The following is a 57,671-nucleotide window of genomic DNA, read 5'->3' as shown; positions in this document are numbered from 1 at the left end:
AAGAAGTCTTAAAAAGGATGGAACAATGTGAGTATTTTGTAGTGAAAAATGAAAGTAAGCATCATATTATCCATACATCTTTAATACGTTATATACGTATTTTTGATGGGAACTAGTAATATCACCTCCTCTTAATATAAGTGATGTTTGCATTCTCCTAACAGTCTATCTGGGAGGGGATTTTTCTTTGGGGAAAAAAGGGACAAACCGTTTATGCACATACAGAATAATAAAGCGGAAAGTTGCTAAAAGTGATGGACAAATAGCGAATTGGGTTAAGAAAGTCCCGAAAAATGAGCCATTGGAAGACCAGGGGGCTATATCGAACAGTAAAATTGAAGAAGACTTTGAAAGGAGTGTAAAGATGAATAAAGAACTAGAGGATGATTTTACTGAGGCATTAATGGTTTCACTTCAAGAAGAAAGGGTCATTGAAAGAATAAAAGAAATAGTAGAAGCGGGCTCGTTCAGTCAAGTGGGGGAACTTAAGGAGCTGCTGAGAGAAAAAGAAAAGAAGATTGCAAAGCTCCAGCAAGAGATTCAGTCAAAACAAGAGGAAATTAGTGAGTACCAAATAATGATCCACCAACTAAATGAGAAAATGGAATTCTATTTTAATGAATTGCAAAAGAGAAGAGCAGACTATCGGGAAGCAGAAGAACTTTACGAAGCTGTTCAACGATTATCGGAAAACACTAAAAATTCCTTAAAAGGAATCTTCAAGGGCAGTTCAGTGCAGGAATTTATTGTCTGTGGTGTGCAATATGAAAACATTTCATCTTTGTGGGATTTTATAAAAAACGAGATTATGGAAGGGCGAGAGCAGGAAAGAGGGATTTTGCGTGCGCTTTTTCAGTATTTTTTTCAAGAATACAATAAAACATACGATACTCCTTTATATAAATTACAGGAAGTGAAAATCAATGAGGTCTTCAGAGAAAACTTGTACATAAGAGCCCTCAATAGCAAAATATCCGGGAACATTACGGACATCCTGCTGCCAGGATATATGAGCATTAATGGTAAAACCATTAAAAAATCCGTTGTGAGAATCTAGCAGGCGAAGAAGAGAATGATATTAAAGGAGAAATAACAATGACATCGATTATTATCCCAGAGATTGAAGAAGGCATTGAGAAAATCCTTCTTGTGCAATGGTATAAACAGCCGGGCGATTATATCACGGTGGGTGAAAGCTTAGCCAAATTCAGCTGTGAGGGGATTGAATTTGACCTTTTTTCGGAAAAAGAAGGGACCCTTAAAGAATGGAATGTAGCGGAGGACACTATTGTCAAGATTGGTGATCTGATATGTTATTTGGATTCTGGTGAAGATCTTTCAGAAGAATTATTAATAGAAGTTGAAAAACAAGAAATGATAGAAGCTAAAGAGCCCCTTGAGAACGTAATAAGTTTAGCTGAAAAAAATAACATAGACAGTTCCATATACTTAATGAATAAGAACGAAGAGCAGGTTCTATTCTCACCTGATTCCCAAACCATTCCGGTCTCATCCATTTCAATGACTTATAATGAAGTGAAATCTTTAATCAGCCATTTATATCAAAGTGCAGAAGAAACCTTTTTAAAAGATGAAGCGAGCTGCTTTCAAGACATAAAAAAGATGCTCCGTTCCAGATGGGTTTACATGAATAACGGAAATGTTATATATGATCATAACATTGCAGCTTTATTTCCTTATAGAAAATACTATGAATTAATGGACGAAGAGTTTGACTACAAAGAGCATCTGGACGTTTCCGGTTTTAAAGGTGATGCCATGACACGGGAAGAAGCTGCCAAAAGTTTCAATACAACCGATCACCCTGTATATAAGAAAATAATAGCTTTAGATGATTACTCCACGAGTAAAAATCCTTCCATTTCAAGGATATTTGCCAATCAAACGGCTAACTCTTCTAAATCCATAGCGTTTAAATTCAACGGGTACGATATTCAAAGTTTCGATGTAGGACATCAAAAAAACAATTTGCTGGGAAAAGGTTTTTTCGTTCCCGTTTTCCGTTTAAATGGGGAAAATGCCTTTGAAACCAATGATCAAATGGCTCTCCACCTTTGGCTGGAAAACCGATTAGTACCAAGCGGATTAAGCGCAGAACGCCAGAAGGAGTATGATTATTTGCTGGCGTTGTATCAATTAAAGGGTTTGGACCATGAAAATTTTCTAAAAGAATTGCCATCAATCGCTATCGATTCCAAGACGTTTTATGAAAAGCTTTTAAACTCTGAAAAAGTAAGAGCTGATATTGATACATATGATGAAAAAATGCTGACGGATCCAAATCGAGGACATTGGGATTTATGGCCTGTCCACTCTGATGAAAAACCTTTAACGATAAAACTGAACGAAGAAATAATGGCCAGAAACCCTAAAATGGATATTAGGGAGGATGGCATAGTCGGCATTGACTTTGGAACGAAAAGTACAGTGGTCGTTCATCAAGAAGAAAGTGATTTTACTCTTCCCATGCGCATTGGGGTTGGCTACCTTAACACGGAAGTGCAAGACTGGCATTATGAAAATCCAACCGTGATTGAATTTATTGATTTAGAACATTTCCTGGAGCTTTATCAAGAAAAGGAAGGAAGGCCGGATACAAGGTGGCAGGATGTGACGGTTTCCCACAACGCTCTTAACAATTTGATGAATGGAAAGAGTGACCATTATTATTCCATATTGGATAATCTAAAACAGTGGGCTGGAGAAAAGAAAAACGAACTCCGATTAAAAGACAAGAGGGGATATGCCGTTGTACTGCGTTCCTTTCTGGACTTAACCGATCAGGAAATCAACCCGATTGAGTTATACGCTTATTACCTCGGTTTGTATATCAATAACCAGAACAATGGGATATACCTGGACTACACCTTATCTTTCCCGGTGTTGTATGAAAAAGAGGTAAGAGAAAAAATTCTAAAGTGTTTTGAGCGTGGGTTAAAAAAGACGCTGCCTATGCCGATTCAGCAGGATGAAGAATTAATGAAAAAGTTTCGTGTCACCGCTGGGGCGAGCGAACCTGCTGCCTATGCCGTTTGTGCGTTACAGGAATACGGGTTTGAACCGGAAGAGGATGAAAGGACGTACTATGGTGTGTTTGATTTTGGTGGAGGAACGACAGATTTTGACTTTGGTATTTGGCGTGAAGCGGGCCAGAAAGAAAGCAGATATGATTATGTCATTGAACATTTTGCAGCGGGCGGTGACCGTTATTTAGGTGGGGAGAACATACTGGAGCTTTTGGCGTTCCAAGTGTTTAAAAACAACCAAAGAACAATGAGAGAGCTAAATATTCCTTTTACTCTCCCGGCAGAATGTGTGAAGTTTCCTGGAAGTGAAACACTGATTAATGAATCACAAGAGTCCTATTTAAATACGAAACAATTGGTAGAAAAATTAAGGCCACTTTGGGAAAGGCATGAACGGTATGAAGAACAGTTTGGAAAAGGCATGATTCGGGCAGACTTGTTTGACAAAGCCGGCCACGCAAAACTCAATGTTGAACTTTTGATCGATCAAGATGAAATGGAACAACTGATTGAGGAAAGAATTGAAAAAGGCATTAAAAATTTCTTTGAGTCATTAAGGCGCGCTTTTACCCGGTCAAAACCCAGCAGGATTAATAAAGTAAATATACTGCTTGCGGGTAATTCAAGCAAATCCCCGGTCGTTATGAATCTATTTAATAAATGGATTGAAAAGGAAGTCCAGAACACTCAAAACTGGGGAGACGTGTCTGATAATCTTTTTGAGATTCTCCCGCCACTGGGGACAGAAGGCGCTTATTTAAAGCAAGAAGAGAGAAACAGAGTAGTTAACCGAGATATTTTAACAGCCCCTACAGGAAAAACAGGCGTTGCCTTTGGACTGGTACAAAGCAGAAAAGGCGGAAGTATAAAAGTTATTGATCGAGATATGGTCAATGGTGAATCAAAGTTCAAGTATTTTCTAGGCATCGGGAGAAAAGGGAAATTGAAAACAGTGATTGATCAAGAAGAAGAGTATAACAGATGGAATCTTTTCATTGATGCGTCAGAAGAAGATTTTGAACTTTATTACACAAGCCTGCCGGAAGCTAGTACCAACCAGCTTGATATTAAGCAGGCACAAAGGAAAAAGCTTCGAATTGAGCATGTAGACGATTCAGCTTTTGTTTATATTCGAACCATTAGCCCGACTGTTATTGAATATGTTGTTGCAGACGAAGACTCTATTGTAAATGGGATTTATTTATCTGAAATTACTAAAGTGGAATTAAGCTGATTTTTCAAGAATTTAGGTATTAATATTAAATGAAGAAAATATACCCATAGCCACACAACAGATATTTCAAAAAGTATGGGCATTTGTGGGTGTGATTGATTCAAATGAATCTATCAAGAGCCGCTTTTGCTAAATATGCTTTATTTGAGTGGTATGAATGGAAGATGTCCCACGTGGTCCATCGGTTAAGGTTTTATGTAAGAAGGGCCATGAGTGGAAAATATTTCACTTTAAGAAGGCTTCCCACGGTTTACTGTGGGAAGCCTTTTCATGCTCATTGTTATTTTATTTTCATGGTCACCATTTAATCGCTAGTTTTCACTTTCAATATGTGTCATCCTGAGGGTTCACTTCTTTAATCCTCCTGATGTTCCATAATCGTTAATCGTTAATTTTATATTGTAGTTGATCAGGGCTTCACTGAATGTTTGATCCCAATCCATTTTGACTTTCTTCCACACTTTGGGGTTCTCGATTCTCAATCGGTTTCCGAAGCCAGCAACGTCCACTTGGTATTCTTTTTGCATTTTTTCTACTGCATTCCTCACCAAGCGTTCCACTTCTTTTTCAGAGGATTTTTCTGCTTTTTTTAGGAATTCATTTTTAAAAGTGTTTCCTTGATCCACCCAAGTTTCAGAAAGCCTTCCCTCTGATTCAATGTTTACATCAAAAGAGATGTTGTTTCCATTAACTCGAGGGATAATATTGCTTTTCATCGACTCTATTTCATACACAATCAGCTGACCTGTTTCTTCATCAAAGCTTTTCACTACACCGCCTTTTCCCTTGCCCGTTATCCATGTGACTCCCTCCAGTTCTTCCTCATTCAAAAAACCAGTCATTTTGTGTGTCTTTCCATCGACCACGGCAGCTCCCGCAAATTTGACCTCCCCGTTCACTGATAGTACATTTTGCAACAGAAAACTAGAATCTGATTTGATCTTGCTTTCTATTTTAATAAGCGACATTGGAGGCAGAATCCTCGTCGTTCGATAGGCATTTTCCACAATGCCGACAAGGCGAAATGCTGGAATTTCACCTGCTGTCTTTGTTTCCAGTGTGTTGCTTGCTCTTCCTTTACTGATGAGCACAAGACAGCTTGGTCTAAAATCATTATCACGAAGATTAAGGTCAAGTAATTGTTCCAAACCATGTGATTTTGCAAGACTTTCACTGATAACAATCACTTTCATATGGTGAGCGGTTAAGGGTTGTTCACTTCTCAATGATAATTCACGAGTCATTTGAAGGACGGAATCTCCTGTTTGGGAAATATTAATATAAGCTTTTTTTTGTGGTCCGGCTTGTTTCGTTGTTGAACTTGCTACTTGTGGAGTGATAACTTGATAGGTTGAAGTTATCAGGTCTTTTCTCAAATATCCTTCCCCTTGTTCATTTAACTTTTTCTCAATGTAGGTCTTCTTACCTGAATCAAATGCCAAACCTATTCCTAAACTTTGCTCTTCAATTTCATGGCTGCTCCAACATCCTGTAAGAAATAAGAGCAAAAGAATGGAAAGGGAAACGAAGAGAGGCCGGATATTTTTATGTTTTTGTTTCATATTTTCCTCCCTTTACTCTTGAGATAATAAGCAGGAGAAGGGGAAGCAAACCAAATAAGAACAGTGCGACATTGCCGACGAAATCTCCAAGTTTAAAGAGGTCATTGATATTCTTCGGAACCATTGCAATGATGTAGAGAATTGGAAGCAGCCCAAACATAAACGGGTGAATGCTCTTTTTTGAAAGTTGAGCCAGCCCTAAAGAAGCTGCATAAAATGTTATGGTGAATGTGGAAAAGATTTGCATGATCCATACAACGAGCAATAAAGATTCAAACCGCTCAAAGATCAAACCGGCGACTTCAAAACTTCGAATAAGATCAAGTGTCGGCCATGTTCTCGTGACCACTCCATCAATTGATAATGCCCCGATAACCAATACGACCGTTATCACGTAAAAAATCAATGGAATGGAAACTCCAACAATAACCGCTTTTACTGCTTTTTTTGGCTTATTCATAAACGGAAGAAGCAGTAACATGATTTCAGCCCCTGTAAAAGCGAGAGCCGTAGTTTTTACACCTTTAAGTACAGGGATAACTCCTTCTCCTAATACCGGACGAAGATTATCGATTTCAAATATTTTAAAGCTCATAAAGGTAACAACCAAAAAAAGGATAACTGTCAAAGGCAATATAATTTCAAAAAGACGGGCAATCGGGTTAATGCCGCCGATGATCAGATAGAGACCAACCCACATGAACATCATGATAATTGCCCAGGTAGGCGTACCTTCAAGAAGTAAAAACCTTATAACCTCCGCCATTGAACGGATCTGAAAACCGGAAGTCGTAAGGAAATAAAAGATTATAACTAAACTGAGTAACCCGCCCACCCATTTTCCAACAATATCATTGATGTATTGATAAAAGGTTTTTTCGGGAAACTGCTGGCTTAATTTGACCATGATCACTCCCGCGATTATCGCAATGACTCCGCCTAAAATAACGCTTATCCATACATCTGGTGTATGTACCTTTTCGGTAGATGATCTGGGTAGGGTGAGTAATCCTGTACCGAGTATAAAGTTGATGATAATGACAGCTGCCTGAGGAGTTGTAATTTTGTCTTTCGGACTGAGAATCATTCATTAACCACCCTTTCACCGATAGGTTATCCTTTACGCACGGGGTTTTTTGTATGCATCATCTTTGGACGGCGCTTCATCATCATAAGTGGCATGCGAACCATCAGGTCTTTCCACTCACTTAAGCGATAAGGAACGGCTGGACTCAAGAAAGGCACACCAAAGCTTTTTAATTTTACTAAATGGCTGCTCATTAAAAGAAAAAAGAGAATGACCCCGTACAATCCAAATGTGGCAGCACACAGCATGGAGGGAAACCGAAGAATCCGTAATGTAAACCCAGCACTATATTGTGGAATGGAAAATGATGAAATGGCGGTTAACGCTACTACAATGACCAAAACAGGGCTAACGATGCCTGCCTGTACAGCAGCTTCCCCTATGATTAAACCGCCGACAATTCCCATTGCGGGGCCGATTGGCTTAGGCAATCGCAGTCCTGCTTCCCTCAAAATCTCGATGGAAATTTCCATGAACAATGCTTCGATAAGTGCCGGAAACGGCACCCCGGACCTGGTTCCTATAATGGAGATGGCCAGTTTGGTCGGAATCAGCCCTGAATGAAATGAGATAAAAGCTATATACAAAGACGGTGTAAAAAGGGCAAGAATAGCTGCGAGGTAACGAAGAATCCGTATGAATGTGCCAGGAATCCACCTCTCATAATAATCTTCCGGTGATTGCAACATCATGCTTAAGGTAACCGGAACGATCAAGGCGAATGGCGTCCCATCCAATAATATGGCCACTCGACCTTCCATCAAAGCTGCCATCACACGATCGGGACGCTCAGTATTTTGGACCTGCGGAAAAGGGCTAAGGTAATTATCCTCGATAAGCTGCTCTACATAACCTGATTCCGGCACATTATCAAGATCGATTTTCTTAATTCGGTTTTCTACCTCTTGAACTAATTCGGGATCAACAATATCTTTTATGTAAGCGACGACCAAGTCTTTTTTTGAACGCTTTCCTACTTGGAATTTGACTAAGGATAAATTTTCGATTTCACCGCTGCCCCTTAAAAAAGAGGTATTATCACTCAAAGACTCAGTGAAACCGACCCGGGGACCTCTGACTAACGCCTCTGATACCGGCTCTTCAATCGTCCTTGTTTTAAGTTTTGTAGTTCCAAGAATCAACGCATCCATTGATCCATCAATTATAAGAGCGGTGGAACCTCTCAGTACTTTGGATGCTAACTCTTTAATGGAACGTACTGCTTCTATTTCACTGATGGATAACACTTCATTTTTTATAAATTCTTTTGAAATGCTTCCTTTAAGGTAGGGAAGGTCCCGATTATATTCTTCCGAAAAGTCAACCATCAATGAAGGCATAATATGCTTATCAATGAGGTCTTTATCCGATAGTCCATCAGCAAAAATGATGACTGCCCGAACGCCGGTACGCCCTAGATTAAATTCCCGAAAATGCACATCCCAATTATGGCCGATTTCTTGCTTAACACATTCGAGATTAGTATTAAAATGATCTGTAAACTGACATGTCGCATCTTGGGAGGTAGTTGCTTCTTGTTTGTCTCTATCGGTACTTTTTCCTTTTCTTTTTTTACCAAAATTCCACTCTTTCATCATCATCACTCATCCTTTGAGGTACGAAGCCAACTAAACAATTTGCTGATAACATACGGAATAACGAACGTAATAAAAGCTTGTATAAAAACCTGCCATTCTGGAAGGTAGGAAACAATCGTTTTCCACATTTTCATCCCCCTATACTTGTCTCAGATATAGCAGCTAAAAACCTGTAAAATTCCTTTATTTCTCAAATAGTATGAATATATTCTCGATTTCTTATGCAATGAAGTTAAAAGCCATTTGCCGTTTTACCTCACTTTATACTTTGTATTAGTTATGTAGAAAAAGTGATTTTGAATTTGGCGGGGAGGGAAGGGAAGGGGGATAAAATGATTCGGGACGTTTCCGAATGATTATAGTGGGATTTAATGAACATGAAGCGTGAACAATTGATCGAGATGGATCTGTGAAATTTTTTAAAGTAAAAAAGAGGGTGTTTTTTTATCAGTGCTTTTATTGGGTATTTTAATTAATGATTTTCATGATTGGCTTTTCCTCTTTGAAATGGAGAAGACTTATGTTCAATATTTGAAATGTAATTTTAGAAATATAAATATCAAATTGAAATGATGTTCAAAATCATATATACTGAAAATTGAGAATTATTGGTAAATATTAGCTAAACTTTGGGAAATATTCAGATGTATCATTACCCGGAACGGAATGAGAGGATTATCTTTCGTTTAGGGAAAAAAAGTTCCTAAGTTATTGAAGTGGCATTTTAAAGGGGTGGAAAATGATGAATAGATGGACAAGCTGCACACTTAGTTCAATTCTGGCACTTTCCTTACTAGCACCGTCCGTGTCTTTCGCTAATGAAAAACCAAATCAGGAAACTGCAGTGAGTAAGGAAACTGCCAGCCAGTATCCCATGTTAAAGAATGCAAAAAAACCTGAAGAAGCGGGCTTTTCGTCTGAAAAGCTGGAAAAGGTGGATCAGCTTATTGAAATGGAAGTGGCTGCCGGTTTCCCTGGTGCTGCCCTGATTGTCATAAAGGACGGAAAAATCGTTAAAAATGAAAGCTATGGGTACAAACAGAAATATAATGAACATACACCTCTTAAGAAGTTTCGGAAAATGGAAAATGAAACGTTATTTGACCTTGCTTCAAACACGAAGATGTATGCAACCAATTTTGCCATTCAGAAGTTGGTCAGTGAAGGAAAGCTAAATATCCAGGCAAGAGTCCAACAATACATTCCTGAATTCAAAGACACTAAGGAGGATGTGATCAAAGGAAAGGACAATTTGAGGATTATTGATGTTCTCCATCATACGGCAGGGTTTAGACCTGATCCGCAATATCATAATCCAAAGGTTTCGAAAGAACTCTACTCCCAGGAACGGGATAAAACCATCGAGTTCATTTCCAAGACACCGCTCACATATGAACCCGGAACACAGAATGTATACAGTGATGTCGATTATATGCTGCTTGGCTCCATTGTTGAAGAAATAACGGGTAAGCGACTTGACACCTATGTTGAAAATGAATTGTACAAGCCGCTTGGTTTGAAAAATACAAAGTTCAATCCACTTCAAAAGGGCTCTAAGCCAATGGATTTTGCTGCAACTGAATTGCTTGGTAACACCCGGGACGGCGTGATAGATTTCCCAAACATTCGCACATATACACTTCAAGGGGAAGTACATGATGAAAAAGCCTTTTATTCGATGGGAGGCGTTTCAGGGCATGCAGGTCTTTTCTCCAATACGAAGGATATGGCCGTCCTCTTGCAGGTGATGCTGAATGGCGGGGGATACGGTAAACATATGTTGTTCGATCAAGAAACCATCGATCAATTCGTCGCACCTTCCGCGATGAATCCTACATATGGACTTGGATGGAGAAGAAATGGCGATGCTAGCATGGAGTGGATGTTCAGCCCTTATGCGAGTGACAGTGCCTACGGTCATACTGGATGGACTGGGACGGTCACGATCATTGATCCTGAGATGGATTTAGGGATTGTGCTACTTACTAATAAAAAGCACTCTCCGCTCGTTAACCCTGTTGCCAATTCCAATCAGTTTTTTGGCGACCTCTTCCAAACAGGAAGCTATGGCAGTGTTGTGACTGCGATTTATGAAGCATTGGAAACGAATGAATGATATCTCCATAATGTCAAAGGCCTCCGATTAAAGTCGGGAGGCCTTTATTCTTGTTATATGAATGTCTCGATTTCTTTTAGTTTTATACAGAGTTTGGGCAAGGATCAGATTTTTGTATGCCCCTTCTTGAAGGGGCACCTTGTTCGATCCATTAAAACATTCGTCATCCTGGATACAAAATGCCCTGTCTTATTATTTTAAAAAAACTTAAAGGATTGCTTTTGAAGCTTGGAGAATAGATTTTCCCTAAGGTCCGTTTCAATGTTTATTCCAAGTTTATGTCCCTAGTAAGAAACGATGAAGTTTAATAGAGTACCTAATAAGCAGGTGGCAAGAAGCACAACGCAAGCCATTATTATGTAGTTGTTGGTTGGCAATGAATCAATCCGGTTCACCCATATAGGGAAACAGGGAGAGGCCATCACTGCATGTGATAGCCTTTATTATTATTTCACTAAACTTTTTAAAACATTATCAATGACTTGTTCATTAGCGATTGCATCAGTGTATAACCAGCTTTCATCAGCAGAAAACTCATGAACATTTCCGGATTTCACAGCTGGTATTCTTTTCCATAATGATTCGTTCAAGGCTTTAGAGCCAGTGGATTCATCACTATTGATCAAGAAAAGGCGATCGGCGTCCAATTCCACTAACTTCTCCAATGAAATGGCACTGCTCAAAACGAGTTAACGATTTTGGAATTTCGTTTAACAAGAATCGTTTTAGCCATTTTAGTTGGTATGGGAATCGCCATTTCAGGGGCCATACTACAAGGCATCTCCCAAAATCCCCTGGCTGACCCTGGTATTCTGGGCATCAACGCTGGAGCAGGGTTTACAGTTGTACTATATATGTTCTTCTTCCAAGGCACTGCATTTTTCAAGGGATGGTCATCGGTATTCATCATGCCTTTCACTGCTTTAGTGGGTTCATTCCTTGCCGCGTTTTTAATTTATGCACTATCTTGGAAAAAAGGACGGGTGACGCCTGCGAGACTATTATTGGTGGGCATAGGAATCAATGCAGCATTCGGTGCGGGCCTGGTCATCTTCCAGATGAAAATGAAACCGAACAATTTCATGAAGGCATTAATCTGGTTATCCGGGACGATCTGGGGGACGAATTGGACTTTTGTATGGGCATTATTACCGTGGTTAACCGTATTGATACCTTTAGCGATTTATAAATCAAAAGTATTGGATGTTTTGCGCTAGGGTGACTCGATTGCCATTGGGGTTGGAGTACAGCTAGAAAAGGAACGCAGGCGTTTATTGCTGATTTCTGTCGCGTTGGCGGGAGCATGCGTTTCGGTCGGCGGAGGCATTACGTTTTTAGGCCTGATTGCACCGCATATAGCCAGGAGATTAGTGGGGGCGAGACATGCAAAACTACTGCCACTGACTGCAATCCTAGGTTCCTTATTGCTGTTATCTGCCGATACTTTAGGAAGAGTCATCATGGCCCCAATGGAATTGCCGGTGGGGATTATCGTTTCGATTTTAGGAGCGCCGTATTTTATCTACTTGCTCTTGAAAAACATTTAGAATACATAAAGTTTCAGAAAAAAAAGCCCATATTCAATGACATTAATGAGAATGGGCTTTTTTGCATTCACGGAATTTCAAAGAATGCTGCTGAGAGCTGTAGGGTAAAAAGCAGCGGAGGCGTGATGAATCATCCCCTAAAAGATTAATTTTAAAAAAATATATTGACTGAATAGCTTGTATCCGCTTACAATAATATTTAGTTATTAGTGTATTTAGAAAATTGTAAAAGAGGTACCTGCATGACAAAGGAATTCGACAGAAGAATCGGGCGCCATGCAATCATGTACGCGTTTGCGGACGAAAAGGAAGAAGTCATATTGACGAATGATCTAAAGCGGATGGGTTGGCTTTATGGAAAAGGTAAAGTCGGTTCAATGGAGCTGCAGAAAATAGTTGCGGCCATTGAAACATCAGCGAAAAGACTTGGATTAGTCAATCCCGATATGTATCGTGAAATGCATGCGCTGTATCATGCGATCATCGAAGCACTCCAAGGAGTGACGCGCGGCCAGGTCGAGCTTGGCGGTCTTTTGAGGACTGCGGGCCTTCGGTTTGCAATCGTTCGGGGCAGGCCGTTTGAAAACGGGGACGAAGGTGAATGGATTGCTGTCGCCGTGTATGGAACGATTGGAGCACCGGTTCGGGGATTTGAACATGAAGCCGTTGGCTTGGGAATTAACCACATTTAAATAATTAAAAGCCTATAGTTATTTTAGTGAAATAGGGGGCTGTATTGAAAGACTGGATAAGTCTGTCAATATGGCCTCCTTTTGTGTGTTTAAAAAAAGAATAGGGGTGCAGGAAATGATAATGTTAACGGGTCAAACTTTAACGATTGAAGAAGCGAAAAAAGTATTGTATGGAGAGGCATTTGTTTCGGCTTCTGCCGAAAGTGTTAAGAAAGTCGAAAAAAGCCGGGAAGCGGTTGAAAATATCGTGAAACAAAAGAAAGTCGTCTATGGCATCACAACAGGTTTTGGAAAGTTCAGCGATGTTTTGATTGATGCTGAGGACGCAGAGCAGCTACAGTGGAATTTGATTCATTCCCATGCGTGCGGAGTCGGGGAACCATTTCCAGAGGTAGTTTCGAGAGCTATGGTCCTTCTCCGTGCCAATGCGCTATTAAAAGGGTTTTCAGGCGTTCGTCCTGTCGTCATAGAACGTTTGATCGATCTATTGAATGCTCATATCCACCCGGTCATCCCTCAGCAAGGTTCTCTTGGAGCAAGTGGGGACCTGGCGCCGCTTTCCCATTTAGCGCTAGTATTGATGGGAGAAGGGGAAGTGTTTTATAAAGGAGAGCGAATGGAGGCCATTGTAGCTTTATCGAAGGAAGGCATTCTTCCAGTGACACTTAAAGCAAAAGAAGGTCTTGCATTAATTAACGGAACTCAGGCCATGACGGGGATGGGACTAGTAAATTACATTGAAGCTGAACAGCTGGCCCATCAAACCGAAGCAATTGCTTCACTGACTTTAGAGGGATTACGCGGCATTGAAGATGCCTTTGATCCTGATGTTCATCTAGCACGCGGTTACCGCCAGCAAACAGAGGTCGCGGAACGGATCCTTCGCATGATCAGCGGCAGCCAGCTTATCACCAAGCAAGGAGAACTGCGGGTACAGGATGCTTATTCGCTCCGGTGCATCCCGCAAGTGCATGGTGCATCATGGCAAACTCTTGATTATGTAAAAGAGAAATTGGAGATCGAAATGAATGCTGCGACGGATAATCCGCTTATTTTTGACGATGGGGAAAAGGTTATCTCAGGGGGTAACTTCCATGGCCAGCCGATTGCATTTGCGATGGACTTCATGAAAATCGCCGTTGCCGAGCTTGCGAACATTTCAGAGCGCCGCATTGAGCGACTCGTCAATCCTCAGCTGAATGATTTACCGCCATTCTTAAGTCCGTCGCCTGGCTTGCAGTCGGGAGCGATGATCATGCAATATTGTGCAGCTTCACTCGTCTCTGAGAATAAAACACTCGCACATCCTGCAAGTGTTGATTCCATTCCATCTTCAGCGAACCAGGAAGATCATGTAAGCATGGGAACGATTGGGTCCCGACACGCACATCAAATCATTCAAAACGTTCGCCGCGTTTTGGCGATTGAGCTCATTTGTGCCTTACAAGCGGTGGAATACCGTGGAATAGAAAAGATGGCTCCGTTTACAAAAGAGTTTTATACGGAAGCAAGAAAGCTCATTCCAAGCATTACACAAGATCGTATCTTTTCAAAAGATATCGAAGCTACGGCAAGCTGGTTACATCAAATCGATTGGAATTCATTTATTAATAGGAGTTTGCCTACAACATAATATGTAGTGCGGAATATCCGAATGAACGTTAGGCTTATAGCCCTTTGATTTGGGTTTTAAGCCTAACATCGTTATGTAAATGCAACATAGATCCCAAAAATCCAAAAAGGTCCCGGCATTGGAGATGACCTTGAAATAGTAATAAATGCAGGAAATGACCATTGATGGAATGATCGGCTTTATTTATTCGTGCTAGATGAAAATGCATTTTTGGAGGGGAATCTAACTTGGAAAATCGGCAATTGCAACCACCTGTCATAAATGAACAAAACCAGCCATCAAATACTTTACAAAGGAAGCTAAAAGCGCGCCACCTTACGATGATTTCGCTGGGCGGTGCAATTGGAACAGGACTGTTTCTCGGAAGCGGGCCGGCCATTCACTCTGCAGGTCCTGGTGGTGCTTTGGTCGCTTATGCCGTAATAGGTATAATGGTTTATTTTATTATGACAAGCCTCGGGGAACTGGCATCATTTATGCCGGTCAGCGGAGCTTTCAGTACCTATGCTACACGTTTCATTGACCCGGCATTAGGATTTGCGCTTGGGTGGAACTATTGGTTCACTTGGGCGATGACCCTTGCCGCTGAACTATCTGCCGCAACGATGGTAATGAAATTTTGGTTTCCTGACAGCTCGTCTTTTTTATGGAGTTCTTTGTTTTTAGTTTTGATCTTCTTATTGAATTACGTATCTGTTAAAGGGTATGGCGAAGGGGAATATTGGTTTTCCCTCATTAAAGTTGCGACCATCATCATTTTTATCGTTGTCGGAATATTGATGATATTTGGGATTATGAACGGAGAAGCGATTGGTTTTAAGAACTTTACAGTTGGTGACGCTCCGTTTGCCGGTGGTTTTTTGGCAACATTGGGTATCTTCATTGCTGCTGGCTTTTCTTTTCAAGGTACGGAAATAGTCGGTGTTGCAGCGGGTGAAAGTGAAGACCCGGCAAAAAATGTACCTCGTGCAGTTCGCAGCATTTTTTGGAGAATCTTCCTCTTTTACATCCTGGCCATAGTTGTTATTGGATTGATCGTTCCCTATACGAATAGCAATCTGCAGGGACACACGATCATGGTTAGTCCGTTTACGATGGTGTTTGAAAAAGTGGGACTGGCATTTGCCGCTTCCGTGATGAATGCCATCATTTTGACAGCCGTATTATCCGCTGGTAATTCAAGTCTTTACGTGACAAGCCGAATGTTGTACTCAATGGCAAAAGAGGGACTGGCACCGCGTATTTTCGGGAAGCTTAACAAGCGCGGCGTTCCCATTTGGGGACTGGTTGTCACTTCACTTGTAGGGATGTTGGCCTTTTTTGCTTCCATTTTCGGTGATGGAGTTATTTATGTTTGGCTCATGAATGCGGTTGGAGTCACTGGATTTATATTTTGGCTGGGTATAGCTGCAAGCCATTACCGGTTTAGAAAGGCTTACATTGCCCAAGGGCATTCACTGGATGATCTCCCCTATAAATCTAAATGGTTTCCCTTTGGACCTATATTTTCCTTTGCCCTTTGCTTTTTCGTTTTATTGGCGCAAAACTATCAGGCCTTCATTGGCGATGAAATTAACTGGGCAAGTGTAATCGCTGCCTATCTGGGCATCCCGTTCTTTCTGATAATGTGGCTTGGTTATAAGTTCATTAAGAAAACCAAAGTAATTCCGCTAGAGGAATGCCAAATCGATTTTGATGAACATAGGAATGCCAAATAGTATGTATGGATAATATGAATCAGCCTTGAAATGAAATTGTTGTTTCAAGGCTTTTTCTGTATATGAGACACATTTCCATGTGTGTCTGCATTAAAATATAACCTATAAAAAAATAGGATTTTGCCAGATTTGGCCCCGCTTGAATTTACCCGTTATTCATGGCTGAAAAACACTTTTTCCGTTTTTTGGAACATTTTCAGTTTAAAAAAAATGAAAAAAATTTGTGGCGGATGATGGGCGTTTATGATTATAGGAAGCCAAAGTGTTGGTATATCAGGGTTTTTAGAGTCTTTCGGAACCTTTAAAATCGGTGGCGAAAATGGACTTTTTAGGCAAGAATTCCGCCCCACATCATTTGAACTTATATTCATTCTTTGTTAAGGTAATGAAGTACTTTAGGGATACAGGTTCATTCCGTGAGATGGGAATGAACAAAACTCTAAAATAAAAAACCATTATATTTCAGTTGATATATGCTGTGCCTGTTAGTTTCCTCAGTTGTATTGCACCTCTTTTCCCTGCAAAGCTCAAATTAGACACATTGGGAATCCCATGCTCATATTTCTATGCGTTTTGGTGTTATACTGCACTGCAAGTATCATTCCACCTGGTTAAGGAAATGAAGTACTTTAGAGGGGAGTCGTAAGTCCACCAACCGGACAAAACTCTAAGTGGAAATCGTTTATTACAGTTGGTATGTTGTGCCTGCTAGTTTCCTCAGTTGTGATTGCACCTCTTTTTTTCCTACTTGAAATGTTCAATTTATCACACATAATATAATCCAAGTAAAGAACTGCTTCTTGGAAATAATAAATATAGATTATTTTTCTATGCACGTTATGCCCTGTGCCACTGATGAGTGTCACTTCCGCTTTTTTGAAGAAAAAGTATTGGGGTAGAATTTCGGTTATTTCAAGATACTTGTGCATTAATAATCATCACTCGCATAAAACGGGGGAATTCAGCAAAACTGAATATCATATGGGCAACTATTAGAATGAGGTGACTTGATGAAGCCGAATGTAGAAGTCAGAAATGTCTCGAAAATTTTTGGCAAATCTCCAAAAGCAGCAACAGATTTATTGAAGCAAGGCAAAACGAAAAAAGAAATCTTGAAAGAAACGGGACAAACAGTCGGAGTGAATAATGTTAATTTCGAGATTTATCCCGGCGAGATTTTTGTCATCATGGGCCTATCAGGAAGCGGGAAATCCACTTTGATCCGCATGTTCAATCGTTTGATCGATCCCACTTTGGGTGAAATCTTAATTGATGATGAAGATATCGTGAAGATGAACGCGGCCCGCTTAAGGGAAGTCAGGCAAAAGAAAATAAGCATGGTATTTCAGAACTTTGCTTTATTTCCGCATAAAACGATATTGGAAAACGCTGAATTCGGGCTCGAAATTCAAAAAGTGGATCCAGCAAAACGTCATGAAAATGCGATGAAGGCTCTTGAGGCAGTTGGATTGAAAGGCTACGAAAATCAGCTGCCATCACAACTTAGCGGCGGTATGCAGCAAAGGGTTGGGTTAGCCCGGGCACTCGCAAGTGATACGGATATCTTATTGATGGATGAAGCCTTCAGTGCCCTTGATCCATTGATTCGTAAGGATATGCAGGATGAACTGATTCAAATCCAAGATCAGTACAAAAAAACGATCATATTCATTACCCATGATCTTGATGAAGCATTAAGAATCGGGGATAGAATTGCCCTCATGAAAGATGGAAGTGTAATTCAATTGGGAACCCCTGAACAAATCATGATGAATCCAGCCAATGAATTCGTCGAGAAGTTTGTGGAAGATGTTGATCTATCGAAAGTATTGACAGCGTCTCATGTGATGATACGCCCAGAGAAGATCGCGGTGGACAGAGGTCCGAGGGTTGCTTTGGAAATCATGCGTAAACAAGGGTATTCCAGCATTTTTGTTGTGGATAGAAAGCAGAAGCTATTGGGAGCCGTGACTGCTGAACAGGCTCGTCAGGCAATGAGCAATAACCAATCGATCTCAGAAGTGATGACGACTGATATCCCAACTGTTAAAGAGGATGAACTACTAGGAAACCTCATGGATGTGATGGCGACTTCAAGCTTGCCAATCTCAGTCATCGATGATCAGAACAGAATTAAAGGAATCCTTCTTCGCGGTGCCGTTATCGGTGCTTTGGCCGGCAATAAAGATTCCTTGAATGAAATGGAGAGTGAATAATTCAATGAATATGCCGAAAATCCCACTAGGAGCATGGGTCGATTCTTTGGTGGATTGGATAACAATTGTATTTGCTGGATTATTTACATTTATAACGAATATAATCGAGGGTCTATTGAATATCCTTGTCGATGTATTGAGTGCAGGGCCTTCGCTTGTGTTAATCATCGTGCTGACCCTTCTGGTAGCCTATACAAGCAAATGGCCATTAGGAGTATTTGCATTCATCAGCTTACTATTGATCGATAATCTGGGGTATTGGGAATCAAGCATCCAAACACTGGCAATCGTAATATTGTCAGGAGCTTTAACGATCGTGATCGGGATACCGATCGGAATATGGTGTGCACAAAATAAAACCGTGCGCAATATCGTCACCCCGATCTTGGATTTCATGCAAACGATGCCTGCATTCGTTTATTTGATTCCTTCGATATTATTCTTTGGAATAGGGGTAGTGCCTGGGATCATTGCATCATTCATTTTCGCTATCGCACCGACAATCCGAATGACCAATCTTGGGATTCAGGAAGTGCCTAATGATTTGATCGAGGCATCGGATGCTTTTGGTTCCACCAGCAGCCAAAAGTTATTCAAGGTACAAATACCATTGGCTACTCCAACGATCATGGCAGGAGTAAACCAAAGCATCATGCTCGCACTGTCAATGGTTGTTACAGCCTCATTGGTTGGAGCACCCGGACTTGGGGCGGATGTCTACAGGGCTGTCAGCCAAATTAATGTTGGGCAAGGATTTGAAGCAGGATTATCCATCGTAATCATTGCAATCATATTAGATCGTATCACGCAAAACCTTCGTAAACCAGCTTACGAAAATATCGTTAGCAGGAAAATCATCTTTACAATATTGGCTTTACTTGTTGTGGGTACTGCACTATTCGGTGCTTTTACAAAAGAAAAAGCTGTGAACGGGGATGAAAACAGTCTTGCTGCCAAGGCCAATTATGAAATCATCGGAATTGAACCTGGAGCAGGAATAATGAAGTTGACTAAAACGGCTATGGAAGATTATAAGCTGGATGATTGGAAGTTGGTTGAAGGGTCATCGGCAGCGATGGTTGCAGAATTGAAAAAAGCAATTGATAAAAAAGAACCAATCGTCGTTACGGGATGGTCACCGCATTGGATGTTCTCGAAATATGACTTGAAATATCTCGAAGATCCGAATGAAACCTTCGGCAAGGCTGAAAATATTAATTCGATTGCCAGAAAAGGGCTCGAACAAGATGCCCCCGGCGCTTATAAAATTCTTGATCAATTCTTCTGGGATACGAAAGATATGGAAGATGTAATGGTCAAAGTCACTGAAGGCATGTCTCCTTCAGAAGCAGCAGAAAAATGGATAAAGGAAAATCAGGACAAAGTATCCGAATGGACCAAAGGTGCTGAATCAGGAAATGGTGAAAAAATCAAACTGGTTTATGTTGCCTGGGACACGGAAATCGCCAGTACGAATGTGATTGGCAAGGTACTGGAGCAGAATGGCTATGATGTAACATTGAGTCAGGTCGAAGTGGGGCCAATGTTTGCTGGAGTTGCAAACGGAAGTGCGGACGCAATGGTAGCTGCATGGCTTCCGGGAACACATCTTGAATACTATAATAAGTATAAAGATGAAATGGTTGACCTTGGACCAAACTTAAAAGGAACAAAGCTTGGTCTGGTCGTACCGGATTACGTCGATATTGATTCGATTGAAGACTTGAAATAAGAAACGCGGGAGTATTATATTATCCCCTACTGGGAGACTGAGGAAAAAGAGAGCATGATTAAATGTTCTCAACAGTTTACCTGGGAGGGGATTTTTCTATGGGAAAAAAGGGGCAAAGAATTAATGAGAGAAGTCAATCGCAGGAAGTTGGATGGGAGCTAGTCATTTTGTCAGCTTCGTGAGCGATTTGGTTTAAAAAGTGATACGCAAGAAGCAGGTGCCCAATAAAGCTTTTTGAAGATAAACGTGGTGTTTGGAGGCGTAAAAAGTGTCGTTAAAAAATAACAAAAAATGAAGTGAAGTTTGGAAAAAATCTTTCGTCAGAAGATAGCCACAAATTCTGTTCATGTAAAACCTATGATATCCAGCCCTCTTTTGAGTCTGGCTTAGGACTGAACTGAAGGACGGCAGTATACATCCAGTTTTAAATTCCATAATACCAGTAACGTTAAATCGCCTAAATAAATTGAAGGCGATTTTTTTCTTTCATCAGAAGTAACACTTTCATTGATTATGTATCCTATTCAGTAAATGACATGTTAAAGAACCATTTTATACAAGCAATTTTATTATAGGTGCAAAAAAAGTTCCCATTCCTAAGAAGGCATCAAGCTTGATGAGAAAGTCTTTTTAAGAGTAATGATGGCAAAGTTGAGAATTTATTAAGTGTGGGGTGTGCAAAACAAGCGGTTTTACAGGAGAGATTAGTTGGCATGGTTTTTGCTTATATAAATAAGAGTAAATCTAGAAAGGAGGGAGAGCTGAATAGCCAACCACTCAGCTTTGTTGGTAAGAGTCTCGGAGAGAATGACCACTATTCAAGTACTCCTCTCCATTGTTTCAGGAACTATTGTCGGATTCGTAGTTAGTATGCTCGGAGGATGTGGATCAATTTACGGAAGATATCGAATATATCATCGTGAATCCTGGTACAAACAATATTCCTGGTGTATTTACCAGCGAGGATGTTCATGACCATAAATACGGCCAAGCAATTACTGCGCAGGAAGTGGTCGTATGGATGCTCTGGATTGCGAAAGATATCTTGATGCAAGAGCGATCAAGTAATGGAGACAGAACAAAATATAGGGAGGATTTTAATTATGAAAGAGATCAAAAATAAGCAAGAGTTTGACGAGGCGATATTATCAACAAAACCAGTTGTTGCCAAATTTTATGTTGAATGGTGCCCAGACTGTCAGAATACCAATTTATTCATGCCAATTGTAGAGGAAGCGTATAAAGAAAAAATAGATATGATCGCAGTAAATCGAGACCATTTTCCAGAACTATTAGAGAAGCTGGATGTGTATGGAATCCCAAGCTTTATTGCTTTTCAAGAAGGGGAGGAACTTAATCGCTTTGTAAGTAAAGTCGGAAAAAGCCAGGAAGAGGTTGAACAGTTTCTCAACCAAATCGTAGAAGAGAGTGGAAAATTAAAAAGATAATCATTTACCAGTATTTAATTGGAGGGCGCCTATCCAAAAAGATTTAAAGTTGCCGCTTCCATACAAATCCAATACTGAAACTCAATTAGAGCTGCACTACTTGTAACGTTAATCAGAGACCAGCATTAATCTGAAGCCAATAAATATTGAGCAGTTACTCAATATTTATTGGCGATATATTTTTTGTATAGGAACTATACAGCGTTTAGGGCCAGAAGAGAAGAATATATTTAGGGGATTATCTTTTGTTGGAGGAGAGTTGTCGGCGAATAGTCGGAACTTTGCTGGCAGTGCTCTTAAGCAAACAGCAGCGTACGCTCCATTATGAATGTTGATCTCCGTTTACATGTAATGCTGAAGTATTAGATTGGTGAGCTACTTTATAAAATGGAGATGAGGAGATTAGAATGGCAAATATGAAGAATGGGACACATTACAAAATTTTAATTGTAGGAGGGGGCAGTGCGGGAATTACGGTTGCAGCACGTCTCTTGCGTGAATCTCGCACTCTGAGCGGAAACATTGCCATCATTGACCCTGCGACGAAACATTATTATCAGCCATTATGGACACTTGTGGGAGCTGGCGAAGCTGACAAAACTGTGACACAAAGGGAAGAAGCATCCGTTATTCCGAGCGGGGCCGTGTGGGTACAGGATGCGATAACCACATTTGAGCCCGATGAAAATGCTGTTGTAACAGCATCAGGAAAGAAACTGCATTACGAATTTCTAGTTGTCGCAGCTGGGATTCAAATTGACTGGCATAAAATCAGAGGTTTAAAAGAGAGTATTGGAAAGAATGGGGTATGCAGTAATTACTCTTATGATTATGTTGATGGCACTTGGGAGGCGATCAGAAACTTCAAGGGGGGGACTTCCATTTTCACCAACCCGAACACGCCGGTGAAATGCGGTGGGGCTCCTCAAAAAATTATGTATATGGCAGAAGATTATTTCAGAAAATCAGGGGTTCGCGAGCAATCTTCGGTTATTTTTGTTTCGGGGAACCCTTCCATATTCAATGTGCAAAAATATGAAAAGGCACTAAATAAAATAATTGAACGAAAAGAAATAGAGACATATTTTATGCATCATCTTGTTGAAATTGTTGGTGACAAGAAGCGAGCGACATTTGAAAACCTGAACACGGAAGAGCGCGTGAATATGCATTATGACATGATACATGTGGTACCACCGATGAGCGCTCCTGATTTTATCAAGAATAGTTCGCTCGCGGCAAGTAATGGGTGGCTGAATGTGGACAAATATACACTTCAGCATCAACACTATGACAATGTATTTGGCATAGGGGATTGCACAAACCTGCCTACGTCCAAAACGGGGGCTGCGATTCGCAAACAAGCGCCTGTGCTTGTGAAAAATTTGCTTCATCGGATGCGTGCCAAACTTATGGTTCATAAATATGACGGCTATACATCATGTCCGCTTGTTACCGGATATGGGCGGCTTATACTGGCTGAGTTCAATTATGATTTACAGCCGCAAGAAACCTTTCCAATCGATCAATCCCGTGAGAGGTTAAGTATGTATTTATTGAAGAAAAACTTGCTTCCTGTTATGTATTGGAACGGAATGCTTAAAGGAAAGATGTAAAAAAGTTGATGGGCATAACAAAACAAAAGTATCCGAGGTGTTTGAAAGGAGAAGGATTTATGCTATTGAAGTATTTTTATGATGAGAAACTGGCTCAAGCTTCATACCTTGTGGGATGTCAGGCTACCGGTGAAGCGATCATTGTCGATCCGTCACGTAATATAGAACCTTACATAAAAACGGCAAGAGCACATGGTGTGAGGATCGTAGGCGTAACGGAAACACACATCCATGCCGATTTTCTGTCTGGTTCGCTGGAGCTGGCTTCCAGGCTTGAAACGACATTGTATTTGTCTGATGAAGGAAGGCCGGACTGGAAATATGAGTACGCAACTGGGTATGACCACCGCTTTCTGAGAAATGGGGATGTATTTGCCATTGGAAATATCAGTTTTAAGGTGATGCATACGCCAGGACACACACCTGAGCATATATCGCTGATCGTAAAAGATGGGGGCGCGGATCCACTCGGCATATTTACCGGGGATTTTATATTTGTCGGTGATGTGGGGCGTCCCGACTTATTGGAAAAGGCCGTAAGGGTACATGGTTCCTCAGAAAAAATGGCACGGATGATGTATCGGTCATTGCAACGATTCAAAAATTTTCCAGACTATTTGCAAGTATGGCCAGGGCACGGAGCGGGCAGTGCCTGTGGTAAAGCGTTAGGTGCGATCCCTTCGTCAACCATCGGCTACGAAAAACGGACAAATTGGGCACTGCAATATAATGATGAAAATCTCTTTGTTGAAGCGCTGTTAGCTGGGCAGCCTGAGGCACCCCCTTATTTTTCAATGATGAAGCGGTTGAATAAAGAGGGAGCGCAACAAATTCGAAGGATAGCAGCACCACTTCCAATGGTGGGGCCAATTGATATTGTGCAGGATTGGTCGGAAAAGGGAATAGTCTTGGACACGCGTCCGGCCAGTGAATTTGCCACCAAGCATATACGGGGCTCAATTAATATTCCATATAACAAATCATTTGTAACGTGGGCGGGGTGGCTGTTGGATTATGACTTGCCTATATATCTTCTGGCAAGCAATGCTGAAGTTACAGGTGTTATAAAAGATCTCCAGTCCATTGGATTGGATCGCGTCATTGCAACGATGGATCCATATATCATTGAACAGGCTGGCGAATCTGATTCACGTGTTATGAAATATGAAGAAGTTACAATGGACATGATGGATGATGCAATTCAGACAAAAAGCATATATGTGCTTGATGTCCGAAGCATGGCCGAATGGAAGGAAGGCCATATTCCACAGGCTAATCATGTCATGCTTGGCCATTTGCAAGAACAGGCATCTAAATTTCCACATGATAAACCAATTTTGGTTTATTGCAAAACCGGAGGAAGATCAGCCATCGCCGCAAGCCTTTTGCAATTTCATGGTTTTAAAGAAGTACAAAGCCTTGTAGGCGGTTATGAGGAATGGAGAAAATGGCAGAAATTGTGACCATCAGAAATCTTTATGAAATCTTTTGATTTTATCATCCATGGGAAAATATTTTCCAAGATTGCAAAAGTGCTAATGCTTAGGATGAAAGGGTTTTAAAAAAAGGACCGCGTATTTAGGGTATTAAACAAGTATTTTAAGAAAATCAGGAGATTTTATAAGAGAAATGGGTTGGCATGACAATTGCATATATAAATAGGCAAGGTACACAAGCAAACATGAGAAGGAGAGATACTCGATGAAATATAATTTTGACCAAGAAATCCGTCGACTGAACACTGACTGCGAAAAGTGGGATGATCTAGAAAATCATTTTGGCGTAAAGGATGTTATACCGATGTGGGTGGCGGATATGGATTTTAAGTCTCCGCAGCCAGTCATCGATGCATTGGAACAACGTGTGGTCCACGGTGTATATGGCTATACGCTTAGACCGGACTCGTACATGGAATCCATTGTTGGTTGGCTGAAAAGAAGACATCGATGGTCCATTGAGAAAGAATGGATTACCCACAGCCCAGGAGTGATTCCAGCTCTATCGTTGGCGATTCAGTCCTTCACGCAAACAGGGGACAAGATTATTATCCAACCTCCTGTTTACCATCATTTTGCCCGTGTAGTCCAAGCGAACGGCCGTGAAATTGTAAACAACCCGCTTAAGCTTGAAAATGGGCGTTATTCCATAGATTTCGAAGATCTGGAGGCAAAGATGGATCCATCGGTAAAAATGTTGATTCTGTGTAGTCCTCATAACCCGATCGGAAGAGTATGGAGTAAAGAAGAATTGATGAGATTGGGACAGCTTTGTGTGAAGCATAACATTCTTGTTGTGGCAGATGAAATTCATTTTGATTTTGTTTATAAGACACATACTCACATTCCTTTTGCCTCTATATCTGAAGAGTTTGCGAACCATTCTCTTACCTGTATTGCGCCAAGCAAGACTTTTAACCTGATGGGTGTACAGACGTCAAGTATCATTATTCCAAATCAGCAACTGCGCAATAGGTATGAACGGGAACTTAACACATTATCTATTGGTTCGCCAAACATATTTGGCGTTGTTGCGTTAGAGGCTGCTTACCGGCACGGAGAAGAATGGCTGGATCAGCTCCTTGAATATTTGCAGGGGAATTTGGAGTTCACTCTGAATTACTTCAGCAAAAACATCCCGCAAATCAAAGTCATCCAGCCCGAAGGCTCATACCTTGTATGGCTTGATTGCCGGGAATTGGGAGTTGAAGAAATGGATCAATTTATGTTGCATCGAGCAAGGGTTGCGATGAATGAAGGGCAGATCTTCGGTATGGAAGGAGAAGGGTTTATGCGACTGAATATCGCTTGCCCGCGTTCGATGTTGAAAAATGCGTTGGGCGGCATAGAAAAAGCTGTTTCCTCTTTGTGCAAAGCGTAGAAATTTATTTTATTATAAAATTAATTCATTATTTCATATAGCGCTATAGCAGAGGAGGATAATATGGCAGGCTTTATCGGCATACAACAGTTTATTCAAGATTACGCTGAGAACACGGCAGGAATCCTTGGTCTGGATATAACGGTGCTTGATGAAAAGGGCGTCCGCATTAGCGGAACCGGCTACTATAAAGATCTCATTGGCAAAACGGCTCCGGAAGGCTCCTTTTTCAGAATGATATTGGAAACAGGGGAGCCTGGAGTGGTTTACGATGTGAAAAAAAATGAGTCGCAATGCAGGAGTTGTAAATTCGTGAATCAATGTAAAGAACTCGCGACCATCGGTTTTCCTATTGTAAAGCAAGACAAACCGGTTGGCGTCATCGGCATGATTGGTTTTTCCCTGGAACAAAAGGAGAAAATGATTATAGAATCAGAGAACCTGATACAGTTTTTACGCAATGTTAGTACATTGTTGGTCAATAAATTAGCAATGCTGGACCTTGGTAAAGAACAGGGGTGCAAAATTCAAGAAGATATACCGATACCCCCAAAATCCATTACTTTTGAAAACATTCTTGGTAAAGATTCCGGGCTTCAAGATGTTATTAAAAAAGCAAAAAAGATTGTAAACAGCCCATCCACAGTGTTGATCAGGGGAGATAGCGGTACGGGGAAGGAATTATTGGCTAAAGCGATTCACTTTGAAAGCAAGCGCCGAATGCATTCATTTGTAGCAGTTAATTGCGCGGCCATACCTGAAAGCTTGTTAGAAAGTGAATTGTTTGGATATGAGGGCGGATCATTTACTGGCTCAAGGCGGAATGGGAAAATCGGGAAATTCGAATTAGCGCACAACGGAACCATTTTTCTTGATGAAATTGGAGATATGCCGCTTTTCTTGCAGCCAAAGTTATTACGGGTTTTACAGGAAAAAGAGATTGAAAGAATTGGTGGTAATAAAGCGATCGAGGTTAATGTACGGGTGATTGCAGCCACTCACCGAAACCTAGAGGAAATGGTGAAAAACGGAACTTTTCGCGAGGATTTATATTATCGTCTCAATGTCCTCCCTCTCCATACCAAACCATTGAAAGAGCGGCGTGATGATATTGCATTGTATCTCGAACATTTCATTCATAAACATTGTATGATCATGCAAAGGAATCCACTGAGTCTTGATCCCATGCTTGAGCGGTGGCTTATTCGTTATGGTTGGCCCGGGAATATACGGCAATTGGAAAACGCAGTAGAATATATGGTAAATATGGCCGAAACGGATATTGTGGGCTTTCAAGATTTACCTGACTATCTCTTTCAACAGGATCATCTTACTGTTGAGTGCAGTGGATTAAGCTTAGAACAAATGATTTCAGAATATGAAAAAGACGTAATCCAGAGCTATTTCCTGGCTGAAAAATATCGGGATGATAAAGAACAGATTGCCAGGGAACTACAGATTAGCCTTTCTACTCTATATCGCAAGTTGGAAAAATACCAATTATGTTAACTTCGTTTAAAAGATTTCTATTTTACTCATTTATAGTTACTTGAAATGAAAGAAAGAGTGCTCATGTCAACTCCTCGCCTGAGTTTTTTGTGAAGACAAAAGAAGAAGGCAGAGGCATTTCGGTAATTTACTGAAAGTTCTCTAAATAATAAATAGAGGGATTATTCAAAAGAACAGCCAGATGGGCCTTGCATACAAAGTATTTGAACTGTGAGTAAAAAGGGGGATACACTATGGAGAAATTAGAAGCAGAGATAAGTAACACCCTAGAAGAGCGAAATTCAAAAGGATCATTACAAAGGAAGCTGCAATCCAGACATTTAACGATGATGGCCATAGGCGGCGCTATTGGAACTGGGTTGTTTGTATCCAGCGGATCGACGATTAGCACTGCGGGGCCGGGAGGAGCGCTTGCTGCATATATTCTGGTAGGAATCATGGTCTATTTTGTCATGAATAGTTTAGGAGAGCTATCTGCCTTCTTACCCGTCCCGGGGGCCTTTGATATCTATGCATCAAAGTATATTGATCCTGCGTTAGGCTTTGCGTTAGGTTGGAACTATTGGTATACAACCGCGATAACGGTTCCTGCAGATTTGGTGGCCGCTACCCTTATTATGAAGTATTGGTTTCCGGACTCACCTTCTATCTTGTGGAGTGCACTTTTTCTGGGTTTGTTGCTAATCTTAAATGTTTTATCAGTCAAGGCCTATGGGGAGAGTGAATACTGGTTTGCCGGTATTAAGGTCATCTCGATCATCGTATTTCTCATTATTGGGGTGGCCATGATTTTTGGAATTATGGGAGGGCATACGGTCGGGTTCAGTAACTTTACCCAAGGAGATGCCCCTTTCCATGGCGGGCTTGTATCTATCTTTAGTGTTGTGCTAATCGCGGGCTTTGCATTCCAGGGAACCGAGGTGATTGCGACGGCAGCCGGTGAAACCGAAAATCCATCGAAAAACGTACCGAAAGCGATCCGGTCAATCTTCTGGCGAATCCTTATTTTCTACGTGCTGACGATTTTTGTTATCGGTTTGATTATTCCTTATACGGATCCAAACTTGCTTAAATCCGGCGTTGAAAATGTATCTATCAGCCCCTTTACGCTTGTTCTTCAGAGAGCTGGATTGGCATTTGCAGCTTCCGTAATGAATGCAGTGCTTCTTACATCTGTTTTATCAGCAGCAAATTCGGCAATGTATGCTTCTTCACGTATGCTATGGGCACTGGCGAAAGAAGGAAAGGCACCACGAATCTTTGCAAGTCTTAACAGGAAGGGAATTCCCATGTGGGCCCTTTGTACAACTGCTTTTATAGGACTTGCCTCTTTTTTGGCTTCCCTTTTTGGAAATGGTTCAGTTTTTATTTGGTTGGTAAATGCTTCAGCCCTTACCGGATTTATCAAATGGTTCGGGATCGCCGTTAGTCATTACCGCTTCCGTAAGGCCTATGTAGCACAAGGCAGAGATCTAAATGAATTGCCGTTTAAAGCCAAATGGTACCCGCTGGGTCCGGTTATCACGCTGTTATTTTTTGTGGTTTTCATTTTTGGGCAGACTCTTTTTTTCGGAAATCAGATTGGCTGGGCGGAAATACTGGCTACGTATATAGGTCTTCCTATTTTCTTGCTTCTCTGGCTTGGTTATAAAATCATTAAGAAAACAAGAATGGTTCCTCTGATGGAGTGTGATTTTGAGCGCAGAGAATAAGAGGGAAGGCTTGTGATGAATGTAAGCGTTTTATCCATAGGGTAATTATTTTCAATTACGTATAAAATTCAAAAAAGAGGTGGTTTATATGATAAAAGAAGCAATCATAACAAAAGAAGCCCCCAAGGCTATCGGTCCTTATTCACAAGGTATTAAGGCAGGGAATACAGTGTACACTTCAGGGCAGCTCCCAATTGATCCCGAAACTGGAGAAATGCCTGATAATATTGAGGAGCAAACAAGGGTGTCATTGGAGAATCTTAAGAAGGTTATAGAAGCGGCGGGATCAAGCTTACAGCAGGTAATAAAAACAACGGTTTTTTTAAGCAATATGAATCACTTTGCCGTGATGAATCAAGTATATGGAGAGTTTTTCCCCGATAATCATCCGGCAAGAAGTGCGGTTGAAGTTGCTCGTTTACCTAAAGATGCTTTTGTTGAAATAGAAGCGGTGGCCATTATTTAATTATAATAGAAAAGGGAAGATAGATTGAAATTCAAATTTTCTTTAAATGTAAATATGATCAGTCTTAAACAGAAATATCAGGAGGAGTTTTAAAAAATGAATTTGGCAAAATTTCCTAGACAGCGATATACACCAACAGATACACCCATTGAGAAATTACATCATTTTTCCGAAGTTCTTGGTGGTCCTTCTATTTATCTTAAACGAGACGATATGCTTGGCCTGACGGCTGGGGGAAATAAAACAAGAAAACTGGAATTCCTTGTTGCCGATGCATTGGATAAAGGTGCGGATACGTTGATTACATGTGGAGGAGTTCAATCCAATCATTGCCGCTTGACATTAGCGGCAGCGGTTAAAGAGAAAATGAAGTGCATTCTTGTGTTGGAAGAGGGTCTTGCAAATCCTGAACCAGATTTTAATGGTAACTATTTTCTCTATCATTTATTGGGTGCTGAACAAATCAAAGTAGTGCCTAATGGAGCGGACTTAATGCAAGAAATGCAGAAAATAGCAAAAGAGGTAACAGAGAATGGACATAGCCCGTACATCATTCCGGTTGGGGGATCCAATGTCATTGGTGCAACGGGATATGTTGCTTGCGCACAGGAGATCCTGGCACAGTCCTTTGACAAAGGAATTGACTTGAAATCTGTTATTTGTGTAAGCGGCAGCGGTGGAATGCATGCTGGTTTGGCGGCAGGATTTCATGGAAACCAAAGTGGGATTTCTGTAATTGGAATAAACGTAAGCAGAGGAAAAGCTGAACAAGAAGAGAAAGTTTATCAGCTAGTTAAAGAAACTTTAGCACACATCGGCATTCCAAATTCAATACCCCGTGAGGATATTATGTGTTTTGATGAGTATGTCGGACCGGGATATGCTTTGCCTACACCTGAAATGGTGGAAGCTGTCAAGCTAATGGCAAGAATGGAAGGGATTTTGCTGGATCCGGTATATACGGGTAAAGCGGCAGCGGGACTCATTGATTTAATCCAAAAAGGCACCTTTAAGCCTGAGGATAACATTCTATTTGTTCACTCTGGTGGAGCTTCGTCGTTATACGCCAATACTTCACTCTTTTATTGAATTATATGGCGATAGTGTGAATCAAAAAAACGATAGAACAGATGGCAGAGGAGCTTCTTTCTGGTTCTAAGATGCATTTATTTGAAAAAGGTATATAGAATCAGCCCCGTGAAGCCATACCAAATAGTATATGAATGAACTTTATCTGATTTGGTATAGACTTTAACAATGCTTTCTCCTGCTGTGGGATAGAATATGATGAAAGTTATCCCGTATTTAAATAAGTTTGTTAGGTTGCATTCGTTAAAAATGAGGTGGATGAAAATTTTCAGCTCATTAGAATCATAGTTTTTAAGAAAACATTCAACGTAATGTATTCGGTTTTCAGTCGCTGGTTCAATCCCATCGTCTCCCAAAGGAAAAGCTCCATTTGGCTAAGCAGCTTACAGCTTAACCAAATGGAGCTTTTTAAAGAGATGCGAGATATCCTTTTTGTGTAAATTCTAAATGAATCTCTTGTTAAAAAGAATTATTTTCATTTGTAAAAGTTCGGCAAATGGAGATTTCATACGGAAAAAACAGCTGGTTTTTCCTTTTCTTTTTAGAAGCGATGAAATGAGATTATCCTTGGTGATTTATTCTGTCCATCAAGATTTTCCATGTCAACAACTAATAAAAATAAGTATTCATAGCTCCTGACTTAACAGTTGCGAAAGAGCCAATCTCTTAAAATTAGTTTATTCAGTCATAAATGAAATTTCCGCGTTTTTTCAGGTTAAATGGGGCGGCTGGGGTTTTAAATGCTGAAGATCAATGGATGGAAACGAATTTACTCCTCAATTCCTCTTCCGTCACCTCGATCTTTCCTTTCAAATCTTCAGCCAGTAATACATAACTTTTCACGCCAATGAATTCTGAATGCGATATTAAAAAGAATTTTGTTCCTATTTTATACGCTGAAGGAAGATCTTCAATCAACTTAAACATTTTCATCCTTTTTCCACCTTGGATATCATAAATTCGTAACGCGTGTCTTTGTAGGAGAGTAATAGCCATTGAACACTTGGTCACTACTAAGATACAACTTCTTCTTTTCACCTTTTATATCATTGATATTTATGAGCAGTCAACTAATATTACCGGTAGATTAAAGAGGCAGCTTGCCTTGTCATTTGTTCGCGAATTAAGAGTATTCCTAACTTTCTGTGGAACTGCCTATCGTAGAATGTTAAAATTCAGTTGGAAAACAGTGTTTCATGATACATAAGAAAGAGAAGGCAATCCATTTGTTATTTCTCTATTGAAAAGGCTCTCAAAAAGTGATTTTGGAAGGTGTGGAAATATTGAAACCAATCATATTTGATGTTGATACTGGCATTGATGATGCCATGGCAATGGCATATGCTTTAAATTCCCCGGAATTGGAAGTGCTCGGATTCACGACTTGCTTTGGCAACGTGCCCGTTGCTGAATCGACCCGCAATACACTTGCCGTTCTGGAGAAGTTAAATAGGCGCATTCCGGTTTTTGAAGGTGCTGACCAAACTTTGGTGCGCGGAATGAAGAAGAAGTATCCGAAGCATGTTCACGGGGAGGATGGATTAGGGAATACTCTTCAGTTTGAACCAGCCATCAAAGCATCACAAGGAAATGCAGCAGATTTCATTATCGATCAAGTGAAAAGCAGACCGCATGAAATTACGATCATTGCAGTTGGACCACTGACTAACATCGCAATGGCGATTAAAAAAGCCCCGATGATCATGTCCTTAGTAAAAGAGGTCGTTATTATGGGCGGTGCCGTAAACGTACCAGGAAATGTAACGCCCTATGCTGAAGCGAACATAATATCAGATCCTGAAGCGGCTGATCAGGTATTTGCTTCTGGACTGCCAATCACCCTAGTGGGGCTTGATGTTACACTTCAAACCTATCTGTTGAAATCGAAGCTTGATGATTGGCGTGCCACTGGTAAGGAAAGCGCCAAATTTTTAGCGGATATGACCGATTATTATATGAAAGCATATGAAAACTCCCATCCAGGCTTGGGCGGTTGCGCACTTCACGATCCGCTTGCAGTCGGGGTTGCGGTTGATTCAAGTTTCGTGAATACAGAACGGATGAACGTCAAGGTGGTGACCGAGGGTGAAGAAACAGGCAGGACAATAGGTCAAAAGAATGGCGAATCTAGGATCCGCGTCTGTACGAATGTGGAAAGTGCCCGGTTTTTGAAACATTTTTTGGAACGGGTTATATGACGAAGTAACGTATTTGAGTCATGTATGAAGTATAACGGCCATCACTTTTCCAAAAAACATTTGGGAAGAGGTGGCCTGTTTCTGTTGGATATACCGATTCCCGTTATATGTATTCCTGCTGTAGCTGAAGTGAGTGTTTGGCCGAAATTATGGGAGATAGCCGAAAAGAGCGGGGGCAGGTCAAAATATCTTTGAAAAAAGGTCCCCCGTTCATTCGAATGTCCATTTTGAATGATTTGGGATTGATCAATTATAAAGGCGAACAGTATGGAAACGTTTGATTTTAAGGTTTTAATCAAACGTTTGATTAATTTTCTAAAAGAAAGTCTAAAGTCCCTATTATTAGGGTGTAAGCCATATTATTGGATAATGGTTCAGAAATATTGGGTATAAGGAACTTTTTTTACCATAAAAAAGTAAAAAGTTAAGAATTAATGAAAAAATGGGTTTAAAGGTTTGGGAAAACAGGTACATAGACTTTCGTAATGCCATATTTAGGTTTTTTTGCATAATTATAATTTACCATTTTTCGACTTTGCGCTTATTTATATGGCAGAAAATGTATGGTTCTATTAAAATGTACTATATAAGATAAAAGGAGGATTTTTTCAATGTCACAAATTCGCGTAACACCTTCGGAACTGAAAGATGTAGCTAGACAATATGATAATGAGAGCCAACAAGTAACGGATATGATTGGTCGTTTAGATAGAATGAGAGATCATTTAACTGGTATTTGGGAAGGGTCTTCCAGTGAGGCTTTCGTAGGTCAGTACGAAGAATTAAAGCCTTCATTCATGGATATGGCTCGTTTGTTGAATGAAGTTTCTCAACAATTGAATAAATCAGCTCAAATCCTTGAAGACACAGATAATCAGATTGCTAGTCAAATTCGCGGATAATCATTAGGTTAATGAGATAAAGAATTTTCTAGGAAAAAGCGCCGCGACTCTTTTTGAAGATCGTGGTGTTTTTTTGCTTTAAAAGAGGTGGTTTCCATATATATTCAACTGACGATCGATTTAAACAGGTATACAGGGGAAGTATTTGATTTGCAAGTGTCGAATTACCGCTCCATCAAGAAGGTTGTGGAAATAATTTGGCAGGTAAAGGGTATTGCCAGTGCACCTAAAGAAGGCTATTGGGTGCGGGTCCAGAATAAAGAGTTCGTATGTTCAGGTTATGAAACCCTGCTTGATAGCGGAATTACGACGGGGGACCGCCTTGAGATCCTCTAGTGGATTAAGTGTGGACTCTTTATAGGAAAAAAGTCTAAAGCCCTTTAGCAGGGGTAAAGGAGTTACATAAAATGGATGAGAAAAAATCCTCATATCTGGAGAAAAAAACGGAAGCTGCAATGATGAAGGATGATAAGGTGCATTCGTTCGTTTTCCAACGGGCAAAACTATCGATGCAAGACCCACTGGAATTACAGCTTATTCATGAAGCGGATGATGCTCTTCAGAAACATATAGAAGTAACAGAGGACGAGGTGCGGATCAGAGTAAATACACCAGCCTCTTTTTTTGTTTTTTCCAAAGCTAAAGATAAAAATCCATTGAGTAGATGGTTATCGTCTTATCAAATCTTGAAAAAAGTCAGGAATCATGAATTGAGTCGCCTACAACTAGTCGTCTGCCCAGAAAATATCGTTTTTGATTCAAGCTTGGCCCCATATTTCCTGCATTATGGCGTAAAAGAAAGTTTACCTCCTTATGAGCATGATCAAGATGAGCTATTTAAAGAAACGAAGGCGACGATTTCAGCGCTTGTGGATGGGCAGTATACATTCGAGGAGTACCTGCTTTACCATAAAACACTGAAACTATCGAATGAAACACAAAGTATATTGGCATCGGGGACTTGGGATGAACTTTCCACGGTCATTCAAAATCGGTTAGATGCTTTAGAGAAGGAAGAAAAAGCATTTGTGCATATCCCTGAAAAGAAATGGAAAACGGGCCGTTATACACTTTGGGGTACGGTGATCGTTCTATTGCCATTGCTGTTGTTCACGATTTACACATTATTTTTCTCCCACCCTAAGCAGGAAGCATATGTAGCAAGCGGTGAAAGCTTCTTAAAACAAAAATACAGTGAAGTCATTGACCGTTTGGAAAACTATGATCCGAAAAAAATGCCGTATGTCGTTCAGTATGAACTGGCGAAGTCCTACGTCACTTATGAGCCGTTAGATGATGTCAGGAAGAAGAATGTAGAAAATGCAATCACATTGCAAACCGATAGCCAGTATCTTCTATATTGGATCTATATAGGCAGGGGCATGAACGAGGATGCGATCGATTTGGCGAGAATCATGGAGGATCGCGAATTGATTATGTATGGGCTGGTAAATCAGAAAGAACAAATTAAGATGGACGATAACCTTTCAGGGGAAGAAAAGGAAACGCAAATTAAAGAAGTCGATACTGAGCTGTCCGAATATAAAAAGGAAAAAGAGGAATTGGATAAGCAGATGGAGGAACAGCAAGATCAAAACCAGCCTTCGACAGAATCGGATATAGAGGATAAAGACGCAGCGGAAGCAAAACCAGCTGTAAAAGAAGATGCGGAAAAGGAATCTGCTTCCAAGGATTCCTCCAATAAATCATCTGAAGAAAAAGAGAAAAGCAAAGAGTGAGCAAGGGGCCTTTTGCGGAGGTGAGATTTAATGAGTTTATTATGGATTTATTCTAAGGAGACCTACCAATCCTATATGATCAAGGCTGATCATAACGGTCCAATTACGATTGGGCCATCAAATCAGGATACGATCACGGTTTATTCGATTCCCTTTGAACTTGGTTCCATCAAGCTGAAAAGACATGAAGGACTTGATGGATATGAGGTGTTTAGAGAGGACAGGAAGCTTGGCGATGTAAAGCCATTCCAAAGCTTCACCTTTCATGAAGGAGAAGAAACGGTCGAGATTTTTTATACAGCAGGGGAATTGGGAGAAAGCCTCTATTATATAGGCAATTTGAAAGAAATCACATTATCCGCCAAGGCGGGAGCGACTATACGTAAAGAGGGAACGGTTTCCGGAGATGGATTTTCCTTTTTGCTTCATAAAAGGCAGTGGCTTCTCAAGCCAAAGGAAAATAGCATGTTATTCCTGAATGGTGAAAAGGTGACGAAGACTGTTCCCATTCAAAATGGTGATCTGATTTGCTGGCCGAATATGGTGCTGAGGTTGGTTGAAGGCGACTTATTGATGATTCACTGTGCCGAGAGCTATGAAACATCTTTATCTCAAATGAAGAAGCCAATCTCCGAAATGAAAAAAAACTATCCACAATATCGCAGGACACCAAGGATGATCTACGAATTGCCGGATGAGAAAGTGACAATATCTTTTCCGAGCCAGGAATCGGAAGACAATAATAGGGGGTTATGGCTGATCCTTATGCCGCCTTTAATGATGTTAATCGTCATGGGGGTGATCACGGTCATTCAGCCTCGGGGCATTTTCATCATCATATCGATTGTGATGTTCACAACGACTTTAGTTACCTCGACGGTACAATACTTTAAAGACAAAAATAGGCAAAAATCCAGGGAAGAAAAACGTCAACGTGTATATACCAGGTATCTAGAGCAGAAGAGGGAAGAATTGCAAGAGCTGTCTGAAACACAAAGGAATGTACTGTTCTATCATTACCCTTCCTTTGAAAGAATGAAGCTTCTCACTGAAAGTATCAGCGACCGTATATGGGAGCGAACTTTGGAAAGTGAAGATGCCCTGCACTTTAAGATCGGAAAGGCGACCATCCCCTCAAGTTATGAGGTATCGGTAAATAGTAGTGATATGTCCAATCGGGATATAGATGATTTACTTGAGCAGTCGCAAGAACTTGTGGATGTATATAAAAACCTGGATGATCTTCCGTTATCCATCGATTTATCAAGCGGATCGATGGGCCTTGTCGGAAAGGAATCGATTGTTAAACGGGAGCTGCAACAATTGATTGGGCAACTGGCCTTTTTTCATAGTTATCATGATGTACGATTTGTGGCCATTTTTCCGGAAAAGGATTACCAAGAATGGGAATGGATGAAATGGCTCCCTCATTTTCAATTGCCGCATGCCTATGCAAAAGGCTTTATATATAATGAGCAATCACGTGACCAGCTATTGACCTCGATTTATCAGTTATTGAGGGAAAGAGATTTGGATGAGAAAAAAGGGAAAGCGAGATTCACTCCCCATTTTGTCTTTATTGTCACGGATCGTAATTTAATTGCGGAGCATGTCATATTGGAATATTTAGAAGGTAAAACAGATGATTTAGGTATCTCGACGATTTTTGCGGCGGATGCAAAAGAAAGTTTGACTGAAAATGTCCATACGCTTGTGAAATATATAAATGATCTTGAAGGTGAAATTCTCATCCAGCAAACGAAGGCCGTCCATACTCCTTTTAAACTTGATTCCCATTCAAAAGAAGGGAATGAGCGTTATGCACGTAGACTGCGTTCACTAGATCATCAAAAAGGCATGAACAATTCCATACCGGAAACGGTATCATTTCTGGAATTATTGAAAGTACGTGAAGTGGAGGATCTGCCCATTAGCCAAAACTGGCGGACCAATCAGTCTTCCAAATCCTTGGCAGTTCCCATTGGCTTGAAGGGGAAAACGGATAGGGTTGAATTGAACTTGCATGAAAAGGCGCACGGCCCCCATGGATTGGTTGCTGGAACGACAGGGTCTGGGAAAAGTGAATTACTGCAAACCTACATCCTATCATTAGCCGTTCATTACCATCCACATGAAGTTGCCTTTTTGCTCATTGATTATAAAGGTGGGGGAATGGCACAGCCATTCAGGCAGATTCCGCATCTGCTCGGAGTCATTACGAATATTGAGGGAAGCAAGAACTTCAGTGCCAGGGCACTAGCCTCCATCAATAGTGAATTGAAGAAACGCCAGCGCTTGTTCGATCGATATGAAGTCAATCATATCAACGACTACACGGACCTATACAAAGAAGGCGAAGCGGATGAACCGTTGCCGCATTTATTTTTGATATCAGATGAGTTTGCGGAACTTAAAAACGAAGAACCAGATTTCATCCGTGAATTGGTGAGTACGGCGCGTATTGGGCGGAGCTTGGGAGTTCATTTAATTCTTGCTACACAAAAGCCGGGCGGTGTAATTGATAACCAGATATGGAGCAATGCCCGTTTTAAAATTTCCTTGAAAGTGCAGGATGCCAATGATAGTAAGGAAATTCTTAAAAATAGCGATGCGGCAAATATTACTGTTACCGGCCGGGGATATTTGCAGGTAGGAAATAACGAAGTTTATGAATTGTTCCAGTCTGCGTGGAGCGGTGCACCATATTTAGAGGATACGGTTGGATCTGAGGATGAAGTGGCACTTGTCACGGACCTCGGCCTTGTTCAGATCTCAAATGTATCGGAACAGATCACTAATAAGAGGAAAGAAAAGATTAGTGAAATTGAAGCCGTGGCAAATCGAATTGTGGCGACACAGGAAGTAATGGAGATTAAAAAGTTGGCAAGCCCATGGCTGCCGCCTCTTTCAGATCGTTTATCGAGAACCGCTGAAAGAAGCTTGACGAGCAATCAATTCCACTTGGGAATGAAGGATGAGCCCGAATTGCAGAGCCAGACAAATTATGTGTATAACTGGATTGAAGATGGGAATGTTGGGGTTTTTGGTTCTTCCGGATACGGCAAGTCAACCACCGTTTTGACACTTCTCTTTAGTTTTGCAGAACAATTCAGCCCAAAAGAGCTGCATTATTATATTTTCGATTTCGGGAATAGCGCTCTATTGCCAATGCGGCAGCTTCCTCATACAGGGGAATACTTTAGGTTCGATGAGCTAAGGAAAATTGAAAAATTCATGTTATTCATGAAGGCGGAAATGGAAAGGCGTAAGCAGCTTTTTTCAGAAAAGGAGCTTAGTAACATCAAGCTTTATAATGCGTTAGTGGAAGATAAATTGCCGATTATTTATATCGTGGTCGACAATTTCGACTTAGTGAAAGATGAGATGCAGGACCAGGAAGCGCAATTCGTTCAGTTTGCACGTGATGGGCAATCACTTGGTATATTCATGATTTTAACGGCAACGAGAATCAATGCGATTCGCCAGCCTTTAATGAATAGTCTTAAGACGAAGGTCGTCCATTACTTAATGGACAGTACGGAACAATATTCGGTTCTGGGGAGGACCCCTTACGAAAATGAACCTGTTCCGGGTAGGGCGTTGGTGAAAAAGGACCAAACCTATCTCACGCAGGTTTATCTTCCGGCCGATGGTGCGGATGATATAGCCGTTTTAGAAGGAATGAAACAAGCTGTGGCGGAACATAAGGTTACATATGAGGAAACGGCCAAACCGCCGGCGATTCGGATGTTACCGGCATATCTTGATTCCAGCAGCTTCAAGAGTTATTGCTCACAAGCCATTAAGAAGGATTCCATTCCAATCGGGCTTTCAGAGGAAAGTGTTGCACCTGTTTTCGTGGAGTTGAAACCCAATCCATTCTTGCTTGTCGTAGGACAGTCGCGTAAAGGGAAAACGAATGTCCTTAAAGTGCTCTTGGAATCGTTGCTTACACAGGCAATTGGGGAAATTGGTTTATTTGACGGAGTTGACCGTGGCCTATCTTCTCATGCTTTAGAGGAGAAGGTGAGCTATGTGGAAACAAAAGATCAGATAACCGAATGGCTCGATCATATCACTGAAATATTTGAAGAGCGCGAAAGAAGTTATCTAGCAGCGTTGGAAATGAAACCGATGAAGCAACTGGAATTCCCGCGGATCATGTTTGTCATAGATAGCATTTCAAGGCTCCAGCAAACGATAGACGGCAGGATTCAGGATAGGATCAGCAGTTTGATGAAACAGTACAGCCATCTCGGGTTTAGTCTGATTGTCGCTGGAAATGCCAACGACTTCACGAAGGGGTATGATTCTTTGACAACCGAACTGAAACAAGTCAGACAGGCTGTTTTGCTTCTTAAAAAATCGGACCAAAGCTTGTATACCCTCTCCTATTCCAGAAAAGAAGAAGAAATACAGCCGGGTTACGGATACTTTGTGCTGAATGGCCAGGAGAGTAAAATCCAAATACCGTTAAGTGAAGAAAGAAGGAGAGTGCAAGAGAGTGTCTGAAAAAATAAAACCGATGCTATTAATCGGTAAAATACTGGTGATCTTAGCGCTGCCGATCTTGTTTTTTTCTTATATTGGCCAAAATCCAATGAAAAAGACAGAAACCGCTTCTCGTGAAATCGCCATTGTAAATGAAGATAATGGCACTGAATTTAATAATAAACCTATTTTCGTGGGCTCAGAGCTTGTTACTACATTGGACAAGGATTCTGAATATGAGTGGATTGTGGTTAATAGAAGTACGGCGGAAAGCGGACTTGCAAATGAAAAGTATGATGCGGTCATATATTTTCCTTCCGATTTTTCTGAGAATATTTATACGTTCGATGATGAACAGCCTGTCAAGGCAGGGTTAAAGTACAAGGTACAACCAAGTTTGAATGCAGAGAACATGGAAAAGGTACAAAAGGAATTAGAGAAGACGAAGAGTAAAATGAATAAGCATATTTCAACACAGTATTGGAGCTATGTTTCCCAATCGGTCGAGGACATCCGTAAGAAGTTCGATAATGTCCTTGCCAAAGAAATCGCTTTTCAAAACACGATGTATGAGTTTTATACTCCAAGCTCGGAAAGCCTTGCCGGCGAAATCAAGCAGCATAAGGACATGCTTGAAGGAGTCTTTGCCCAAACGAAGGATGCTGGCAAAACGAGTAATGAAACAATGGATGAAATAGGGAACACGAAGAATCAAATGGCTTCCTTTGTAGAAGATGTTGTTTCTTTCGAGGAATATCAAAAGGCTCAAAGTATTCTTTTTGAGAAGGCTTCGGCTCAAAATCAGCAACTTGTCAACGAGGGTGTTCAATCATATGACAAGGTGCTGAATGAGGGGAACCGATCTTTACCTGAGATTCAGCAAGGGATGAATACGAAATACAGCCTAAATGATCAAGGGATTAGTGAGAATGTTGGAATCATGCAGCAGAAAATCGATTCCAGCAGTAATGAATTGGAACAATTTTCATCAAATATGAAAGACAAACAAGTAGAACAGATTACGAAAATCACACAAGATCAACAGAGCTCGATTGAACAATTGAAACAATCGGAAGAGGCGGGTCTTGATAACCTCCAGTCTACCTTGCTTGTTCAAAGAGGAAATCTTGCAAGCAGCTCTGGTGATGGGGAGGTTATTGGTGAAGAAACGAAGCCTATAGAAGATATTGAAACGGAAACGGGCAAAGGTGAATCGGTTGCTGCCCCTGAAAAGAAGGACCCGATCGATGAATTGTCGCTACAGGTACTGCTGGACCAAATCAATGGGATCAACACGGCACTTCAAGGTTTGGTGCCGGCAGAAGGAAGTGAAGGAGCTGCTGAACAAATCAACATCCTTACAGCAGAACTCCAAACGGAAATTAATGATCTCAGCGGAACGGTAAATGGAAGGACAGGGAATTATAACCAAGTGATAACTGAGTTTAATACACTGGTAGATTCATATAATGATCTGCTGGCACAGTTTACGCAATTACAAGCTGATTATAATGAACTCGGCACGAATTATAAGGATTTAGGTGACCAATGGAAAAAGTCACAAGAAGATATTCAAAAATTACAGGACATCCAGAGTATGACAATCGATGAGGCCATCGCTGAAATCAAGACTCTCGAACAGTCACTTCTTGAAAAAGTGGGGGGAGAAAGGCGAGCGGTGCTAGTGAGGGCCTTTGAGAATCCTATCATCAATCGTGATTCAACCACCCTCCTTGCCTATTACGGTTCACTCTCATCTTACGGTGAATTGGCTGAACGAGTAACGGAAGCAAATGTAGATAAAGTATTTGCAGCCAATATAAAAGAATTGGAAAACTTGAAAAATGGGGTTTCCGGAAACGTAGATGAAGAAGCGAAACTCGTTAAAGCGAGCTTAGCGGGAGTCAATGAGAACTTCGGGATGTTCTCGGATTCCATAAAGGGCTATATGAAAGAATATGATGCTAACGTTGAAACGGGGCAGAAAGCCACTTTAGCTGAATTAGCGGCAATTACCGGAAAGGCTCAAGAAGTGTCTGCCAATTTGTCAGATCATATGGAAGTTCCTGAAATGGAGGCCGAACCTCCAGTTAATCTTGATGGAGAAATGTTTGTATCACTTCAAGACAATACGGCAACAACTGTCGGCTTCATTTCCGAACTTGTCAATTCTGTAGCGGAACGGCAGGACGTGGTCACGAAGGAAACAGCGGACCTGCAAGCGAAAGTGGGGTCGGTACAGGAAAGGGCCGATCAGCTTAATGATAATTGGTCCCTAAATGTAGACTCAACCAAAAGAATCAAGACCGACGTATATAGTGTCTTGAACAACACTTTAGTCGATGATCAGCAGAACGGGTATGTGTACGAATATTTAGCGAATCCCGTACAAATCAGCGGCGAAGTCCTACATCAGGAAAAGGTTAATATCCCGCCAATCGTCATGTTGGTGATCATACTCATTTCTGGGTTATTGATCGGTTTCTTCCTGCATCATTATGAATCCCTACCAATGTTGGTCCATGCGGCCTTGTTTACCTTATTGAACCTGATCGTAGGGTTAATCATCAGCATGTATGGTTTGAAGATCTATCCGCTGGGAGATATGCAGGAGATTAAATGGACCGTATTCACCGTCCTGCTTTTATTCTTCTGTTCAGCGTTTACCCGGCTTGCCTTCTCGATTGGGCCGTTTGTCGGTGCTATCTTGGTGATTGGTTTGATCAGTTTCTTTACCATTCCATTATTGGATTTAATCATGCCTAATTTCAATGTAGACCACCCGGTTGCAGACGTATACATGTCCATTCAATTCGGTAATCAGTCGGCATTCATACCGGCTAGTATCATTTTGATTGTGCTGACGCTTATTGCAACGATCATTCCATATATAGTGAAGCGTCTTACAGAGAGAAGGGCAGTGGCCCATGAAGTGGAATAAATACGTAATGCCTATTTTGCTTACCCTGTTTTTTAGCCATGTACCTCATGGCGGGGCGGAAGAGGAACCCATGGTGGAGCCCAATGAATATCAAGAAAATGATATTGATATTCAAACTGAGTATTTCCATGAAGAAGGATTGTTGGAACAGAAGCGGAAACTGCCTGAAGAGCTAAAGGACCTCACTTTTGAAAGAGGGAAATATGATGCCGTTGATTCGGTGAAGGACTCACTGTTTTTGTCTCCGGTAACGGAGAATCAGAATAATACCATCGCTTCTAAATCAGAACAGCTTGGATTATTCTCGGAAGTCGCCATCCGAACGAGAAGCGAAGAAGAAACAGAGCCTTCCCTTAATTTTGACCTGACGATATTGCTCGGCATCGTTTTGGCACTTTTGGTCGTTTGTTTGTTTTTTATCCTTATCCCGAAAATGGGGAAGCTGAATGGAGTGGCCAAACGAAAATGAAAACAGCCCGATTCCTGGCATATGTCAGGAATCGGGCTGTTTTGCTACATATCCATAACGGTTTTAATAAGCCCTAAAAGAAGGGCGGCTGCGAATATCAAAATGAAAAATTTTTTATACATGATCAGTACCTCTTATATCTTATGAGTGGAATGCATTCATTTTAGCATAAACAAGTCAGAAAGGAAGTTTCCTGAAAATGTACAAAAAAGCCCTGATGATTGGTGGGGAAAAGGAAAAGGATGCGCCAATTAATTTTGGCGCATCCTCCTATCGTGTTATTTGAATAAGTCAGGATAAACAGTCTTTGCTGCGAGTTCAACAGCTTCCCCGATTCTTGGTCCAGGACGTGACATGACATTTTCATCAAGCAAATGGACGTCATCGTTCTTCACTGCATCGATATCTTCCCAGCCCTTACGCGATTTAATTTCACCAACGGCATCATCTGCATACGTGGCGGTGGTGATGATGGATTCAGGGTTCCTTTTGACGATTTCTTCATCCGATACTTTAACCCAGCCTTTTTGGTCATCAAAGATGTTTTTTATGCCGGCGGTGTCCAGGATTTCATTTTGGAAGGTCTCTGATCCTGTTGTATAGATTTCCGGAGCAGGGCTAATTTCAAAGTATGTTTGTTCCTTTTCATCTAAAGTTTTCACTTTTTCTTCGACACTTGCAATTTGGGATTTGATATCTTTCACTAATTCATCCCCTTTTTCGGCAACACCCATCACTTTAGCAATCTGCCCGATATCACCATATACATCATCGAAATTTGCTGCAGATTTAATGATGAATACAGGGATGCCGGCATCTTCGAGTGGTTTCAATGCCGTTTCATCACCGATGGTATAAGCTATGATGGCATCAGGTTTCAAGGCAATGATTTTTTCAGTATTAATATTAACGGAGTCTGAAACATGTTCGATGTCCTTCGCTTCCTCTGGATAATTATCGAAGTCTGTCACGCCAACGACTTTATCACCCTGTTCAAGGGCAAATAAAATTTCCGTATTGCTTGGCTGAAGTGACACGACCCTTTCCGGGATTTTCTCGAATTTTATTTTCTTGCCAGTATCATCAGTAACGGTATAGTCCTTGATTTCTTCGACCTTTTTAGTATCTTTATTATCCTTTGAGGATTGATCATCGTTCACTCCGCATCCGGTAAGGAAAAGCGTAAGCATCAGCATGGAAATCCAACTGAATCGTAGGTTTTTCTTCATTATTTATTCCTCCGTTTTCTTTTTCATTGGTTTGGTTGGATAGGATTTACTTATAAAAGGAATCTCCTCGATCCCTTGTTGCTTATTGACGTAGATTGCCATCACGAATAATACATTTGCAAGCAAATGAGCATAATCAAAAAGAATTTCCGGTATTTCCTTTTCAAGACTTACCTTGTGTAAAGCTCGCACGGACTTCTTGGCTTCACTTCGGCAAGTATGCAAAGTACATGCTGCGGTTGATCCTTGTGGAAGGACGAATGTTTCGATTTGGTCCTTCACTTCAGCGACATACCGGTCGTAAATTGCACTTAAACGGTCGAGATCATCGCCGGTAATGGCTAATTTCCCACGGACTGAACCGTTTAAATGGTAGGCCATGGGCAACAATTCCATTAAGTCGCGGTGGACAACGGGGACGTCCTCAGTAAGCGAGGCGGCCAAGCCGATTTGTGTCGTCAATGAGTCTGTGCGGATTTCAAAATCAACGGTCGATACGGACTCACGCATGTATGGGTAGCATAAAAACCGAAAGTCTTTCTTTGCCATAAACCCTCCTCCTTTTACATATTGGGTGAATGACCTCCGTATTGCTTTTCCCAGCAAGACAAATAGCCGACCAAGGGTTTTGGTCGGCTTCGGGCATCTATGTATCTGTAGTAGAAAAAGATGGGAGAGCCGTACAATCTCCCATCTTCCGAAGAGCATAATACGATGAAAAAAGGCAGGTCTCCTGGCTTGTGCGTCATTTTACTCTAAGAACCTTCCCATTTGGGTTAAATGGCCGGTGATCGGCGTGTGATTACATCCTCAAATAGTGGTAAACGTCTTATTTCATTAGCACTTACAGTTGCGGAAACAGCTTCGGTTTTAAACCGAATTCCCTATTAAGCTGACAATGCAGCACCTTTTTCTGCAAGGTTCATATTCACTTAGCAACAGTTTACCATACCTTTTGCAGTAGGCCGCATTAATATTTTTAGACAAATTCGTTTATGGTTTACCGAATATCTAGTAAACTTACAATGTAAGGTTTAATTGGAGCTTAATGTAAAATTTTTGACATAGAAAAGATATGAAATAATAGTGAGATTGTGAATCCCGGGAGGTAGAGAATGATTTATAAGCAGGTCAATCAAAAACTGGAAATGGTGCTGGGGAATATCGAGAAGGTCATTATCGGAAAACGGGATATAGCAGAACTAAGTATCGTGGCACTCCTTTCCGGTGGACATGTCTTATTGGAGGATGTTCCGGGCGTGGGGAAGACAGTCATGGTAAGGGCACTGGCAAAATCTATAGGTGCAAGATTTAAGCGAATTCAATTCACACCTGATTTACTTCCTTCTGATGTTACTGGTGTTTCAATCTTCAATCCTAAGGAACAAGAATTCATTTTTAGGCCTGGTCCGATAATGGGCCATATTATTTTGGCTGATGAAATCAACCGGACATCGCCGAAAACTCAGTCTGCGTTGCTTGAAGCCATGGAAGAGGCAAGTGTGACGATTGATGGTGTCACAAGGGGATTGGAGAAGCCGTTCTTCGTGATGGCGACACAAAACCCGATCGAGTACGAGGGGACGTATCCGCTTCCGGAGGCTCAATTGGATAGATTCCTATTAAAAATGAAAATGGGCTATCCAGGTGTGGAAGAAGAGATAGAGGTTCTTCATAGAGCTCAATACACGGTACCGCTTGAGGAGCTGGAATCCGTCATCACCTTGGATGAATTGATAGAATTACAGGCTGAGGTAAAGGCTGTGATAGTGGATGACACAATAAAACGATATATTGTTGAATTGGCGAATCGAACACGTACGCATGAAGGGGTCTATCTAGGTGTAAGCCCGCGTGGATCGATAGCCTTGATGAAGGCAGCCCAGGCTTACGCGCTGATCCAGGGCAGGGACTATGTTCTGCCGGACGATGTTCAATATTTAGTTCCATTTGTATTTTCCCACCGGCTTATTTTGAAACCTGAAGCGAATTATGATGGCTTCGATGCTGGAATGGTGATTCATGAAGTTGTGGCCACAACACAAGTGCCTGTGAAGCGGGCTATGACCTAATGCGCAAATTCATCAACATTTTAAGGGGAAATATGAGTGTGGTCGGACTTGTATTACTCATGACCGTTTCTTTTTGCTATGCAATGTTTCAAGGCGGTTTTGTCAGTTGGTTCATTTTTTATTCATTTTTGCCGTTTTCTGTGTACGCTTCGATTCTGCTGTTTTATCCGCTGCATGATTTGACTGTCGAGAGAAAGGTCAATAAAAGGGAATGCCAGGCCGGCGAATCTGTTGAAATAGCATTGACGTTTACCCGTAAAAACCGGCTGCCCCTATTATTTATGGTGGTAGAGGAGGAATTGCCTCAGCGGCTGGAAGATAGGGGATTCCAAAGGAAAATGATTATCTTTCCGGGATTCAGGCGTACCTTCAACATGTCATATACCTTGGAAGACATGGAGCGTGGAGAACATTCATTTCAATCGATCCGCTTTTGGATTGGGGACTTTTTCGGATTGGTGGAAAAGGAAGCGATATATAGTTCACCTCTGAAAATAACCGTTTTTCCTCGTTATCATGAGCTTGCCCACAGTGATCTTGATCGAGTGTTCAATCAGGGGGCAGTTATTTCAACAAAGAAAACACAACGGGAACATTCAGTGGTTTCCGGAGTAAGGGAATATCAGCCAGGCGATCAGTTGTCATGGATTAATTGGAAGGCGACGGCAAGAACGAGTGAAATCATGACGAAGGATTTTGAAGTGCAGAAAAACCGGGATGCATTCATCATGCTTGATGGAAAGCCGTCGGATTTATTCGAAGAATCCATTGTGATGGCGGCATCCGTTGTCCACGCCATGTTAAAGAAAGGCATGCAAATTGGGTATGTGAGTATGGGATCAAGGATGGTCATACCGGCAGCAGCTGGCAATAACCAGAAACGAAAGATTTTTTACAGACTTGTTAAAGAAGAGCCGAGTGCTGTAAACGCATTGAACGAAAATGTCAGGAAGGGAATTCTTCCGGCAAACGCTGCTGTGATATTCATCGTGTCAGACTTAACTTTAGAAAAGGTGGACAAATTGAGTGCATTCCGGCCTGATCAGGGATTAATGTTATGTGTGAAGAAACAGGCAGATCTTACTGATGAGGAAAGGTTGTCAAGTTCTACAGCAGTTTCGAGGGGGATAAGGGTTAGCTTTTTTGAACATGGCCAACTAAAGTTTGATAGATCAGAGGTGATGGCAAAGTGAATGTCACTACCGAAAAGTTGGAAAGGTTCATGCATGTCCTGATGTATGCATTTGGTCTGGTGTTGATTACCGAATGGTTAAGGCCTGTCGATAAACTCACCGATACAGGTAATATCGTCATTTTTCTCTTATTTTTGCTTTATTCCCTGCTGCTGCATTATTTCCGCATACATTGGTCAATCCGATTCATTCTCATTATTGCTTATATAATGATTTCATTACAGTTCCTCCATTCAAAAGACGCTTTATTTCAATTGTCATGGCTGAAAGGGTTTCTAGCTGATTTTACGGGCAATCTTGGTTTTATATATGATGGGAATTGGGAGTCGATCACAAATCCATTTCGAACGTTGCTATTTTTTGTCCTTCTTTGGCTTGTAACATATTTGATCCATTACTGGGTGATGGTGAGGCAAAGCATCTTTTTCTTTTTCATGTTAACGGTGATTTTTATATCTGTACTCGACACATTCACTCCTTATGTTGGGGATATGGCAATGATTAGAATATTCATCATCGGCTTCTTGATGCTAGGCCTTCTATCCTTGCTGCGACTGACGATACAGGAGGGGATTCAGTTTCCGATGGCTTCCATCAATAAGTGGATCTTGATGCTGACCGGCATGATATTGGTAAGTGTCCTTGTTGGTTTCGCTGCCCCGAAGCTCTCTCCACAGTGGCCGGACCCGGTGCCTTATATTACTTCTTATTCTAATAAAGCGGGGAAAGAAGAAGGTGGTTCGAAGCGTAAAAGTGTCGGGTATGATGAAGACGATTCGGAACTTGGCGGTTCGATAGAGCCGGATAGCTCCATTGTTTTTTATAATGATGCCCCTATAGGACATTACTGGAAAGTCGAGAACAAGGATATTTATACAGGTAAAGGGTGGGTTTCCAAACTGGAAACGGACTTTCGCGCTTTTTCCAACGGACAGGATATGGCATCTTTAGATATTCACGACGTTCCTGAAGTGGTGAGAACAGAAGAAATGACGGCAAAAGTGTCCATGACGGAATCATATTCCCATATCCTTCATCCGCAGTCTGGGTATTTAAAAAGGATTGAGGCCAAAAACGGGATGGATTTCAAATATTATCAGGGTATGGACAAAGTTATTTCCGAACAGGATAATGGCGAACGACTGTCCCTGAAAGAATATGAGCTTAACTATGATATGCAGAGTTTTGATATAGCTGAGTTAAGGAAAATAACGGATCGCGACGGATCGATGGATTTAATAATGGAAAAAAACACTCAGCTTCCAGAGGGATTGCCAAACCGGATATATGAATTGGCCTCCCGGCTTACAAGGAATGAAACGAATTGGTACGATAAAGCAAAAGCCATTGAGGATTATTTTGACGGACCTGCATTCATTTATTCTAAGGACGATATTCCGTATCCGGAGAGCAATCAAGATTATGTCGATCAATTTTTATTCGAGACGCAGATAGGGTATTGCGATAATTTTTCCAGTGCAATGGTCGTATTATTAAGAGCCGCCAATATGCCCGCAAGATGGGTAAAGGGTTATACGGAAGGGGAAAAATCAATCCTTGATGGCGAATCCGTTTATAAGGTGACCAATAATAATGCACATTCCTGGGTCGAGGTTTATTTTGCAGGGATAGGCTGGGTTCCCTTCGAGCCGACAAAGGGTTTCGATGGGGAAGTTGAATTTTACGATTCGGAATTGAAACAGGAAGTGAAGAACCCTGAAGAAACCCCAACTAATGAAGAGCAAACAAAGAAAGAGACCAGGGAACTTCATGATACTCCCGATAGGGAAACCCGATCACCCGTAAAAACTGGTATTGGGAACATGGAATGGTTCTTAAAATGGATTGCCATCACACTGTCAGGTGTATCGTTACTTACTTCTATTGGTTATTTCTTCAGAAGGAAGTGGATTCCTCATCTGCAGATTCTTCGTTATAGAAAGAAAACCGGTGCTCATTTCTCGACAGCCTATTTAATATTATTGAAACAATTAAAAAGAGCTGGTTTAGTTCGTCCGGAAGGGCAAACTTTAAGAGAGTATGCTGCCTATGTGGATGCAGTGTACGATACGGATGAAATGAGTGAATTGACGGCTAAATACGAGTTAATGATATATCGTGGAGACGTGGAAGGTGGCGAATGGAAACACTTTCAAAAGGGTTGGGAAAGTTTAATGAGAAAAACTAGCTCTTGACCAGGTTTTTATTATATTGATACAATAACAAAAACTAACTTAAACTAATATATCCTTCATATATCCTCGATAATATGGATCGAAAGTTTCTACCGAATCACCGTAAATGATTTGACTATGAAGGCGGATTTTAACAGGAAAGCTGAAAATCTGCCTTCGTCTATACTTTTTCTGTATTTTTGAGGGTGGATTTTTAGTTTTTCTTTTTTTATGATAATATTTTTTTTAGGAAATTATCACTCGAATTTATGAGTGAATTACATTGATAGAGGTGACGTTTGTGCCGGGGAAAACAGAATTGCAAAAAAACCAGGAAATGATCGTAGTACTTGATTTCGGAAGTCAATATAATCAATTGATCACTCGTCGTATCCGTGAATTTGGTGTGTACAGTGAGCTTCATCCTCATACAATTACTGTAGAAGAAATCGAGAAAATGAACCCAACGGGAATTATTTTCTCAGGTGGTCCGAACAGTGTTTATGATGCAAATGCATTTGGTTGTGATGAACGCATATTCGAAATGGGCCTTCCGATTTTCGGTATTTGTTATGGCATGCAGCTTATGACTAAACATTTTGGCGGTAAGGTGGAGCCAGCGAAAAACCGTGAATACGGAAAAGCGACACTTTCCATTCAAAATGAGTCTAAGTTATTCAGTGATCTGCCGAAAGAACAAATCGTCTGGATGAGCCATGGTGATTTAGTGGTGGAAACGCCTGAAGGTTTCAAAGTTGATGGGACGAACCCGTCTTGCCCAATTTCGGCTATGAGTGACGAGTCACGTAAATTGTATGCCGTGCAATTCCATCCTGAAGTCCGTCATTCGGTATACGGTAATGACATTTTGAAAAATTTCGTATTTGGCGTCTGTGGCTGTAAAGGTGACTGGTCAATGGAAAACTTCATTGAGATAGAGATGGAGAAAATCCGCCAAACGGTCGGAGATAAAAAAGTATTATGCGCATTGAGCGGCGGTGTGGATTCATCCGTGGTTGCCGTATTGATCCATAAAGCGATTGGCGATCAGCTGACATGTATTTTCGTTGATCATGGATTACTTCGTAAAGGGGAAGCCGAAGGTGTAATGGAAACATTCAGTGAAGGCTTCAATATGAACGTAATCAAAGTCGATGCAAAAGAACGTTTCCTATCGAAACTTGCTGGCGTTTCAGATCCGGAACAAAAACGGAAAATCATCGGTAACGAGTTCATTTATGTATTCGATGATGAAGCAACGAAGCTCGAAGGAATTGATTTCCTTGCACAGGGTACACTTTACACAGACATTATCGAGAGTGGTACGGCCACTGCACAAACAATTAAATCGCATCACAACGTTGGCGGTCTGCCGGAAGATATGCAATTTAAATTGATTGAGCCTTTGAATACTCTATTCAAGGATGAAGTGCGTGCACTTGGAAGTGAAATGGGCATTCCGGATGAAATCGTTTGGCGTCAACCATTCCCGGGCCCAGGTTTAGGTATTCGTGTATTAGGTGAAATTTCAGATGAAAAACTAGAAATCGTTCGTGAATCTGACCATATCTTACGTGAAGAAATTAAAAAGAATGGTTTGGAACGTGAAATTTGGCAGTACTTTACGGTGCTTCCTAACATTCGAAGCGTTGGGGTAATGGGCGACGCGCGTACGTATGATTACACAATCGGGATCCGTGCTGTTACATCCATTGACGGAATGACGTCCGATTGGGCGAGAATCCCATGGGATGTACTTGAAATCATCTCAACGAGAATCGTTAATGAAGTAAACCATGTAAACCGCGTAGTGTATGACATTACGTCTAAGCCGCCTGCAACGATCGAGTGGGAATAGAAGATTAAAATCATCCAATCAGTGAAGGAATCGACCTTCACTGATTTTTTTTTGGTTAAAATAATTTTTGAATTTGTTGATTACTTACATTTCCCGTATGTTGGCCAATAGATAGCCATGATTAGTAAAGAATATATAGCGAAAAGCGAACATTGCCTAAAATTACATAAAAAATATTCGTTTGATGTATTGACGATTATTTTAGTGGTTGGTACACTATACCTATAATAATAAAAAAACATAATTGTCGTATAATATTGGGGATATGGCCCAAAAGTTTCTACCAAGCTGCCGTGAACGGCTTGACTACGATGTGTATGGATTGGCGAGTTTGGATAAACCGCCACTTCTTTACATGACCGCAGTCAAGCCCCGTTCAATAGTGAATGGGGCATTTTCTGTTGGCTTATGATTTTATGATAGGGGAGACTCATAATGAAAAATTATTTTCGGTTTAACGAGCTGGGAACTAATTATCGCCGTGAAATACTTGGCGGACTGACCACGTTCCTTTCAATGGCATATATCCTGGTTGTTAACCCTGTGATGCTGACTTTACAAAGCATCGAGGATTACCCGGATGAATTGAGAATGGACTACGGAGCGGTTTTTGCAGCTACCGCCTTGGCGGCTGCAATTGGTTCGATATTGATGGGACTAATAGCCAGGTATCCAATCTCGCTTGCCCCGGGCATGGGATTGAATGCTTTCTTCGCTTTTACCGTTGTACTTGGTTTTGGGATTCCTTGGCAAACGGCATTATCAGGGGTATTGATTTCAGGTATAATCTTCGTTTTGCTTTCCCTATCGGGAATACGTGAGAAAATCATTAATGCAATTCCGGTCGAACTAAAGTACGCAGTTGGAGCCGGTATTGGTTTGTTCATTACCTTTGTAGGGTTTCAGAATGCTGGTATCATCACGAATGATGACAGCGTACTTGTTGGACTGGGTGATTTGGCATCAGGAAATACTTTATTGGCTGTGTTCGGAATTGTCGTAACCGTCATTTTGATGACGAAAGGCGTCAAAAGCGGCGTGTTCGTAGGAATGGTCATTACGGCCATTGCTGGAATGATTTTTGGACAAGTTCCAGTCCCGGAGAAAATAATCGGTGCCGTTCCTAGCATAGCGCCAACATTCGGGGTAGCGTTCGATGCATTCGGAAATCCCGGTGATCTCTTCACTGGTCAAATGTTAATCGTGATATTGACCTTCTTGTTCGTAGCTTTCTTTGATACAGCCGGTACGTTAGTGGCTGTTGCGCAACAAGCTGGACTGATGAAGGATAATGTACTTCCTAGAGTGGGCAAAGGATTACTTGCTGATTCATTATCGATCGTTTCAGGTGCAATTCTTGGTACATCCACCACGACATCATATGTAGAGTCTACATCAGGCGTTGCTGCTGGTGCTCGAAGCGGTTTTGCGGCAGTGGTGACAGGTTTACTGTTTGTGCTATCCCTTTTCTTCTTCCCGCTACTTTCAGTGGTGACATCTGCGGTGACTGCGCCGGCATTGGTTATAGTCGGGGTGTTGATGGCATCATCACTTAAAAATATTGACTGGCATAAGTTCGAAATTGCGGTACCGGCCTTCTTTACGGTCATCATGATGCCTATGACATATTCAATTGCGACAGGTATAGCTTGCGGATTCATTTTCTATCCGATCACCATGTCGATGAAAGGAAGAGCTAAAGAGGTTCACCCGATCATGTGGGGGCTTGGTGTCGTCTTCCTGTTATATTTCATTTTCTTGAAGTAATAATGCAAGTAAGTAAGGAGAGCCCCGATTTCGGGGCTCTCCTTTCATGTTGTAAGAGAAAGCTCATATCGTGTATAGTAAAAAGACTAAGTACTAAGTAATTTATCCTGTATGGGGCATAGGGATGACTTTGAGAAAAAAAGAGGGAGAAAAATGAATGGCTTTATCGTTGAAAAGGTTTTGAACAATAACGTGGTGATTGCCACGCATCCGTCGTATGGAGAAGTCGTTTCTATTGGAAAGGGCTTAGGTTTCAACCGAAAGAAGGGCGAAGAGTTAAGTCCGGAACTTGCGGAGAAAACATTTGTCCTGAAAAATGTTAAGGAACAGGAAAGTTACAAAAAACTTTTGCCGCAGATCGATCAAAATCTTCAAGCTGCCATTATAGAATCCATTCATCTCATTAACGACCGAGTAACTGGAAAACTCAATGAACATATACATGTCGGTTTAACTGATCATTTATTGTTCGCCCTTCAGCGCGTTTCGCAAGGAATGACTATCAAAAACCCATTCTTGAAAGAAACGATAACCCTTTATCCTTTTGAACATGATATTGCTGTTGATGTAATCGACTTAATTCAAGATAAGACAGGAATAGGCCTGCCCCAAGGGGAAATCGGCTTTATTACGCTTCATATTCATAGTGCAATATCAAATAAAGACTTATCGGAAGTCAATCAGCATTCGCAGTTAATCTATCATCTTATCCGGGTCGTTGAAGAACAGCTCAACGTAAAAATTAATAAGGATAGCATAGATTATACACGTTTGGTCCGTCATTTAAGATTCATGATAGACAGGGTGTTGGCTGAGGAAAAAGTAGAGGAACCCGAAAAAATAGCATTGCTATTGAAAGAGGAATATCCCTTGTGTTACAATATCGCTTGGAAGCTAATAAAAATTATGCAGCAGAAATTAGGCAAACCGGTTTGTGATGCGGAAGCTGTCTATCTAACGATGCATATCCAGCGATTACAAAAGAAAATTAAATAAACTTACATTAACTTACGTGTTACTGATTCGATCAGGCATAAGTGAGGAGAATGATTGTCATGAAAGAGGGTATTATATACCTGAATTTTCATTTCAATCCTATCTTTGCTTATGCCTTTTTTGTATTTGAATTCTGATGCGTGGGAAGATGAATACCATCGTTAAATGTAACCGTTTTATTAGCGTGGAAAAACAGTAAAGAGGAGGAAAACCTATGTTTAAGAAGTTGTTTGGTGTTTTGCAAAAAATCGGAAAAGCTTTGATGCTACCTGTAGCCATTTTACCAGCGGCCGGAATTTTGCTTGCGTTTGGTAATGCACTGCAAAACGAAACTTTGTTGGATATCGCCCCGTTTCTTGCGAGTGGCGGAGTGGAAATGGTTGCATCGGTAATGGAGAATGCCGGAAATATTATTTTTGGGAATCTTCCCTTGTTGTTTGCTGTGGGGGTCGCGATTGGGTTAGCTGGTGGGGATGGTGTTGCCGGCCTGGCTGCGATTATCGGGTTCTTGATTATGAATGTAACGATGGGAACTGTTCTTGGGATTGACGCTGCCGACATTGAGAGCAATGGTGCGGTGTATAGTAATGTTCTCGGAATCCCGACGTTGGGGACGGGTGTGTTCGGCGGTATCATTGTCGGTGTCATGGCTGCTGTTATGTATAATAAGTTTTATGAAATTGAACTGCCTTCTTATTTAGGTTTTTTTGCAGGTAAACGTTTTGTACCCATTGTAACAGCTGCAAGCGCAGTAATTCTTGGGTTGTTGATGATTTTGGTTTGGCCGACGATTCAATCTGGGTTAAACTCATTTTCCGAAAATATGTTGGGTGCTAACCTGACTCTGGGAGCTTTCGTGTTTGGGGTTGTGGAACGTGCGTTGATTCCTTTTGGGTTGCATCATATCTTCTATTCGCCATTCTGGTTCGAATTTGGCAGCTATATCCCTCAAGGCGGGGGAACGCCAGTCAGAGGAGACCAAGCCATTTTCATGGCACAAATTAAAGATGGTGTACAGAATTTAACGGCAGGTACATTCATGACAGGGAAGTATCCGTTCATGATGTTCGGGTTACCAGCTGCGGCTTTGGCCATTTATCATGAAGCAAGACCGGAAAGGAAGAAAATAGTCGGGGGCTTGATGGCATCAGCGGCACTTACATCTTTCTTGACGGGGATTACTGAGCCACTTGAATTTGCCTTCTTATTCGTTGCACCGGTACTTTTCGGGATTCACTGCTTGTTTGCGGGTCTATCATTCATGACCATGCATTTATTGGACGTGAAAATCGGAATGACGTTTTCAGGTGGGTTGATCGATTACCTACTGTTTGGTTTAATTAATCCGCAAACCAATGCATGGATCGTTATTCCTGTTGGTTTGGTCTTTGCGGTTATCTACTACTTTGGATTCCGATTTGCTATAAGGACATTTAACCTTAAAACTCCTGGCCGTGAAGTGGAAGAGAATGAGGGAGAGGGAGGATCTGCAAGTACAGCTGGAAGCCTTCCTGGAGATATCTTGGATGCCATGGGCGGAAAAGAAAATATTTCTCACTTGGATGCATGCATTACCCGGCTTCGTGTATCAGTAAATGACATCGGTAACGTTGATAAAAATAGGTTGAAGAAACTTGGTGCCGCTGGAGTTCTGGAAGTGGGCAATAACATCCAGGCAATCTTCGGACCTCGTTCAGAAACTATCAAAGGGCAAATGAAAGATATCATCGATGGAAAAAGGCCTCGTAAAGTAGAAGCGTCTCCTGAAGTAGGCGTGGAAAAACAAATTGAGGATGTCGTCCCGAAACCTTTACGGACGGATGAAGTTTCCGAGCGTTTTGTTTCTCCTATTAAAGGGGAATTAAAACCGATCACGGAAGTGCCTGATGCAGTTTTCGCTGAGAAAATGATGGGTGATGGATTTGCAATTGTACCGGAGGATGGGTTGGTTGTTTCTCCTGTAGACGGTACTATCGTTAACCTATTCCCGACTAAACATGCAATCGGTATCGTTTCCGAAGCTGGACGTGAAATCTTGATACATGTCGGAATCGATACAGTTAAGTTAGAAGGAAAAGGTTTCGAAGCACTTGTCGCTCAAGGAGATAAAGTGACAAGCGGACAGCCGCTGCTTAAAGTCGATATAGAGTATGTCAAAAACAATGCCAGCTCTATCATTACGCCAATCGTCTTTACTAACCTTTCCGAAGATGAAAGTGTGAAGATTGAAAAGGCCGGGAATGTAGACAGGGAAGAAGCGGACGTAATTTCCATCAATAAATAATCATTAATAATAGGGGGGCAGCTATAATCAGCTGCCCCTTGTTTTTGATGATTCATTAGCAGAGCCTGGCTGCTATAGAAAGAAAAAGTAGTGTATATATAGAAGAAGGTGGTTCATGAAAAAAATGAAGGGAATTTTAAAAGATTAAATTGACTTATCTAAATGCAAGTGCTAATATATTAAATACACCGCTTGAAACATAAAGATAAACAAGTAAATAATAACTTGTTGTTGACTTTTTGTTCGGAAGGTGTTAAACTAATAAAGTTGCTAATGAGGCGATGAAAAATATTGCTCTTTGAAAACTGAACAAAACAAAGCGCCAACGTTAAATTTTAAGTGAGCACACACTATCAAAAAAGCAAATGAGCAAGTCAAACATTTCTTCGGAGAGTTTGATCCTGGCTCAGGACGAACGCTGGCGGCGTGCCTAATACATGCAAGTCGAGCGAATCGATG

38 protein-coding genes, 1 rRNA gene, 1 pseudogene and 3 riboswitches are annotated in these 57,671 nt (G+C 41.2%); of the genes and pseudogenes, 33 read left to right on the top strand and 7 right to left on the bottom strand.

Features of this window, described 5'->3' with window-relative positions; translation table 11 throughout:
- Window positions 1–187: 187 nt before the first annotated feature.
- Both ACQKNS_RS25435 and ACQKNS_RS25430 read left to right on the top strand, forming a co-directional pair.
- The gene (locus ACQKNS_RS25435) at window positions 188–1,057 is read left to right on the top strand and encodes a hypothetical protein (protein ID WP_427646009.1); all 870 of its coding nucleotides are present in this window, start codon (window positions 188–190) and stop codon (window positions 1,055–1,057) included.
- 38 nt (window positions 1,058–1,095) lie between these two features.
- Entirely contained in the window at window positions 1,096–4,281 is a 3,186-nt protein-coding gene (locus ACQKNS_RS25430) for a biotin/lipoyl-containing protein (protein WP_427646008.1), read from the top strand.
- A 347-nt stretch (window positions 4,282–4,628) separates the two neighbouring features.
- Here the strand turns inward: ACQKNS_RS25430 and ACQKNS_RS25425 are convergent, their stop codons facing one another.
- The 3 genes from ACQKNS_RS25425 to ACQKNS_RS25415 are packed head-to-tail and all read right to left on the bottom strand — an operon-like array spanning window position 4,629 to window position 8,528.
- Window positions 4,629–5,843, bottom strand: a complete 1,215-nt coding sequence (locus tag ACQKNS_RS25425; protein ID WP_427646007.1) for a Ger(x)C family spore germination protein — start codon at window positions 5,841–5,843, stop codon at window positions 4,629–4,631.
- Window positions 5,827–6,930, bottom strand: coding sequence for a spore germination protein (locus ACQKNS_RS25420; RefSeq protein WP_427646006.1), 1,104 nt, complete (start codon window positions 6,928–6,930; stop codon window positions 5,827–5,829). The genes ACQKNS_RS25425 and ACQKNS_RS25420 overlap by 17 nt, the downstream gene beginning before the upstream one ends.
- A 26-nt stretch (window positions 6,931–6,956) precedes the next feature.
- Window positions 6,957–8,528: a spore germination protein gene (locus ACQKNS_RS25415; RefSeq protein ID WP_427646005.1), complete on the bottom strand. Its 1,572-nt coding sequence runs from the start codon at window positions 8,526–8,528 to the stop codon at window positions 6,957–6,959.
- A 742-nt stretch (window positions 8,529–9,270) separates the two neighbouring features.
- On the opposite strand from ACQKNS_RS25415, the gene pbp4b reads away from it, so the two are divergent.
- A complete protein-coding gene (pbp4b, locus tag ACQKNS_RS25410; RefSeq protein WP_427646039.1) occupies window positions 9,271–10,644 on the top strand; it encodes a penicillin binding protein PBP4B in 1,374 nt (457 codons plus the stop codon).
- A 446-nt stretch (window positions 10,645–11,090) separates the two neighbouring features.
- On the opposite strand, the gene ACQKNS_RS25405 is transcribed toward pbp4b, so the two are convergent.
- Window positions 11,091–11,309: a hypothetical protein gene (locus tag ACQKNS_RS25405; protein ID WP_427646004.1), complete on the bottom strand. Its 219-nt coding sequence runs from the start codon at window positions 11,307–11,309 to the stop codon at window positions 11,091–11,093.
- Window positions 11,310–11,315: 6 nt separating this feature from the next.
- Here ACQKNS_RS25405 and ACQKNS_RS25400 point away from each other — a divergent pair.
- The 15 genes and pseudogenes from ACQKNS_RS25400 to ACQKNS_RS25330 form a co-directional block, all read left to right on the top strand.
- Window positions 11,316–12,191, top strand: a pseudogene (locus ACQKNS_RS25400) (FecCD family ABC transporter permease); the annotation flags it as partial.
- Between the two features lie 242 nt (window positions 12,192–12,433).
- Entirely contained in the window at window positions 12,434–12,883 is a 450-nt protein-coding gene (gene hutP, locus ACQKNS_RS25395; RefSeq protein WP_427646003.1) for a hut operon transcriptional regulator HutP, read from the top strand.
- 115 nt (window positions 12,884–12,998) lie between these two features.
- Entirely contained in the window at window positions 12,999–14,516 is a 1,518-nt protein-coding gene (hutH, locus tag ACQKNS_RS25390) for a histidine ammonia-lyase (RefSeq protein ID WP_427646002.1), read from the top strand.
- Window positions 14,517–14,836: 320 nt separating this feature from the next.
- A complete protein-coding gene (locus ACQKNS_RS25385) occupies window positions 14,837–16,234 on the top strand; it encodes an amino acid permease (protein ID WP_427646038.1) in 1,398 nt (465 codons plus the stop codon).
- Between the two features lie 1,010 nt (window positions 16,235–17,244).
- Entirely contained in the window at window positions 17,245–18,450 is a 1,206-nt protein-coding gene (locus tag ACQKNS_RS25380) for a quaternary amine ABC transporter ATP-binding protein (RefSeq protein WP_427646001.1), read from the top strand.
- A gap of 4 nt (window positions 18,451–18,454) precedes the next feature.
- Window positions 18,455–20,182: a glycine betaine ABC transporter substrate-binding protein gene (locus ACQKNS_RS25375; RefSeq protein ID WP_427646000.1), complete on the top strand. Its 1,728-nt coding sequence runs from the start codon at window positions 18,455–18,457 to the stop codon at window positions 20,180–20,182.
- 883 nt (window positions 20,183–21,065) lie between these two features.
- Complete coding sequence (locus ACQKNS_RS25370; protein ID WP_427645999.1) at window positions 21,066–21,305, top strand: hypothetical protein; 240 nt, start codon at window positions 21,066–21,068, stop codon at window positions 21,303–21,305.
- A complete protein-coding gene (locus tag ACQKNS_RS25365; RefSeq protein WP_427645998.1) occupies window positions 21,286–21,630 on the top strand; it encodes a thioredoxin family protein in 345 nt (114 codons plus the stop codon). The genes ACQKNS_RS25370 and ACQKNS_RS25365 overlap by 20 nt, the downstream gene beginning before the upstream one ends.
- A gap of 416 nt (window positions 21,631–22,046) precedes the next feature.
- Window positions 22,047–23,246 (top strand): FAD/NAD(P)-binding oxidoreductase, encoded by a 1,200-nt coding sequence (locus tag ACQKNS_RS25360; RefSeq protein ID WP_427646037.1) that lies wholly within the window; start codon window positions 22,047–22,049, stop codon window positions 23,244–23,246.
- Between the two features lie 59 nt (window positions 23,247–23,305).
- Window positions 23,306–24,709: an MBL fold metallo-hydrolase gene (locus tag ACQKNS_RS25355; RefSeq protein WP_427645997.1), complete on the top strand. Its 1,404-nt coding sequence runs from the start codon at window positions 23,306–23,308 to the stop codon at window positions 24,707–24,709.
- 238 nt (window positions 24,710–24,947) lie between these two features.
- The gene (locus ACQKNS_RS25350; protein ID WP_427645996.1) at window positions 24,948–26,123 is read left to right on the top strand and encodes a MalY/PatB family protein; all 1,176 of its coding nucleotides are present in this window, start codon (window positions 24,948–24,950) and stop codon (window positions 26,121–26,123) included.
- Window positions 26,124–26,186: 63 nt separating this feature from the next.
- Window positions 26,187–27,632, top strand: coding sequence for a sigma-54 interaction domain-containing protein (locus tag ACQKNS_RS25345; protein ID WP_427645995.1), 1,446 nt, complete (start codon window positions 26,187–26,189; stop codon window positions 27,630–27,632).
- A gap of 233 nt (window positions 27,633–27,865) precedes the next feature.
- Window positions 27,866–29,344 carry an amino acid permease gene (locus tag ACQKNS_RS25340; protein ID WP_427645994.1) on the top strand — a complete coding sequence of 493 codons (1,479 nt, stop codon included), beginning with the start codon at window positions 27,866–27,868 and terminating at the stop codon, window positions 29,342–29,344.
- An 88-nt stretch (window positions 29,345–29,432) separates the two neighbouring features.
- A complete protein-coding gene (locus ACQKNS_RS25335) occupies window positions 29,433–29,810 on the top strand; it encodes a RidA family protein (RefSeq protein ID WP_427645993.1) in 378 nt (125 codons plus the stop codon).
- Window positions 29,811–29,906: 96 nt separating this feature from the next.
- Window positions 29,907–30,899, top strand: a complete 993-nt coding sequence (locus tag ACQKNS_RS25330; protein ID WP_427645992.1) for a D-cysteine desulfhydrase — start codon at window positions 29,907–29,909, stop codon at window positions 30,897–30,899.
- Window positions 30,900–31,649: 750 nt separating this feature from the next.
- Here ACQKNS_RS25330 and ACQKNS_RS25325 read toward each other — a convergent pair.
- Window positions 31,650–31,832 carry a hypothetical protein gene (locus ACQKNS_RS25325; protein ID WP_427645991.1) on the bottom strand — a complete coding sequence of 61 codons (183 nt, stop codon included), beginning with the start codon at window positions 31,830–31,832 and terminating at the stop codon, window positions 31,650–31,652.
- Window positions 31,833–32,182: 350 nt separating this feature from the next.
- Here ACQKNS_RS25325 and ACQKNS_RS25320 point away from each other — a divergent pair, with 350 nt between their 5' ends.
- The 7 genes from ACQKNS_RS25320 (at window position 32,183) to essA (ending at window position 43,639) form a co-directional block, all read left to right on the top strand.
- A complete protein-coding gene (locus ACQKNS_RS25320) occupies window positions 32,183–33,097 on the top strand; it encodes a nucleoside hydrolase (RefSeq protein WP_427645990.1) in 915 nt (304 codons plus the stop codon).
- Between the two features lie 611 nt (window positions 33,098–33,708).
- A complete protein-coding gene (locus ACQKNS_RS25315; protein ID WP_034306171.1) occupies window positions 33,709–33,999 on the top strand; it encodes a WXG100 family type VII secretion target in 291 nt (96 codons plus the stop codon).
- Window positions 34,000–34,095: 96 nt separating this feature from the next.
- Window positions 34,096–34,335 (top strand): EsaB/YukD family protein, encoded by a 240-nt coding sequence (locus tag ACQKNS_RS25310; protein WP_076372547.1) that lies wholly within the window; start codon window positions 34,096–34,098, stop codon window positions 34,333–34,335.
- Between the two features lie 71 nt (window positions 34,336–34,406).
- Window positions 34,407–35,738: a type VII secretion protein EssB gene (gene essB, locus ACQKNS_RS25305; RefSeq protein ID WP_427645989.1), complete on the top strand. Its 1,332-nt coding sequence runs from the start codon at window positions 34,407–34,409 to the stop codon at window positions 35,736–35,738.
- Window positions 35,739–35,768: 30 nt separating this feature from the next.
- Window positions 35,769–40,250 (top strand): type VII secretion protein EssC, encoded by a 4,482-nt coding sequence (gene essC, locus ACQKNS_RS25300; RefSeq protein ID WP_427645988.1) that lies wholly within the window; start codon window positions 35,769–35,771, stop codon window positions 40,248–40,250.
- On the top strand, window positions 40,243–43,170 hold the full coding sequence (gene esaA, locus ACQKNS_RS25295) for a type VII secretion protein EsaA (RefSeq protein ID WP_427645987.1): 2,928 nt from the start codon (window positions 40,243–40,245) through the stop codon (window positions 43,168–43,170). Before essC ends, esaA begins: the two co-directional genes overlap by 8 nt.
- Complete coding sequence (gene essA / locus ACQKNS_RS25290) at window positions 43,157–43,639, top strand: type VII secretion protein EssA (protein ID WP_427645986.1); 483 nt, start codon at window positions 43,157–43,159, stop codon at window positions 43,637–43,639. The genes esaA and essA overlap by 14 nt, the downstream gene beginning before the upstream one ends.
- A gap of 278 nt (window positions 43,640–43,917) precedes the next feature.
- Here the strand turns inward: essA and ACQKNS_RS25285 are convergent, their stop codons facing one another.
- Window positions 43,918–44,868: an ABC transporter substrate-binding protein gene (locus tag ACQKNS_RS25285; RefSeq protein ID WP_427645985.1), complete on the bottom strand. Its 951-nt coding sequence runs from the start codon at window positions 44,866–44,868 to the stop codon at window positions 43,918–43,920.
- A gap of 3 nt (window positions 44,869–44,871) precedes the next feature.
- Complete coding sequence (locus ACQKNS_RS25280) at window positions 44,872–45,417, bottom strand: hypothetical protein (RefSeq protein ID WP_427645984.1); 546 nt, start codon at window positions 45,415–45,417, stop codon at window positions 44,872–44,874.
- A gap of 157 nt (window positions 45,418–45,574) precedes the next feature.
- A riboswitch (cobalamin riboswitch) is annotated at window positions 45,575–45,794 on the bottom strand.
- Between the two features lie 189 nt (window positions 45,795–45,983).
- Here ACQKNS_RS25280 and ACQKNS_RS25275 point away from each other — a divergent pair.
- The 8 genes from ACQKNS_RS25275 to ACQKNS_RS25240 form a co-directional block, all read left to right on the top strand.
- Window positions 45,984–46,940: an AAA family ATPase gene (locus tag ACQKNS_RS25275; protein ID WP_427645983.1), complete on the top strand. Its 957-nt coding sequence runs from the start codon at window positions 45,984–45,986 to the stop codon at window positions 46,938–46,940.
- Between the two features lie 32 nt (window positions 46,941–46,972).
- Window positions 46,973–48,133 carry a DUF58 domain-containing protein gene (locus tag ACQKNS_RS25270; protein WP_427645982.1) on the top strand — a complete coding sequence of 387 codons (1,161 nt, stop codon included), beginning with the start codon at window positions 46,973–46,975 and terminating at the stop codon, window positions 48,131–48,133.
- Window positions 48,130–50,328: a DUF4129 domain-containing transglutaminase family protein gene (locus tag ACQKNS_RS25265; protein ID WP_427645981.1), complete on the top strand. Its 2,199-nt coding sequence runs from the start codon at window positions 48,130–48,132 to the stop codon at window positions 50,326–50,328. Before ACQKNS_RS25270 ends, ACQKNS_RS25265 begins: the two co-directional genes overlap by 4 nt.
- Before the next feature lie 36 nt (window positions 50,329–50,364).
- A riboswitch (purine riboswitch) is annotated at window positions 50,365–50,466 on the top strand.
- Window positions 50,467–50,608: 142 nt separating this feature from the next.
- Window positions 50,609–52,165: a glutamine-hydrolyzing GMP synthase gene (gene guaA / locus ACQKNS_RS25260; protein WP_286182404.1), complete on the top strand. Its 1,557-nt coding sequence runs from the start codon at window positions 50,609–50,611 to the stop codon at window positions 52,163–52,165.
- Between the two features lie 227 nt (window positions 52,166–52,392).
- A riboswitch (purine riboswitch) is annotated at window positions 52,393–52,494 on the top strand.
- Window positions 52,495–52,600: 106 nt separating this feature from the next.
- The gene (locus ACQKNS_RS25255; RefSeq protein WP_427645980.1) at window positions 52,601–53,932 is read left to right on the top strand and encodes an NCS2 family permease; all 1,332 of its coding nucleotides are present in this window, start codon (window positions 52,601–52,603) and stop codon (window positions 53,930–53,932) included.
- A 153-nt stretch (window positions 53,933–54,085) separates the two neighbouring features.
- Entirely contained in the window at window positions 54,086–54,928 is an 843-nt protein-coding gene (gene glcT / locus ACQKNS_RS25250; RefSeq protein WP_427645979.1) for a glucose PTS transporter transcription antiterminator GlcT, read from the top strand.
- 214 nt (window positions 54,929–55,142) lie between these two features.
- Entirely contained in the window at window positions 55,143–57,212 is a 2,070-nt protein-coding gene (gene ptsG, locus ACQKNS_RS25245) for a glucose-specific PTS transporter subunit IIBC (protein ID WP_427645978.1), read from the top strand.
- A 383-nt stretch (window positions 57,213–57,595) separates the two neighbouring features.
- Window positions 57,596–57,671: ribosomal RNA gene (locus ACQKNS_RS25240) — 16S ribosomal RNA — on the top strand; the annotation flags it as partial.

The sequence above is a fragment of the Peribacillus sp. NPDC094092 genome (assembly GCF_050279365.1).
GTDB lineage: Bacteria > Bacillota > Bacilli > Bacillales > DSM-1321 > Peribacillus.
Note: the sequence above shows the minus strand (reverse complement) of the source record. Positions and strands in the feature narration are given on the sequence as shown.

Coding starts and splice junctions, on each gene's coding strand:
- essC (WP_427645988.1), top strand. CDS start 35,769: ATGAGTTTATTATGGATTTATTCTAAGGAGACCTACCAATCCTATATG.
- ACQKNS_RS25345 (WP_427645995.1), top strand. CDS start 26,187: ATGGCAGGCTTTATCGGCATACAACAGTTTATTCAAGATTACGCTGAG.
- ACQKNS_RS25315 (WP_034306171.1), top strand. CDS start 33,709: ATGTCACAAATTCGCGTAACACCTTCGGAACTGAAAGATGTAGCTAGA.
- ACQKNS_RS25330 (WP_427645992.1), top strand. CDS start 29,907: ATGAATTTGGCAAAATTTCCTAGACAGCGATATACACCAACAGATACA.
- ACQKNS_RS25270 (WP_427645982.1), top strand. CDS start 46,973: ATGAGTGTGGTCGGACTTGTATTACTCATGACCGTTTCTTTTTGCTAT.
- ACQKNS_RS25420 (WP_427646006.1), bottom strand. CDS start 6,930: ATGATTCTCAGTCCGAAAGACAAAATTACAACTCCTCAGGCAGCTGTC.
- essA (WP_427645986.1), top strand. CDS start 43,157: ATGAAGTGGAATAAATACGTAATGCCTATTTTGCTTACCCTGTTTTTT.
- hutH (WP_427646002.1), top strand. CDS start 12,999: ATGATAATGTTAACGGGTCAAACTTTAACGATTGAAGAAGCGAAAAAA.
- ACQKNS_RS25350 (WP_427645996.1), top strand. CDS start 24,948: ATGAAATATAATTTTGACCAAGAAATCCGTCGACTGAACACTGACTGC.
- ACQKNS_RS25355 (WP_427645997.1), top strand. CDS start 23,306: ATGCTATTGAAGTATTTTTATGATGAGAAACTGGCTCAAGCTTCATAC.
- ACQKNS_RS25425 (WP_427646007.1), bottom strand. CDS start 5,843: ATGAAACAAAAACATAAAAATATCCGGCCTCTCTTCGTTTCCCTTTCC.
- ACQKNS_RS25380 (WP_427646001.1), top strand. CDS start 17,245: ATGAAGCCGAATGTAGAAGTCAGAAATGTCTCGAAAATTTTTGGCAAA.
- ACQKNS_RS25335 (WP_427645993.1), top strand. CDS start 29,433: ATGATAAAAGAAGCAATCATAACAAAAGAAGCCCCCAAGGCTATCGGT.
- ptsG (WP_427645978.1), top strand. CDS start 55,143: ATGTTTAAGAAGTTGTTTGGTGTTTTGCAAAAAATCGGAAAAGCTTTG.
- hutP (WP_427646003.1), top strand. CDS start 12,434: ATGACAAAGGAATTCGACAGAAGAATCGGGCGCCATGCAATCATGTAC.
- ACQKNS_RS25255 (WP_427645980.1), top strand. CDS start 52,601: ATGAAAAATTATTTTCGGTTTAACGAGCTGGGAACTAATTATCGCCGT.
- essB (WP_427645989.1), top strand. CDS start 34,407: ATGGATGAGAAAAAATCCTCATATCTGGAGAAAAAAACGGAAGCTGCA.
- ACQKNS_RS25365 (WP_427645998.1), top strand. CDS start 21,286: ATGAAAGAGATCAAAAATAAGCAAGAGTTTGACGAGGCGATATTATCA.
- ACQKNS_RS25275 (WP_427645983.1), top strand. CDS start 45,984: ATGATTTATAAGCAGGTCAATCAAAAACTGGAAATGGTGCTGGGGAAT.
- ACQKNS_RS25325 (WP_427645991.1), bottom strand. CDS start 31,832: ATGAAAATGTTTAAGTTGATTGAAGATCTTCCTTCAGCGTATAAAATA.
- ACQKNS_RS25360 (WP_427646037.1), top strand. CDS start 22,047: ATGAAGAATGGGACACATTACAAAATTTTAATTGTAGGAGGGGGCAGT.
- ACQKNS_RS25340 (WP_427645994.1), top strand. CDS start 27,866: ATGGAGAAATTAGAAGCAGAGATAAGTAACACCCTAGAAGAGCGAAAT.
- ACQKNS_RS25280 (WP_427645984.1), bottom strand. CDS start 45,417: ATGGCAAAGAAAGACTTTCGGTTTTTATGCTACCCATACATGCGTGAG.
- ACQKNS_RS25415 (WP_427646005.1), bottom strand. CDS start 8,528: ATGATGAAAGAGTGGAATTTTGGTAAAAAAAGAAAAGGAAAAAGTACC.
- ACQKNS_RS25375 (WP_427646000.1), top strand. CDS start 18,455: ATGAATATGCCGAAAATCCCACTAGGAGCATGGGTCGATTCTTTGGTG.
- glcT (WP_427645979.1), top strand. CDS start 54,086: ATGAATGGCTTTATCGTTGAAAAGGTTTTGAACAATAACGTGGTGATT.
- ACQKNS_RS25430 (WP_427646008.1), top strand. CDS start 1,096: ATGACATCGATTATTATCCCAGAGATTGAAGAAGGCATTGAGAAAATC.
- ACQKNS_RS25385 (WP_427646038.1), top strand. CDS start 14,837: ATGATTTCGCTGGGCGGTGCAATTGGAACAGGACTGTTTCTCGGAAGC.
- ACQKNS_RS25285 (WP_427645985.1), bottom strand. CDS start 44,868: ATGAAGAAAAACCTACGATTCAGTTGGATTTCCATGCTGATGCTTACG.
- pbp4b (WP_427646039.1), top strand. CDS start 9,271: ATGAATAGATGGACAAGCTGCACACTTAGTTCAATTCTGGCACTTTCC.